At 37.8% G+C, this 57,671-nt stretch carries 33 protein-coding genes, 1 other RNA gene and 2 pseudogenes (2 of these 36 cut by a window edge); 1 reads left to right on the top strand and 35 read right to left on the bottom strand.

What is annotated here, in order from left to right; translation table 11 throughout:
* Positions 1-2,620, top strand: partial view of a sensor histidine kinase gene (locus ACSSV9_RS09430; protein ID WP_437347001.1) — the 3' portion only. It extends 722 nt beyond the left edge of the window; only the last 2,620 of its 3,342 coding nucleotides appear in the window; the start codon falls outside the window, past its left edge; its stop codon occupies positions 2,618-2,620.
* A gap of 1 nt (position 2,621) precedes the next feature.
* Here the strand turns inward: ACSSV9_RS09430 and ACSSV9_RS09425 are convergent, their stop codons facing one another.
* The 35 genes and pseudogenes from ACSSV9_RS09425 to ACSSV9_RS09255 all read right to left on the bottom strand — a co-directional run.
* Entirely contained in the window at positions 2,622-3,923 is a 1,302-nt protein-coding gene (locus ACSSV9_RS09425) for an alpha-L-fucosidase (RefSeq protein ID WP_437347000.1), read from the bottom strand.
* 375 nt (positions 3,924-4,298) lie between these two features.
* On the bottom strand, positions 4,299-5,318 hold the full coding sequence (locus tag ACSSV9_RS09420; protein ID WP_437346999.1) for a uroporphyrinogen decarboxylase family protein: 1,020 nt from the start codon (positions 5,316-5,318) through the stop codon (positions 4,299-4,301).
* Between the two features lie 26 nt (positions 5,319-5,344).
* Positions 5,345-6,652 carry a polysaccharide deacetylase family protein gene (locus ACSSV9_RS09415; protein ID WP_437346998.1) on the bottom strand — a complete coding sequence of 436 codons (1,308 nt, stop codon included), beginning with the start codon at positions 6,650-6,652 and terminating at the stop codon, positions 5,345-5,347.
* Positions 6,653-6,734: 82 nt separating this feature from the next.
* Complete coding sequence (locus tag ACSSV9_RS09410) at positions 6,735-7,769, bottom strand: uroporphyrinogen decarboxylase family protein (protein WP_437346997.1); 1,035 nt, start codon at positions 7,767-7,769, stop codon at positions 6,735-6,737.
* 7 nt (positions 7,770-7,776) lie between these two features.
* Positions 7,777-8,478 carry a vitamin B12 dependent-methionine synthase activation domain-containing protein gene (locus ACSSV9_RS09405; RefSeq protein ID WP_437346996.1) on the bottom strand — a complete coding sequence of 234 codons (702 nt, stop codon included), beginning with the start codon at positions 8,476-8,478 and terminating at the stop codon, positions 7,777-7,779.
* 26 nt (positions 8,479-8,504) lie between these two features.
* A complete protein-coding gene (locus tag ACSSV9_RS09400; RefSeq protein WP_437346995.1) occupies positions 8,505-9,386 on the bottom strand; it encodes a homocysteine S-methyltransferase family protein in 882 nt (293 codons plus the stop codon).
* 1 nt (position 9,387) lies between these two features.
* Positions 9,388-10,056, bottom strand: a complete 669-nt coding sequence (locus ACSSV9_RS09395) for a cobalamin B12-binding domain-containing protein (RefSeq protein WP_437346994.1) — start codon at positions 10,054-10,056, stop codon at positions 9,388-9,390.
* 60 nt (positions 10,057-10,116) lie between these two features.
* Complete coding sequence (locus tag ACSSV9_RS09390) at positions 10,117-11,793, bottom strand: glycoside hydrolase family 43 protein (RefSeq protein ID WP_437346993.1); 1,677 nt, start codon at positions 11,791-11,793, stop codon at positions 10,117-10,119.
* Between the two features lie 148 nt (positions 11,794-11,941).
* On the bottom strand, positions 11,942-14,797 hold the full coding sequence (locus tag ACSSV9_RS09385; RefSeq protein ID WP_437346992.1) for a glycosyl hydrolase 115 family protein: 2,856 nt from the start codon (positions 14,795-14,797) through the stop codon (positions 11,942-11,944).
* 91 nt (positions 14,798-14,888) lie between these two features.
* Positions 14,889-15,182 carry a T9SS type A sorting domain-containing protein gene (locus ACSSV9_RS09380; RefSeq protein WP_437347127.1) on the bottom strand — a complete coding sequence of 98 codons (294 nt, stop codon included), beginning with the start codon at positions 15,180-15,182 and terminating at the stop codon, positions 14,889-14,891.
* A 12-nt stretch (positions 15,183-15,194) separates the two neighbouring features.
* A pseudogene (locus ACSSV9_RS09375) lies at positions 15,195-16,067 on the bottom strand (endo-1,4-beta-xylanase); the annotation flags it as partial.
* A 705-nt stretch (positions 16,068-16,772) separates the two neighbouring features.
* Positions 16,773-17,183, bottom strand: a pseudogene (locus tag ACSSV9_RS09370) (carbohydrate binding domain-containing protein); the annotation flags it as partial.
* A 91-nt stretch (positions 17,184-17,274) separates the two neighbouring features.
* Positions 17,275-19,176, bottom strand: coding sequence for a T9SS type A sorting domain-containing protein (locus ACSSV9_RS09365; protein WP_437346991.1), 1,902 nt, complete (start codon positions 19,174-19,176; stop codon positions 17,275-17,277).
* Between the two features lie 382 nt (positions 19,177-19,558).
* On the bottom strand, positions 19,559-20,815 hold the full coding sequence (locus tag ACSSV9_RS09360) for an alpha/beta hydrolase family protein (protein ID WP_437346990.1): 1,257 nt from the start codon (positions 20,813-20,815) through the stop codon (positions 19,559-19,561).
* Between the two features lie 24 nt (positions 20,816-20,839).
* Positions 20,840-23,107, bottom strand: coding sequence for a family 43 glycosylhydrolase (locus tag ACSSV9_RS09355; RefSeq protein WP_437346989.1), 2,268 nt, complete (start codon positions 23,105-23,107; stop codon positions 20,840-20,842).
* Positions 23,108-23,130: 23 nt separating this feature from the next.
* Positions 23,131-25,251, bottom strand: a complete 2,121-nt coding sequence (locus ACSSV9_RS09350; protein WP_437346988.1) for a family 43 glycosylhydrolase — start codon at positions 25,249-25,251, stop codon at positions 23,131-23,133.
* A 34-nt stretch (positions 25,252-25,285) separates the two neighbouring features.
* Complete coding sequence (locus ACSSV9_RS09345) at positions 25,286-27,217, bottom strand: glycoside hydrolase family 127 protein (RefSeq protein WP_437346987.1); 1,932 nt, start codon at positions 27,215-27,217, stop codon at positions 25,286-25,288.
* 23 nt (positions 27,218-27,240) lie between these two features.
* On the bottom strand, positions 27,241-29,235 hold the full coding sequence (locus ACSSV9_RS09340; RefSeq protein ID WP_437346986.1) for a GDSL-type esterase/lipase family protein: 1,995 nt from the start codon (positions 29,233-29,235) through the stop codon (positions 27,241-27,243).
* Between the two features lie 63 nt (positions 29,236-29,298).
* On the bottom strand, positions 29,299-32,067 hold the full coding sequence (locus ACSSV9_RS09335) for a beta-glucosidase (RefSeq protein ID WP_437346985.1): 2,769 nt from the start codon (positions 32,065-32,067) through the stop codon (positions 29,299-29,301).
* A 44-nt stretch (positions 32,068-32,111) separates the two neighbouring features.
* Positions 32,112-33,302, bottom strand: a complete 1,191-nt coding sequence (locus tag ACSSV9_RS09330) for an SMP-30/gluconolactonase/LRE family protein (protein ID WP_437346984.1) — start codon at positions 33,300-33,302, stop codon at positions 32,112-32,114.
* 19 nt (positions 33,303-33,321) lie between these two features.
* Positions 33,322-34,767 (bottom strand): DUF362 domain-containing protein, encoded by a 1,446-nt coding sequence (locus ACSSV9_RS09325; RefSeq protein ID WP_437346983.1) that lies wholly within the window; start codon positions 34,765-34,767, stop codon positions 33,322-33,324.
* A 94-nt stretch (positions 34,768-34,861) separates the two neighbouring features.
* Positions 34,862-37,597 (bottom strand): beta-galactosidase GalB, encoded by a 2,736-nt coding sequence (gene galB, locus ACSSV9_RS09320; RefSeq protein WP_437346982.1) that lies wholly within the window; start codon positions 37,595-37,597, stop codon positions 34,862-34,864.
* A gap of 153 nt (positions 37,598-37,750) precedes the next feature.
* Positions 37,751-41,566, bottom strand: coding sequence for a T9SS type A sorting domain-containing protein (locus ACSSV9_RS09315; RefSeq protein WP_437346981.1), 3,816 nt, complete (start codon positions 41,564-41,566; stop codon positions 37,751-37,753).
* Between the two features lie 108 nt (positions 41,567-41,674).
* Positions 41,675-43,480: a T9SS type A sorting domain-containing protein gene (locus ACSSV9_RS09310; RefSeq protein ID WP_437346980.1), complete on the bottom strand. Its 1,806-nt coding sequence runs from the start codon at positions 43,478-43,480 to the stop codon at positions 41,675-41,677.
* A gap of 31 nt (positions 43,481-43,511) precedes the next feature.
* Positions 43,512-46,595 carry a TonB-dependent receptor gene (locus ACSSV9_RS09305; protein WP_437346979.1) on the bottom strand — a complete coding sequence of 1,028 codons (3,084 nt, stop codon included), beginning with the start codon at positions 46,593-46,595 and terminating at the stop codon, positions 43,512-43,514.
* Between the two features lie 23 nt (positions 46,596-46,618).
* Positions 46,619-48,025 (bottom strand): MFS transporter, encoded by a 1,407-nt coding sequence (locus tag ACSSV9_RS09300; protein ID WP_437346978.1) that lies wholly within the window; start codon positions 48,023-48,025, stop codon positions 46,619-46,621.
* 223 nt (positions 48,026-48,248) lie between these two features.
* Entirely contained in the window at positions 48,249-50,558 is a 2,310-nt protein-coding gene (locus ACSSV9_RS09295) for a glycoside hydrolase family 3 N-terminal domain-containing protein (protein ID WP_437346977.1), read from the bottom strand.
* A gap of 207 nt (positions 50,559-50,765) precedes the next feature.
* Positions 50,766-50,862, bottom strand: an RNA gene (gene ffs / locus ACSSV9_RS09290) — signal recognition particle sRNA small type.
* Positions 50,863-50,886: 24 nt separating this feature from the next.
* Entirely contained in the window at positions 50,887-51,900 is a 1,014-nt protein-coding gene (locus tag ACSSV9_RS09285) for a glycosyltransferase family 9 protein (protein WP_437346976.1), read from the bottom strand.
* On the bottom strand, positions 51,887-53,005 hold the full coding sequence (locus ACSSV9_RS09280) for a glycosyltransferase (RefSeq protein WP_437346975.1): 1,119 nt from the start codon (positions 53,003-53,005) through the stop codon (positions 51,887-51,889). Before ACSSV9_RS09280 ends, ACSSV9_RS09285 begins: the two co-directional genes overlap by 14 nt.
* 5 nt (positions 53,006-53,010) lie before the next feature.
* A complete protein-coding gene (locus ACSSV9_RS09275; protein ID WP_437346974.1) occupies positions 53,011-53,970 on the bottom strand; it encodes a GNAT family N-acetyltransferase in 960 nt (319 codons plus the stop codon).
* A gap of 14 nt (positions 53,971-53,984) precedes the next feature.
* Entirely contained in the window at positions 53,985-54,875 is an 891-nt protein-coding gene (locus tag ACSSV9_RS09270) for a PorV/PorQ family protein (protein ID WP_437346973.1), read from the bottom strand.
* A 1-nt stretch (position 54,876) separates the two neighbouring features.
* Positions 54,877-55,875 (bottom strand): PorV/PorQ family protein, encoded by a 999-nt coding sequence (locus tag ACSSV9_RS09265; RefSeq protein ID WP_437346972.1) that lies wholly within the window; start codon positions 55,873-55,875, stop codon positions 54,877-54,879.
* Positions 55,876-55,892: 17 nt separating this feature from the next.
* Positions 55,893-57,449 carry a FlgD immunoglobulin-like domain containing protein gene (locus ACSSV9_RS09260; protein WP_437346971.1) on the bottom strand — a complete coding sequence of 519 codons (1,557 nt, stop codon included), beginning with the start codon at positions 57,447-57,449 and terminating at the stop codon, positions 55,893-55,895.
* Between the two features lie 47 nt (positions 57,450-57,496).
* Positions 57,497-57,671, bottom strand: partial view of a hypothetical protein gene (locus ACSSV9_RS09255; RefSeq protein WP_437346970.1) — the end only. The gene runs 668 nt beyond the window's last position; the window shows 175 of its 843 coding nt (coding positions 669-843); the start codon falls outside the window, past its right edge; it ends in the stop codon at positions 57,497-57,499.

Genomic DNA, 57,671 nt, shown 5'->3' with positions numbered 1-57,671 from the left:
CTTCGTAGATAAAAGAGGTCAACTCTGGCTTGGTACAAGTGAAGGACTCCATCGGTATTCTTCTAAAAATAATAACTTCATCCGTTATTATAATCCTTTCACAGCAAAAAGCCCTGATAAAACAATAAGATCGATCATTGAAGATGACGACGGTAATTTGTGGATTGCAACAAATATAAACGGATTGTTCAGATTCGACAAATCGAAAGAAAAATTCACTTCTTTTCATTATCAGCATAATAATCCCTACAGTCTTAATAGCAATAATGTATTCTCACTTTACAAGGATAATGGTGGAATAATCTGGATTGGAACAAACGGCGGAGGGGTGAATAAACTTGATTTTAAAAAATCTCGTTTTCGTTTCGTTAATTTGCCAGACAACGACTCATATGGTAATCCTGCAATGATCTATTCCATACTTGAAGACAAAAATGGATATTTATGGATTGGAACTTACGGTAACGGAGTTTACAGATTTAATCCATCGCGCAAAGGATTTGTTAAATTCACGAATAATGCAGACGACTCTCACTCGTTGATCGATAACAGAATAAGGACTATTTATCAGGATCGAGATGGAGAAATATGGATTTCAACAGATCAGGGAGTTTCGAGATACGATCCCTTAAGAAACAATTTCATCAATTACACCACTCCACAATTGAGCAGCTATCTTATGTTCTCTATTACTCAGATAAATACGGGCGAAATTCTTTTTGCTTCATACGGTGGCGGTTTGAATATTTATGATAAAAGGAGAAAATCATTCATATACTTAAAACACAATCCTCGCGATACTAATAGCATTGCAAGCGACAATTTGTGGGTCGCATTCCAGGATAGCAAAGGAAGAATATGGATTGGTACTGATGAAAGCGGACTCGACTTATTCGATTACAAGAATAAGACTTTCAAACATTTTAAACATATACCCAATAATTCCAATAGCATAAGCGACAATAAAGTATTGAGTTTATTTGAGGACAGTAGAGGCAACCTCTGGGTTGCAACTGTACAGGGTATAAACAGAGTTATTACAGATGAAAAAGGAAATATTTCGTTCAAGAGTTATACAAAGAAGGACGGTTTGCCTGACAATAATATTCAGAGCATTCTGGAAGATTTCGAAGGAAATTTGTGGATCGGTACAAATAAAGGAATTTCCAAATTCAATCCATCAAATAACTCATTTATCAATTTCGACAAAAGCAACGGACTGCCGAGCAATGAATACTACGTCCGTTCTGCCGTAAAACTTAAAACTACAGGCGAGTTTATTTTCGGAGGCAATAAAGGAATGGTTATGTTTAAACCTGACGAAATAATAATCGATACAATTCCTCCGAAAGTTGTATTGACCGATTTTGAATTGTTTAACTCACCTGTCAAGATTGGAGATGAAATAGACGGTAATGTTATTTTACCAAAACACATTTCATATCTTAATGAGATACATCTCACATACAAGCAAAATGTATTTACAATCAAATTTGCAGCTATGAATTTCTCGGCGCCCGATAAAAATTCTTATGCGTATAAAATGGAAGGTCTGGATAATAACTGGTATTATATCGGTAATCTGAACTATGCCGTTTTTTCAAGAATACCGCCGGGTAAATATACGCTCTATATCAAAGCTGCTAATTCCTTTGGATACTGGAACGAAAAGGGTGTTAAGATTAATATTATCATTCATCCACCATTTTATCAGACGTGGTGGTTCAGGTTACTTGCAGCGTCTGTTATTCTGCTTGCTATTTTTACGAGCTACAGACTTAAAATAAATTCCGTACGTAAAAGACAAAGCGAACTTGAATCTCTCATCAGAGAAAAAACTACATTGAATGAAAAATTAATCCGTGAAATTAACGAACGAAAAGAAATAGAACAAGAATTACTTAAAGCAAAAGAGAAAGCGGAAAGTTCAGAAAAGTTAAAAAGTGAATTTTTAGCTCAGATGTCGCATGAAATTCGCTCGCCCATAAATACAATTTTGAATTTTGTTGACTTAATCCGGGAATCAGTAGACTCAGAAAAAGACCAGTTGCTCAAAGAAAGTTTTGAATCAATCGATAAAGCCGGCGATAGAATAGTAAGAACAATCGACCTTATTCTTAATATGTCTGAGTTGCAAACTGGAAGTTACGAAACGCACTTTAAAGATATTAATCTTGGAAATCTACTCGATGAATTATTCCTTGAATTTGAACATAAAGCCAGAAAGAAAAACCTCGATTTAGTCTTGAATGTAAAAGACGTTAATTTGACCGTTTACGCGGATGAATATTCTTTAACGCAGATAATTATTAATTTAACAGACAATGCAATTAAATATACCTTCAAGGGTAAAATAGAAATTGCAGCCTACCGTGACGATAAAATGAACGTAACTATCAAAATCTCCGACACTGGAATTGGAATTTCAAAAGAATATTTGCCTTACCTTTTCTCTGCCTTTTCTCAGGAACAAAGGGGTTACACCAGACAATTCGAAGGCAATGGACTGGGTCTCGCTTTAGTTAAAAGATATTGTGAAATAAATAATGCCGATATATCTGTGGAAAGTGAGAAAGGAGTCGGCACAACGTTTACAATCATCTTTAAAAACAAGCACTAAGTCAATCGTTCGTTTCAATCACAAGGATTGTGTCGTAAGGCTGAAAATCATCTTTCGCAATTTTTATTAAAACTCCCAATTTATTTTGAATGTAATCGAGTGACCTGTTTGAATCAAACAACTTTATATGTTTTATATCCCTTCCGCTATATGGCAGAAAGATAACTTCGTCTTCTGGTGCGAGTAGATGAATAAAAATTCTGTTCCCTTTTTGAGTGCTGACTCCCCACGAGTGGGGTTCAATTGGGCCTTTTCTTGTGTCATAGATAGTTTCGCCATATTTCTGGAGCCACTTGCCTACACTGCGCAATGTATCGACAAATTCTTTTTGAATTCTACCATTCGGCATTGGACCGACATTCAATAACAAGTTAGCGTCGTTACCAGCAGCTTTGACAAGATAATCCACAATGGTTTTCACGGATTTATAATTTTTATCCCGCAAATTGAAACCCCAGGAATTATTAATTGTTTCGCATGTTTCGAGAGGAAGTTTGCTTATTTCTGTATCTTTACTGAAGCCCGATTTATTTTGTCCTGGCAAATCTTTTTCGAACATCTGGAAATCCTCTCCTTCATTTGGGGCATGATGATGATTGTTGCCAATCATGCACTGTGGTTGCAGTCTGTGAATCAATTCATAAATTTCGTCGATTTTCCAGTCAGCATCCTCTTTGTCCCATAATCCATCAAACCAGATACCTGCAATTTCACCATAGTTAGTCAGCAATTCGGTTAACTGTGCTTTCATGAATTCGATATACTTATTCCAGTCACCTTTATCGCCTCTGCCACTGTAATGTCCCGTTGCACCCCTCGGATAATAATCTTCATGATACCAGTCGACGAGGGAATAATAAAAGAATATTTTAATTCCTTCTTTATGGCATTCATCAGTAATCATTTTTATGATATCTTTTTTATATGGAGTTTTATCGATGATATTCCAATCGCTCTCTTTTGTATGGAACATCGAGAATCCGTCGTGATGGCGAGTTGTAATAGTGATGTATTTCATACCTGCATCTTTAATCATTTGTACCCATTCTTTCGGGTCGAATTCAACAGGATTGAAAAACGACGCAACTTTTTCGTACGTATGCTTATCAATTCTCTGTTGTTCCATAACCCATTCACCATCTCCGAGCACACTATAAATTCCCCAGTGCACAAACAGGCCAAACTTTGCATTTCTGAACCACTCGCGGTTTTCAAGATTTTCCTCCGTCGGCTTGTAACCTTTCTGCGCCATGACATTAATTGAAATTAATGCCAACAGAACAATTACTAAAATTCTTTTCATTTCTCCTCCACGATCTGAGTATATTTTAATTATTTGATGACAATTGACTATTAAACTTCTGTATAAAAAATTTCGCTCACTATTATACTTACTATATACAAAGCAAAAGATTATTAAATTTAACCAGATTGCCAAATCTACTTAAGAAATCTAAATGTAATGATCTACTTTTGCCATATAAAATAAATGGGAGCTTTTTATACAAATCCAGTCGAAGGTGAACTTGCATTGTTTAAGCTTATTAAGGAAGGATTCAATTTATTTTGCTTCAGCGGATAGAACTATTCAACTTGCGTTCATAAGGAGAAATTTGATTGATAATAATGAAAAAAGTTCTAAGGCTTTTTAATGAACGAGTATATAACTTTGCAACTTTCAAGGCAATTTATAATTTCTTCCTGCATCCATAAATGCCTTTATATTCTCGATAGGTACTGCCTGAGGCAAATCGCAGCCTGTACTCAATACAAAGTTTGGGAATTCTTCCGTTTCTTTTAAGAGCGTTTCTGTTTCTTTGTATACTTCTTCGTATGTTCCGTTTAATATTTTACCTGCAGGATTAATATTGCCAATTACGAGGATATTTTCTCCAGCCAATTTACACACTGTCTTAATGTTCATACCCGCTTCAGGCGAATCGATACTTAATCCATTTACTCCTGACTGACACATCGCTTCAATCAGATGCATTGAATTTCCACATATATGGTATATAATTGCGATGTCAGAATTATCATAAAACTCAGTTATCTTTTTAATATATGTGGCAGAGAATCGAATAAATTGTTCGGGTCCCAACATAACAGCGCTTGGCTCGAGAACACATACCACTTTTGCACCCGAATCAGTTAACATTCTGGAATAAACTTTAATTTTTTCGTAAGCTATCTGGCAAAGGTTATCTAACAGTTCAGGATTTGTTATTGTCATTTCGGCTGCTCTGCTCGCTCCCAATATTAAACCTGCTAAAGTATATGGACCCGTCACATAAGCACAGGTTATCGATTTTTCAAAGCTCTCCGACATTTTTTTTACCGTAGCACAATAACTCAAAACCCTTGAATCTCCTTGAATTTCAATTTTCTTCATAAATTCAAGAGTAGACTCATCAAAATCGGTATGTAAAACTGTTGCAGATTCGTACGGGGGAAAGTGAGTATAACAACCCAAAGCGTTTGCTTCAAGCGATAAATCCATTAACGGAAACATTCCATCAGGATGAAATTGATTGTATAGTGCATACAAAACTTTGAAATGCTCAATGTAATTTTGTTGAGCCACCTTAATTGTTGATTTAACTAAGTTAATTCCCGGAAAACCGAGCAACGGCATAACAAGCCGTCTTCGTTCCGAATTTGCTATCGATACAGCATTCAATAATAATTTACGAGACATGCCATCTCCGGATTAATTGGCAGTTACTATTTCAATAGCGACATTTTACGAACGCCAAGTCTGCCTCTGCTCGTATCCAGTGTGTAGAAGTAGATACCACCTGTTAATTTACTGGCATTATAAACTAAACGATGAAACCCTGAAGAATAATTTTTTGATACAGAATCTACCTGTCTTCCTAAAATATCATAAACTGTAAGTTTTACAATATCGGGTTCACTTAAAGAAAATGAAATGTTTGTTGTAAGATTAAATGGATTCGGATAGTTAGTATTCAACCTACCGGATTTAAATTTATCGTCAATAAGTTCGTCATTAATATTTGTGGTTTCATTTTTAATGAGTAATATTTCTAAACTATCCGGCACTGTATTAAAGACTATATAATTCTGTCCATTTTCATTAATTATTTTTGAAGCGAGTTCATTATTATTTTTCATCAGTGAATATGATTGCCATCCCGCTGGAATTTTACGGCGTATCGTCACCGGGAAATCGTAAATGCTATCGTTCAAAGTATCGGTTACGATAAAGCTAATCGTATCGTTATTATTGTAATTTTCTTTAATCGTAAGACAGTTCCTTTCTCTGATATATTTAACAACATTAATAAAGTTATCGACCCAGAATCTGTCATCATTATTTTTCAGATAATCGAGACTTTTTCTTAAAGTATCAGAGGGCAAAGGCGAATAACCGCCGTCGTTATCTATACCGTGCAAAAGGTAGACACACCATCCTTTCAGTCTTGCTGCTTCTTCAGCTCTGTCATTAAAATCCTTAACAGTTTTAACAGGCCCTTCTGAGCCACATATTATAGAACTTATATTATAGAAATCCAACGGCGTCTTATTTTCGATGTAACCCTGACATCCTCTTGCAGCTACATAATATTTTTTTACTACTGATAATTTGCCCTCGCGGCAATATGGATATGCAATTGTAAGAGGCTCTCCTTTTCTGATATTGGCACCTATTAACTCAGCGGAATTTTTCAATTCGCTTTCGAGTTCATTTTCTGGCATCTGATCGAGAAAAGGATGGCTTACGGTATGACTGGCAATCTCATGTCCATTTGCTGCGGCTTTTCTTAAACCTTCCCAGTCAGGATTCCAATTGGTAACAATAAAAAGAGTTAATTTGTAATTATACTGATCAAACATCGGGACAACTTCTTTAAGTTGATTAGCACAATTGTCGTCAAACGTATATGTTATTGCAGCATCTTTAAAATTGAACCAGTCAGCTACTTTATAATCATTTATTTCTGACTGAGGGAAAATTTTATACGATGATATAAAAATGGATAAGAACAAAATAAGATATTTTTTCATGGCAATAATTCCGTAACAATAATTTACAAAACTCGAGTTGTTGAAGTAATTTTAACGTAAGAGCTTTTTGATTCTTTGTTTGTCATATTTTATAGTTTTTAACGGTGTTGATGAACGCATTGATATTCTCTGTTTTTACACCAGGAGGCATCCCTCCGCCACATGATGCGAACAATCTTGATTTATCTTTCAAATCGTCGAGCATTTTTTTCGTAGCTGCTGCAACTTCTTCTGGAGTAGCGGCGGCAAGTACGTCGCGCGGCGGTAAATTGCCAACAAGTGTAACTTTATTTTGTGTTAATTCTTTCAATTCAGTAAGCGAAACATCAATTCCCATATTAAATAAATTAACTCCCATTTCATTCAAAAAAGGCGCAGAAACTTTACACGGTGCGTCATTATGCAGAAATTTTATCGACACATCCGTATTGAATAATTCTTTATAATATGGCAGAGCAAATTCTTTAAATTCAGGTTCGCCAATAAATCCTATAATATCATCCAGCAAAAATATTCCGTCGATAGATGGGAAAGTTTTTCTCTGTAAATCAAGCCAATCTTTAAGAAAGTCTGTAATTTTTCTCAATAAAACGTGTGCTTTACCTGGCATCATCATCATTGTGGTAAGAAATTCAGTAGTACCCATCAAGTAACTGGCAATATTCAAAGGACCTCGTGCTACAGCAAATCTAATTTTATGGCCATTTTCTTCAATCCTGCTTTGCAATAATTTGAGTCGATTTAACATCAACGGCAGGAGTCCATCTGTTACGGGATTTGGTTGATGCAAAGATTCGATTTCATCTGCTGAATTAATCAATTTATGAGCGTGCGGAAATTCATTTGGCGGAAAAGACGAACGAGCACCAAATGCCGATGGCTCTGTACACATTCCATACTCGGACCAAAAACCTGGCAAAAATATTACGTCAGGAAATTGATTGATTGCTTTTAAATTTGCCGCGAACCAGAGCTCTTCACTTGCAAAGTATTCTACTATCTTAATTCCATACCAATTAGGTAGCCAGGGACTGTCAATTATAAATCCAACTGGCAAGGGTTCTACTTTTTCACCTTTGATTACTTTTTTCAATATTTCCCATTGATTGTCTGTCATAACTTCCTCAACTATTACTTTTTTGTTTATTTTTAATTCTGTAAGTACAGTCTTTTACGTTACACGTATCACATAAATAATCCTTCCACTTGACCTTATTTCCCGCTGCTATAATTCCACTTATCGATTTAATGGGCACCATTAGAGCAGATTCTTTGAGTGTTACACCGCAAAAATTTTTCGGGAATAAAGAAAAAAGCTTATGCTGCTCGCTAACATGCCAAGTGCAATAACCGGGACTATATCTGTTGGAAACTCCCATATTATTTTTTTCCATTTCTCTTGTAATATAATCGTGAATGAAATCGGCAGTTTTTTCGGCAGCGGCAGAAGCAATTATATCGGCAATATAACTATAAGCCAGCTCCCCTTCTTTACGTAATTCTTCTATCCATTTTTCTATTTTATCGCCGATGGTAGCAAGAAAAACGAACATCAATTCGGCATTTTTCAATTGACTGGTAACAATTGGTCCTGTTTGAAAAATCGTATCGTTCAACTGGATACTTTTTTTATCGGGGAAATTAATATTATCAATAATTACATACCCTGCACGGGGATTAATTTTATCAGTTAACAATGAAAGAATTTCATTTACAATATTCGAAAAATGGTGTTCTGCATTTTTATATCCGATTACAGAATCGATTTCTTCTTTTTGAATTGTAATCTGCTGTGGCTCGAGGTCCAATATTATACTTTTGCTCACGTTGTTTTTAATCGTAAACATGCGTACTACTTTTTAATTTTTTTAACAAAGGCTTCTATATGACGAGGAGTAGTACCGCAACATCCGCCGATAATATTGGCACCGCTTTCAATAAGAAGATTTAACTTTTGAGCCATCGATTCGGGGGTCTCAAGATATACAGTCTTTCCATCCTGGAAGATAGGTTTCCCGGCATTTGCATGGACAAGAAGAGGTAATTCTTTTTCCACGGCTCTTATTTCTTTAACGATTTCAATCATCTGGTCGAAGCCGTTGCCGCAGTTAGTGCCAATTACCGAAGCGCCAGCATTTTTCAATTCGACAGCCATTTGTGCAGGAGTTACCCCCATCATTGTTCTGTATTCGTTGTGGACGGTTTTTTCGAAAGTAAAAGTGCAAACTACCGGTAATTCGCACACCGACCTGGCAGCTTTAATTGCAATGAGTGCTTCGTTGATGTCGGACATGGTTTCAATACATACGGCATCGACACCACCATCTACCAATCCTTTAATTTGAAGTCTAAATCCCTCAAAGAGTTCAGCTTCCGTAATATCGCCCATCATTAAAATTGCGCCTGTTGGTCCAACCGAACCGAGAACGTAATGCTCATAGCCGGCAGCTTCTCTGGAAATTTCGGCAGCCGCTTTATTGATTTCGTATGTCCTATCGTCCAGACCATACCTTTTTAATTTATAGGGACTACCGCCAAAGCTGTTAGTAAGAATCATATCTGAACCAGCTTCGATGTAACTTTTGGCAATTTCAAATACTTTCTGGCGGTGAGTTAAATTCCAGAGTTCAGGGCATTCATCCGAAGCAAGTCCTTTTTCGTATAGAAATGTTCCCCAGGCTCCGTCGGATATAAGTATTTTCCCGCTTTTTACAGCTTCAATAAAAGAGTGCATTTTACCCTGCCAAAAATTGTTCGAGAACTTCAACGGCCTGTTGTGGATTGTCGCCGTATGCATCGGCGCCCATTTTAATTGCAGCTTCCTTAGTTACTGGAGCGCCGCCTACAATTACCTTAATATCTGGAAAATTTTTTTTGATTTCTGCAACTGTGGAGGACATGTTTGCCATTGTTGTAGTAAGCAATGCACTCAGCCCAACAGTGCAGTCTCTGTTATTATTTATCACTTCCAGAAATTTATTCGTTTTAACATCAACACCAAGATCTATTACTTCCCAACCATTACCTTCAACAACCATGCTTACCAAATTTTTTCCAATATCGTGCAAATCGCCGGCAACAGTACCGATAACAAATTTACCTTTCTTTTTCACTTCACCCGTTTGAAAATACGGTTTGAGATGATTCATCACTGCTTGCATTGCCCTGGCTGCCATAAGAAGTTCGGGTACAAATACTTCGTTCCTGCTGAATTTTTCACCTATAATTTTCATACCGACATTGCATGCGTCCAGAATTTCAAACGGTTTTATTCCTGAGTCCAGGGCTTTAATAGTAAGTTCGTCGGCGCCTTCTTGATCCTTCAAATCAGGAGGGTATGGAGCAGCCTTGTTTACTTTACCTCGTTCAATACAATAACTGATTTTTTTGATTAAATCATCCATTTTGCTACCGCCATTATTTTATGAAATTTATTTAAAGCAAAAATAAGGAAACCGGAATCACTATTCATTCGAATAATAGACGTCGTCATTTCCCTTATAGATGAAATAATCGTAGAAAGCTTTATTATTCGATTCTTTCCCTGACGAAGTTGCATAAAGTCCGAATACTGCTCCAACAAATCCACCAGCAACTTTGGTACTCAAAAATGAGGCATCCAATTTATTTTTGAAAGAATGCCATTGACCTTCATTCCAGGCATAGTGAAACGAATATTCTTTTCCTTCGGATACAATTTTTAAGAATAGATCATCACTTTGAATTTCTTCGGGAATAATTTTTTCCTCAATCAATTCGATATCATTGTTGCTCGTTGATTTAAATAGTTGTATCGTGCTTCCGACGTCATTTTGAGATTTACACAGATAATAAAAATGCTTCTCGTTCTGAAAAACTACGATACCGGCTTTTTCAAATTTAGATTCTGGACGAAAATTAATTTTAGTTTCTACACTACATTTAATATGCTGTTGTCTGTGACCCACAAAAGATGGATTTCCGGTACCCGAACATGTTTCGGGTCTTAGTTTTATTCTAAGATATCCTGCTTTACCGATCAAACTGTACCATTTTTCTACTGGCGTTCTTAAAAAAATCCAGTCGCCCGACAATAGAGTATCATTAAAATCGTCAACAAACCTGAAGTTGCCGCTATATTTTCGGGTAGCAAAATTTGTTACAGGTTTAATCGGTAAGTGATAGAAATATTGTACTTCTTCATAATCGGGATTAATAACAGGCCAGCCGTCAATCCATTTAACAGGTGCAAGAAAAGTTTCTCTGCCAGTATTATAATAGCCATCATCATAAGGTCTGCACCCCAGAAATACAGCCCACCAGTTGCCTTCATCTGTCATTACAAAATCTGCGTGCCCAGTCGAAGTTATCGGATTATTCCGCTTCGGGTTTAAGTGTCTTTGTGTTAGTATCGGGTTGTTTTTGTACGATTCGTAAGGACCGAATAAACTTTTACTTCTAAAAACAACCTCCGAATGATTATCTCCCGTTCCACCTTCAGCTGCAATTAAATAATAATATCCATCTTTCTTAAAAATATGAGGACCTTCGATCCAGATCGGTTTTTTCGATAAATCGGTTCCCCCATTAATAAGAATTTTTTCTTTCCCCTTTACTTTAAGATTCTTGAGGTCAAACTCAATTATTCTAATTGTTCTGTGACCGTCGTATAATGGTTTATCATCAGGAGCTACACTATTATAAACGATATAAGCTTTGCCGTCGTCGTCAAAGAAAGGAGAGGGATCGATACCATTTATTTCGGGAATCCAAACCGGATTGGACCATGGCCCTGAAGGATCTTTTGCAGTTATAATAAAATTACCGCCCGCATCAACGAGAGTACATGTAATATAAAAAATACCTTTGTGATATCTTATGGAAGGAGCAAAAATACCTCTTGATACACCGAGTCCGTTTGTATTCATTTGCTCCTGCCGATCGAGAGCATGGCCTATTAATTTCCAATTGACCAAATCTTTACTTTGGAAAATTGGGATTCCTGGAAAATATGCAAAAGACGAATTTATTAGGTAATAGTTGTCCTCCACTTTACATATGCTCGGGTCGGGATAAAAACCCATCAAAATTGGATTTGTAAATTTTTCCTGAGCATTAGACATGCATACCATCAAAAGCATTAATGTTAGAATTTTTTTCATTTTTCAACCGACAATTTATAATCGCTTTTATTTACTCTGGTCTTTTTTAAAAAAAATCGATTTAACACAAACCTCAAACTTACCTCTCCTCTACCCCTCCTAATCCCTTATCCCTATTCCCTATTAACTAATCCCTAATCCCTAATCTCTAATCCCTCCTCCCCATTTCTGGAGGCCCCAAATACGAATAGCCAATTTTACCAGTCTCTAAAACAATTTTTTGAATTACAACGCCCGGATCAATTGCCCATATTTTCAAAACATGTTTTCCGGGTTTATCAACAACGTGTGTAGTTGTTTGTATGTTAATGTTTTCTGCGACCCATTTTTCCCACATTTTAAGATTAATGCCTTTATGCATGTTAATAATAACTGGTGAATTATTGTCTATTGATACTGCTAAACGTAGACCAATACTGTCTTCGGCGTGATGGTCGTTAAAATCGAGTGTCGGTGATAAATAGACATGGACATTAACATTTCCTTTACTGAAGAGATAAATGTCATATTCTAAGTGTGGACTATTTTTTGAGATATTGATGCTCTCAGTAACGGGGAAAAATGTTACAGCTGACGATGTTCTTCCGAGATTTGGAATTGTCACCCATTTAATATTTCCCGATTCAATTTTACGTGAATAATCATGAGCTTTAATTGAAATATAATTATTGGTTTCGATAAAATTATTGTCGCAATCAAATGATTCAGGATTTTTAACCACTACTTTCAATGAACAAACTTCATTACCAGGTCCTAAAACTTTAATAAAATATGTATTAATTCCCTTTTTTACTTTTTGCCAGTCTACTGAAATCCATAACCGATTTTCTGTTTCGATAGTAGCTGTTTTGTTTTCGATGATAAAAATATCGTCGGCTATAATTTCATAATCAAACGGTTTATTACCTCTGTTAAAAATTTCAAAATAATGTTTCTGTTTGTAGAACGATTCGAAAGGTGGTAATTCGAGTGTTTTTGAGTTCGGATAAAAATCTTCGGAACCTTCAACAGCGACACCCATTTCAGAGATATGAGGATTATCGATTATTTCATATTTAGGAATAACATTTTTTTCTGGTTGCTGCCAGTAAGTATATCCAATGTGTGTCTGCGACATCATGTGGTTCCACTTTCCATCTGCAATTTGAGTATGATAGTATTCTGTTATTAATGAATCTCTTTCGAAAAGTTCTCTAACTTTTTGAGCCATTTGATTTGTCAATATTCTCTTTTGTTTTGCATACAAACGATTCTTTGCTGCAAAGTAGTAAAGTTCATAAAGATTTGAAGAAGCTTCAACTGGGTGAAGCACAAGTTGATAATATGCGTCGTGATATTCGGCAGGTAATTTTTCATAAATTAATTTAGCGTTTTCATAAAGGATTTTATAGTCGTCGACAACGGTTTCAAATTCTCTGAAATTAACGAGGCTATACGTTTCAGGTGATAATAATTCGGGTTTTCTGCGTGAATTGTACTTTGTATATTTATTCAGAATGTCGGCAATGTCGCCTGCGAATTCTTCGCCGAACTTTTCTTTAGCCCACTGGTAAGAATAAAGGCCGAGTTTTTCAAGTGGAATAAAATCGGGGTTCCATGCGTAATCGAGGAAAAATTCAATCGGGAATTCCATCGGTTTAATATCGCCGACGTTTACTACCCAGATTTTTCTTGCGCCGTATTCAAATGCCAGATGCATCTGTTCCCAAACGCGTTCTATCTGGTTGGTGTTAATCCATTTATAGTTTCTTGGACCACCAACGTAATCGTAGTGATAATAGATTCCGTAGCCTCCTTTCCGCTGTTTTTCATTCAGGTCAGGCAATTTTCTAATATTTCCCCAGTTGTCGTCGCAAAGCAATAAAGTTACATCATCGGGTACACGCATTCCTTTATCGTAGTAGTCTTGCACTTCTTTATATAGAGCCCATACCTGCGGAACTTCTTCAGCTTTTTTACCTGTAACCTCTTCAATAATATTTCTCTGGTCTTTGACAATTCTTTCAAGTAAGGCAATATTAGCTTCCTGGCTCATCGGTTCATCGCCGTCGCCGCGCATTCCAATTGTGATAATGCTTTCATATCCGTTCATTCTTTTAATTCCTTCACGCCAGAATTCTCTCAACACACTATCGTTCTTAGTATAGTTCCACGGACCTTTACCATAACGTGCCCATTCGACGTGAGCTCTCATCATCGGTTCATGATGCGAAGTACTGATTACAATACCATATTCATCTGCCAACTTGTGGTTTAACGAGTCGTCATCAAAAAATGATTTACCCCACATTGCAGGCCACAAAAAATTTCCTTTTAATCGGAGGATCAATTCAAAAACGTGTTGATAAAATTGATGGTTGAAACCTCCAAATTTTTCATAAGCCCAGCCAGTTAAAGCAGGAGCTTCATCGTTTATGAAAATTCCCCGGTATTGAACTGCAGGTTCTCCCATTGTGTATTTAACAGGCTTGACGTATAGGGCTTGTTTTTTCTTGACAGGTACGTCTGCCCACCAATACCACGGCGATACCCCAATTTTCTCTGATAAATCGTAAATTCCAAATATCGTTCCCCTTTTATCGCTTCCAATTATAAGCAAAGCTTTTTTAACACCCGGAAGTATCTCTTCAGCTGTCTGTATATAAAACTGCTCCCATTTCCCTTCGAGATCCTTTAGGTCAATTTTATTGTGCTCAATTAACTTTTTAATCAAGCTGCTTTTATTAAGAGTTCCAACGATGATGGCAAAATCTGTTGGAGGATATTTACTATCATAGATTTCTGGTTTAGTGTTAGTAACAGATTTTATATCAATACTAAGTTGCTTGATAACTCTTATTACGCCTGGATAATCTTCGTTGCTGTAGAAAATTGGTGCGGCTTTCCCGTTTTCTGCAATAGTAAAAGCAGTTCCTTCTTTTTCCGTTGTTATAAAATTCTGGCTATAAATAATACCATTTTGAAAGAGCAGAAAACTTATAACCAAAGCAATTATTTTTTTCATGTTAGACCTATCACTATTCAGGCGTAATCAGTTATTTCAAAAAAAAGGGTTGGTTCACAGATCCACTGCAAACCAACCCCGCGTAATAATTTTATTTCATTAACAACATCTGTTTTGTTTCTGAATAATTCCCGGCTTCAAGACGATAGAAATAGACACCGCTCGAAAGATCAGAGGCATCGAAAGTAACAGTGTAAGAACCTGGATTTTGGATTCCATGTACCAGAGTCTTTACTTCGCGCCCCAGTACATCATAAACTTTCAAGGATACATTTACGGTTTTCGAGAGTGAATAATTAATTTTCGTCGTGGGATTGAATGGATTAGGATAATTGTTCGATAAGTAAAAATCTTTTGGCAAATCGTCCGTCTTTTCAACCGACACTACGACGGTATCAAGATAATTCCGCAACCAGGTCAGAGCGGGTCTTTCATAACCATTGGCATCTACAAGATAAGCCTTTTGATCATTACGCCATAGACCGGGTCGCCAACCCCAGAGAGTGATACCTTCAACTGCCGGATGTTCCCAGAAAACAGGAAAGATTCTTTGATAGTCCTGCAATTGTTTTTCGTCAGTTAATCCGTCAATGTCAAGTTCCGTTACTTGAATTTTCAATCCAGTAGACGCAAGCGAGTCGAGGTTCTTTTTAATAACAGAAACTGCAGTATTCAAGGAGAATGCGTGTCCCTGAACACCGATAACGTCGATCAAATTTTCTGCCTGCAGTAATCGGATCAATTTGAGATATGCGCTTGTGTTTGTAGAACTGTTCACAATATTATAATCGTTAATCATCAGTTTTGTTTTGGCCGGGAATATTTCGCGAGCCATCTTAAAAGCATTGATTACCCAGTCCCATCCAGTTGAGCCTCCACCTCCCAGAGCATCTCTGTATTGTGCTGGAGCATGTCCTGGTAAAGGTTCGTTTACAACCTGTAAATAGTCGATATCAGGATATCTGTCAGCAACTGCCTGGAACCATTCGCGAATTTCTTCGAGTTGTTCGGCTGGTTGAAGATTATTAATCCATGACGGCTGTTGATTGCCCCAAATCAAAACGTGATAAATAAATACAAAGCCATTATCTTTTGCCAGTTTGTAAGCGGCATCAAGTTCGTTCCAATTCATTTGGTCGCGTGATGATTCTACACTACCCCATTTGCCTCCGTTTTCAGGAATGACAGAATTCCAGTAAGCTTCAAAATTCGGGGCCTGAGCAGCACTGTACGCCGAGCCCAAAAATTTTGGTTGCTTGGAAGCAATTGGAGGACCAGCCCACACCTCGCCAGGCAATTTATCCGAGCCAGGCGTTTTGTTTTCGAGGTTATCTACTGTGAAATAAAGATACGACTTTCCAAATGCAATTTTATCGATATCAAGACCATCCTCGCGTGCTGCTATTTGAAATATACGGGTAAGTGTATCTCCTTCAACTTTAAAGACTACAGGCGCTTCACCAAAATTATTATGCGATAAATTTACCCATTTCCACACTCCGTCGCCCAATCCACCTGGATCTTTTACGATATTATCAGGTTCATTAAAACCTGCTACCTGTAACCCATTACCCAGTACCCAATCGTCGTCATTAAGTGTATCTTTAATTCCGAATCCGTTTCCATAAAAAAAGCTATCGTCGTTATATTGATTTGCACCGACACGTACTTTTGCAAATAAATCATACGATCCGGTATCAACAAATGTAACTTCGAATGTAATAACTTTTGATGCACTACCAGGATTGGTGCTGTTAATGAAAGTAGTTTTTGGCGTAACATATGTAATATCGCCATCTTGATGAATTTCCAGGTCGCTGCCTAACTGAGCATTTTCAACTTCAAGCACAATCGGCTTTAACGGTGATGGTAAATCATTCTTATTAATAATTGTTAAATTGTCGATGTAAATTGTATTACCTGTATTTCCAGCTTTGTTAAAATGGATCGGAGCACGGATTATAGTTTGATTGTCCGTTATAGTAAATTCCATTGTGAATTCCTGCCATTCAGTAGTTAATCGGGCAGGTCTGATAGCACCATATTCACTATACGAGTAATTGCCAACGGTAAAATTCGCTTCGGCTCCACTCGTTTCTGCTTTTGCCCAGATTGAATAGATATATGTTTCTCCCGGTTCAACAGGGATGCTATCTGCTACAAGTTGAATGTCCCAGTCATTTTGTCCGAGACTATTAATTACTACCTTAAAAGCATGATTCCCATGCTTGACAGGATTATCAACTATTGCAAAATCGGGAGGTGTTGTAACCGAAGTTCCAACACTCAACACCCAGCCTTCGATATTTCCGGTAATTGGTCCGACCGGGGTATTTTCGAAACTTCCATTAGTTACCAATTGACCTTTTATGATTGACGGGCTCATTACAAAAACTGCAACGATTAACCACGTCATAATACTATAGATTTTCACCTTCATACATTGCCTCCTTAATTTATTAATAAATATTGATCAATTAGTTTGATATAAATGTTGTTATACTTTTCGGCTCCATCTTAAAAATAAATCGCCCATTTAATACTTCTATTGTATTACCTGCCTTACAATTTATAGTTTCTGAAGTAGTGTATGGTATAAATGAGGTTACAGAAATAGGTACTCTAAACACATTTTCTTTATATTCATCGGCATTATTAATTGCCACAATAATTAGCTTTTGAGTATCAGGGTCAATATATGCAGTTGCATATGTACTACTAACTATAGGTGCTATATCGCTCTGAATTCTGTAATAACCTGGACGAATAAAACGAGCGTACTGAGACATAATAAATCCTTTTTTAGTAACGTCTCCTTTTCTTCCGCTACTATATTCACCATCACTTATGAAACTATAAAAACGCACTAAATACCAGTAGATATAAGCGCTCATACCGCTCTTCATTACGTCGTTAATTTCTTTTGCAAGGGGAAAAGCCAGCTTCCAGGAGGTTGGATTTACTGTGCTATCGCTATAAGTTAAATGTTCTGTCATCCAGATTTCTTTCTGTTTTTCTTCTGCCAGAGGATAAGGTGCAAGACCTCCGCCGTAGATATGTCCTGCAACAATATCGAGGTTAGCACATGCAAGCGAATCCATCAGAATTGGATCAGATAGTACATGTCTGAATTGATACGATTCCGGCGCCATTACTTTTGTTCCAATTGCCGGTGCATTTTCTCTAAGGAATTTAATCATTTGCTCTGCATTCCAATCACACGACTCGTAATTTACAGTTATATCCGGTTCATTCTGTACAGAAACAGCATAAATTGGCACTCCCTGTAAAGCCATGTATCCAACAAAGGATTTTAAATGTTGAGCATAATCATCGTATGAATCTTCTCTTAATTCGCCACCGACAAGGTTATTGTTTGTTTTCATTGATGCTGGAGGACTCCAGGGCGAGGCGACAATTTTAACACCCATTTCGTGTGCTTTTTTTGCAGTAGGTACATTAGTACCCCACATATTTTCTTGAGGTTGAATACGTATTCTTAAGATTGACAATCCAAGTTGACCATCTTCTGTACCAAATGCAGTTTTTATTTCTGAATCGGTCATATCGGGTCGCCACTGCACAATATTGGCAGCTCCGAAGCCTCTGATTATCTGATGTTTAATTTCTGGATTAATTGAAACCGTAGGGAGATATGAGACATAAAAATTAATTGTAGTATCATTACTTAAGGCAACTATGCCATACTCATTTTCAATTACATAAGGCATTGTATTGAAATCGTTACTTATACGGACGAAATATTCATTACTCATAAGCGAAGCCGAATTCTTATTCAGTTTCTCGAAAGAAAAATTGCCCTGCAACGGTACCAGTGTACTTCCGTTTTGATTAAAGATCATCTTTTTAACCTGCGATTCGCCGCCTGCCTCCAATTTATAGAAATAGATACCGCTGGCGACTTTCTGACCGATTCCGTTTGTGCCATCCCAGATGATACTGTGTGTACCGACGGTTTGACGCCCAACATTAAATTTTCGCACCACTCTACCGAGCACATCATAGATGGTAACTGTTACATCGTTTTCATTATGCAATCCATAAGGGATAGCAGTACTTGACGAAAACGGATTTGGATAACTCTGTCCCAGTGTAAAACTTGAAGGAATAGTAAAATCATCCTGAACTGATGTTAAAATATCAATTCTGTAATTACCATTATCATCCGATAGAGTTGAAAACTGAATGGTTGTATCGGACTTATTGATAAAAGTAATTTTTGCTTGTTTTACGGGAAAACGTGAGGCTGTTATTTTGCCATTTACCGTTATTGATTGAGCAAAAGAAGTAGAAAAGAATAAAGTTAAGAAAAATATAAACAGATATAATTTGTACGAAGAAAAACAAGTCCTTATCATGAAACTACCTTCTAATGATTATGAATGATTTTTATTTCTCTTAAATGTTTTAACTATAATTGAATCGTTTCAATATTCTTAAGTAAGTTACATAATTTGGATAAATATTTAAAACAAAATCGTACATTTTTTATTATCTGATGAATGGTAGTTTGGTAACTTTCAAACAATCATCTGATCTTAAATCACAAAAGTAATCATCCGATGAAAGCTCGGCATTAGTGGATACTAATTCGTATTTCCCATGATATTGTATACAGACAAAAGAGTCTTAACTTCCTCATCTATTATATTTTAAAGCTAATAAAGCCTCCTGCGTACACTTATTATTCATTTTTCAGGATTAAATAGCTCTGGATAATTTCTATAGTTCACAATATTGTCAATTATTTTTTTCATTGCCATCAGAAGCAGGAACATATTTTAATTGAGGCGTACTCCATGTAATCCATTTTGAAAGGTCTATATTATACGGCGTTGTTTGAATATTCGTATTTACAGTAGAATCACCCAGAAGAAATTTATCGATGAAAGCTTCTATTTCAGGTATTTGAGAAGATGGGACAGTACAATGCTGATGCCCGCTTACAATAGAAAATCCAAATCTATCGGGGACACCAAGCGCTTTCCAGACCTCGCGCGCAGCCAGAGAAGCTACATGCCCCGATTCATCAGCGAGCCATTCGTAATCAGGATTTCCCGTTACGAAAAGAGCATGCGGAGCAATCATAGCCACCAGTTCGTGGTGGTCGTAAGGAAGTTTTGTTACACAATAATTAAATTGATTCAAACTCTGCAAATACCAGGGAGCTCCCTGTGCATTTCTCAAAGTTTCTCTTGAACCTGAAAGAGTTTCGGTAACACGCCAGGCAGTATAGCCACCCCCACCTGATTCCTGAGATATTGTCAATGCTATTCGCTCGTCGAACGCTGCAGAAAAGAGAGCAATTTTACCTGCAAAAGAGCAGCCTGTAATTGCCAGTCGCGACAGGTCAATTTTCAAATCAGGAATCTTTTCCAGACCGTCAATTATACGACTAACTCCCCATGCCCATGCAGTAAAAAATCCAACTTCTGGGTCAGGAAATAATTTATAAAATCCACCTGTGCCACGTTTAACATCAAAACCCCACGGTGCTATTTCACTGAAATTATATTGTACCGTTGCAATATTTCGACTTGTAAAAATAGACGGAGGCAGACTCCCTGTACCGCCCCAAAATCCTACACCTATTACTGCAGGGAAAGGACCTTCACCTTCTGGTATTGTAATTCGTGAAGTTAGAACAAGTGTATCACCATTTTCGATTATTGTTACTGTTAACAAACTATCCTCATATTTTGCATACAAAGAATCTGGTGGTGGTGGCTTAATTCCAGTTTCGTAATACTGGATTTCTCTCCCTATTTCACAACGCCTACATTTCCAGTCCTGTATAGTTTTAATTCGGCCTAGCGTTGTATCCGACCACATAAATGGATCGGGTAAAGATTTTATTACAGGCAATTCATTAATTGAAGGTAATTGTGGGACAGGACAATCAAGGCAGCTATTTTCAACTTTATATGAAATTGGTAATTGTTGAGCACGACTGATACCAAAAAGACTAATTAGAAAAACAAGAATGTACTTTTTCATTTTTCCTGCCCCTGCAATTATTACTTATTTCGATAATATTAATTTTATTGCCCTGCTTCCAAGGTTGTTGGTTACCTGACAGAAATATATACCTGAGGCAACTTCGTTGTTATTTTTATCCTTTCCATTCCACTCAATTGTATGTGTTCCTGCCTGATGGTACTTATTATTTGCAAGTACTGCTATCTCTTTACCCATTAAATCAAATATCTTTATCGTCACTTCACTATTTACTGGTATAGTGTATTTAATAGTTGTAGATGGATTAAAAGGATTCGGATAATTTTGATATAGTTCAAATGTAGCTGGTTTACTTCTATTTGATTTATCATTCATTGATGTGGGAGTTGAGTTTGTAATAAACCGTAGAGATTTTAATCTGAAGAGTTCTTGATTTTCATTTCCTTTAAAAATCAAAAAAAGATCGTGCATTCCACTAAATTCTTCAAGAACATTTGTTTTGAATTCCTTATATGAAGACCAGCTACCAGTATTCACAATTTCACATTCTGCTATTTTAGTGCCGTTAAGTGAATCGATAACAACTTCAATTTTACCACCCGACGTGTTTGAAGAAGCCACTATTATTAGTGAATCCGGTTTTTTAGGATAATCGTTATTTCCAAATTCTACGCCAGCATACATTGCCCAATCATTATTATGAATACTATTGAGTGTATTGCTTACGGTAGAAGGGGTTGTGCCGTATTGGTCTGCGGGATTTAAAGCCGATATTTCAGTATAAGCATCTCTATAAATATAGAGATCAAAAAAGGCTGGGCTACCAATTGTATAGAGACCCTGATAATTGCCTGTAAAGTTATTGAACTGCGTTACCTCTTTATCAATTTCTGACGCATCAATTTCATTACCTACCTGAAACCAGTAAAAGCCATCACTGCTGTAGTAACCCGACATTTTGTGTTCATTTCTAACTAATTTAAGCCAGAGAGTAGAGCCTATTGTATTTTCAACCTGATAAATTGTGTTCTTAAAGCTAAATGAAATAACTTTATTACCATTTTGATCTAATGTCGAACATAGTTTTACTTGATGAGTTTCGGGACCATTAATTATCCACAAGCCTGCTTCGTCTGAAGTGGATTCGGGTTCAAAATCGACGCGTGTAATTAATGAATAACTATGTTCACCGTCATTTTTAATTACAGTATTTCTTCCACCTTTATTAATGTTTACGAGTTTCAGCCAGCCTGGTCTTTCTGTGAGTGAATAAGTATTATCCGGTGTATAGCCAAGAAACGACCATTCAGGATGAAGCTTAACTGAATTGAAATTATCTGAATGAGGGACTGCCCAGGGGATGCCATTGCTTGGCAGGTTAGGAGCCACAGCTGCACTGCTGGATGGTCTTAGAATTTTTGGAAAATCATTTTCGTCGTAAACTACCTGGCATAACAAACCCTGACGACCCTGTGCATACCAATTACTACTATGATAGCTATGAGCAATAACCCAGCTTGTACCATCATCTAATTTTACTGCAGGAGAAATATGATTTGGCGTAGTAAAAAGTGTACTGCTACCTGTAAATATGTTTGTTCCAATTATTGTCCATTTTGATTTATCGTCTGTTAAGGTATCACTTCGCATTACATATTGACTGCCGACTAAATGTTGTGCAAAGCTATAATAATAATAACCATTATGTTTCCACATCACGGGCCCTTCAGCCCAACCATAAGGATATGATGGAGCTGGATTAAGCCATGTCAGGTTATATACTTTCCCTGTCGGTTGTCCATCGTCACCAAGTTCGACAATATGATTATTAGGCTGACCTGCTTTTGTTAGTAAGTACCATTTACCGGTATCTTCATCGATAAAAATTGAATTGTCAACGCCCAGTCCTGCTGGCATACTTGATGGTACTCTCATTCGAGTAGGTGTGCTCCAGGGTCCTTCCGGTTTATCTGCTGTTACAAAATACATACTACCCCCGCCACGTCCAAAGAAATGCCAGTATTTTCCTTTGTAATAGACCATATGTCCGCCCCAGATTCCACCGCCGGGGCTATTTCCATATTCTGTCCATGATGGGGAGACGGGTTGTGCAATTACTTCCCAATGCACTAAGTCAGTTGAATGGTATATCTTCGGTGTTGGATTAAATGACGACCCTGAGGTATAAAAGTCTTTTCCGACTTTTGTTAATGTAGGATCTGGGTGGTCACCAGGGATAACAGGATTCATGTAAGTCTTTTGTTGAGTTATCTGGGCGAAACTGAAACTGCAAAAAAGAAAAACAAAAAGAATTATAGTTATTTTTTTCATTTCCCCCTCCAATTATTGAAAATTTATTTCACTTCAATCCAGGTGAAACATTCGCCTCCTTTACGATCAGGTCTCGCTCCTTTTGAATTTGCAGAGCAAAGACTTCCGGCATACGGTGCAGCGTACAAATACTTATGAGTATATAAAGACATAAGCATTATATCTCCTTTTAACATATCGACCCATTGGAAAACAGAGGCTAAGCCCTGCTCTTCTTTTTCAATACGCACCTCTGCCATATCTCCATAATTTTTTACAGTAACAAATCCACCCGATTCAACTGATTGCAAAGCAATACGACCATTGCCTCTGTCGAGTAGGCGAAATAATGCTTTGTTGCCCTGGCTCAACTTACTATCAAAAGGTACAGGTCTTAAAAAATTTTTCCAGTTAACCAGGACAGTGCTATCAGCTATGGAAATCAATTTAATAATTTTGTTGTATGGAATTGGTTTGGTCAAACCTTTACAACGAGGTTCAATTATTTCAAAGCTATCAAAATCTGCGTAGCCCCCTTCTTTACCCTCAATATTAAAATTGAATAGAGCATACCTTACTCCCTGGAAAGTTTTTAATTGATATGGTAAAATTATTTTATCCTCAATGGTTATGTAGTCCCTGCCATTTAAGCTATAACTTAGATAAGCAAAATCATCGTCAAAGTTACAGTAAGCCCTCAACCATACTGTATTAGAATCTAACGGTAGCGACCACTTTTCGTTCTTTTGCTGATTATAATACTGAAGTAAATTTCCTTCTTTTGTTTTAACAACTCCAATCCATGCATACGGTAAGTTAAGCAGAGCAAGGCCAGCATTATCACCAATTTCAAGATTAGTAAATTCCATCTTTGTAATTGCATACGATTCAGGACCAATTGCTCGCTGTGTTAAAGAATTTCGAGCATGCCAGAATGACTCCGCTGGTAAAGAGTGTAGGCGTAAGAATCCTTTTCTTTCATTTAAAGACCATTTGCTATTATTCGGTAGATGATTCCATTGCCATACATTTTTTAATTGAGGACCGCTAAAATCGTCATCCCTTTCAAATGGCGAAGTTGGAACTGAAGAAGATACGGTTTTGGGTTTAATCCAGACTCGGGGTGAGCGTTTCAAGTTTCCCGGCAGTCCCATATAAGGCCAGCCATCTTTCCATGTTACAGGACTTAGCACAGTAACTCGTCCTAAAGAATTATAATCCATCATCGAGAAGCCCCACCATTCGCCTTTATCAGTTTCAACAATGCCACCTTGATGCATTGGAATGCAACCGATGTAATTTTCATCATACTTCACAAGATTAAAAGGCGGTCCATTCTGTGTGTCCCACAAACGCCAGGTTGTCCCGACACCCATATTTTCTTCCGAACTAATTACATTGATTTCGTATGGACCATAAGGATTGTCAGCTCTTGCACATACATGATAGCAAGTTGGATCCCAGTTTGTAATTGTTATATAATATTTCCCATTAATTTTATAAAAGTGGCTTCCTTCGCCGGCTCCGCTTCCAGCAGGAATAATTACTTTTTCTGTACCTGGAACTAAATCGGTCAAATCCTCATTCAATTCGGCCAATTTAATTTCATCATAACCCCATACTACATAGACTTTACCGTCATCATCGAATAAAACAGATAAATCATGCAGCGACACGTTCATTTGAAAATGTTCCCACGGACCGGCAGGATTGACTGCCTTAAATACTTGTGTATTATAACGATTTACATTGCTAAAAATATAAAACACACCATTGTTATATCTTAAACACGGCGCCCAGAAGCCCTGACCGTATATCTCTTTTCCGTTTTCCATTCTAAATTCTGGACCCAAATCGAGTTGTTCGCATGCGTAACTTAAAAGCTCCCAGTTAATTAAATCTTTCGAATGAAGTACGGGTAAACCTGGCATTGCATGCATTGTTGTACCTGTCATATAATAATCACTCCCTACACGAATTAAGTCGGGGTCCGAAAATTCTTCGTAAAAAATTGGATTTGTAAATGTTCCATTTCCATTATCGGCATGCCAGGTACAACTCGTCGAGTCGTTCTGCCGTGGAATAACTACCTGTGAATTCAATATACTATTAACTGTGAAAAATAGTATAAGTGTCGATAGATTTATTAAATTGATTGTTCTCAAGTTCTGCCTCGAAAAAATTCTCTTATTGATTTTATTATTGCAGTGGCAACCATACCTTCATTTTTCCGACCCCCCTGTTAGACCAGAGATAGTATGGAATCATCTTAATTTGAATGTCCCCTTTTTCTATTATAACGATCGGCACTCTTTCCGATAATACATTATCTTCCTTAATAGTAATCTTTGCATCTCTACTAATAAAAATATCATTTATATTTTCATTGTCGATTTCTTCGGCGCAATAAACAAAAGGACCCAGCTCAAGAGCTACTTTATTTTGGTCTTCCTTTACATTTTCGTTAGCCAAAACCTTTTTTACTTCTTCTGGCAGTATTAATTCTACAGTGTCACCTTTCTGCCAAAGTCTATTAACAACAGCGTATCCTCTGTCTAATATCAAATTTTGTTTTTTGCCGTTTACAAGTAAAGTGATTGATGAATTCTGATTATCGAGATAACGATACAAATTGCCAGGTAAAGGTGTGTTTTTCGACCATCCGGGTATTCTAATTTTTAAAGTAAATTGTGTGGCATTGTGCGGTTCAATATTGATTGTAATTTTATAATCTAAAGGGTAAGAAGTCTTTTGCACTAAATTAACATCAGCGTTTTTCAATTTTATTTCTGCCCTGCTATCGACAAACAGATTTACAAATAAAGTGTCGTTATCATAAGAATAGACCAAACCAGGCAATGAAGGGATAAAGCGAATTAGATTTGTGGGACAACACGAACAATCGAACCACGGTTGGCGGGTACAGGCGCCCATATTAAATTTAAATTCTCCGTCTGATTCCAGAGGATTTGGATAGAAAAAATTTTTACCGTCGAGAGAAATTCCGGAAATCAATCCATTGTAAAGCGTTCGTTCAATGACGTCAAAAAATTTTGTATCACCTGTCATTCTGAATAATCTGTAATTCCAGTAAACGCTTCCAATCGAAGCGCAGGTTTCGCAGTAAGCTGTCAGATTGGGTAATTCATAATCTTCACCGAAAGATTCTCCTTCATGACGCGAACCAAGCCCACCTGTTAGATAAGTCTTTTTATTAACTACGTTATCCCATAATGTAAATACAGCATTTTTATAGGCTTCGTCATTAAGTAAGGCTGCAATATCAGTCATTGCAGCATACATATAAAGAGCACGCACTGCATGACCTACTGCCTCTTTTTGCTCGTAAACAGGTTTGTGGTCCTGAGCATATTCTCCGTAAAGTTTATGCGTGGAAGAATCTCCTCGGACATCCAGAAAAAACTTTGCTAATTTCATATATTCTTCGTTACCGGTAATCTGATAGAGCTTGATCAACCCGGTTTCCACAATTTGATGACCTGGTGGTGTTCTTAGTTTATTTGGTCCAAAATTCTCAACGAGCAGGTTGGCATTTTTAATTGCTATATCGAGGAAATTTCTTTTGCCGGTTGCATAGTAGTGAGCAGCAGCTGCCTCGAATAGATGACCGCTGTTGTAAAGTTCATGGCTGCTTTCGAGATGTTCCCACCTTCGACTGGATGGTTTGACCCACCATGCCGGTGGCTTTTGAGGATTAATTGTAAACCAGGTGGTTATATAGCCGTCTTCTTCCTGACCCGTTTTGATAATTGCAATTACTGAATCGATGTACGCCTCTAACTCACTATTCGGATTACTAACCAATGAATAAGCGGCACCTTCAATAATTTTGTATAAGTCGGTGTCGTCAAACGGCATTTTACCACGATATTCACCTTTCTTTTTCCCTCCAGCAACGAGGAAATTATCCATTCGACCTTCTTCCTCGCATTTTTTGAAAGCATATTTGATTGTGGTTTCCTGAATTGTTTTGATTTTTGGCAACCAGAAGTTATCCGTCAATCTAACGTTGCGGATATCGACTGGATTAATCCTGTAAGCATTCCGCTCAATTTTATTTTGCGGAAATATCATTGCGGTGAAAAGTAAAATGTTAATAATTAGTTTCATTAATTACTCCCCTGAAGTAATTGCTATTTCATCAAAACAATTTTTTTAGAGTCGGTATTTTTTCCGACGTGTAATTTACAAATATAGATTCCGCTCGATAACTTATTTGCGTCGAAGTCAACTGCATATTCTCCCGCTTGCTTATAACCTTCAACAAGGGTAACAATTTCTTTTCCTAACAAATCATAAATTTTTAACGATACCTCGTTGGCTTTATTAATCTTAAAAGTTATCCTTGTTCGTGGATTAAAGGGATTTGGATAGTTTTGTTGAAGAATAAATCCCACATTTTTTTCGAATGAATCTTTTATATCAGTAGTGCTGCATAAATTGATGGCAGAATCGCCTTTGCCTATTGGGAAGAACTCCACGTTCGATAAGACCAACTTATCCAAGGCTGCACCGTCTTCTCTATATGAAATTTTGATAAAATGTTCTCCTTTCTGCAATTGATAATTATCCAGTAATTTCCATTCCCACCCGCTTGAAGTAAGTCCATTGTACATTCGAAAATCAGTGTCGTCAATTCCTATCCAGAACGAATCGTCGTTATATGTGGCGCAATTGACACGTGCCATCAGATAATATAGACCTGTCGAATCGATAGTAAAAGCAAGAGTAATAACATCATCTTCTCCAGATGGTGCCTGATTTAAACTCTGGAGTCCGTTTTTAATCGTAACATATTTATTATTTGATGCTTCATTGTCAGTAATAATTTGCCAGTTACTTCCTCCTGTTCCACATTCGGGCTCAAGAAAAATCGAATGTAATTCTGTATCTATAGTAACAGGTTCTGTTCTGGTAAAGAGAGATAAATCGACAGCTTCTGCCATCATCCTGTGACCGGTTTCATTAGGATGAAGATGATCGCCCGTATCGGCTTCGGGTAAAAGGCTTAATGTATCCTCTGGATTTCTCAGTGCTTTGTCCATGTCGATGACTGCGTCGAAGTATCCACTATTTCGGATCCAGTCGTTAACTTTTTGTCTTGCTGATTCGCGCAATTCAGAATAGTAAGAATGACCTTTCATTGGTAAAAGCGTTGCTCCATAGACGTAAATCCCTTTAGAGTGGGCATTAAAAATCATCTGCTTGTAGGCCTCGATTAAATCGTCTGCCACCTCAATGCTATTAGAGCCCCCAATATCATTAATTCCTTCAAGAATAATTAACCATCTTACTCCATTCTGATTGAGCACGTCCCTTTCAAATCTACTAAGTGCTGTTGGTCCAAGACCAAGTTTTAATACGCGATTACCACCAATGCCAGCATTCAACACAGCTACATGTTGAGTAGCTTGATTGTTCTGCAGTCGTTTGGAAAGTTCATCTGGCCAGCGATTTTGTTTGTTCGTACCGGAACCACGGCCATCTGTAATTGAATTTCCAAGTATAACTACAGCAAAAGCTGAATCGGAAGTTAGAACATCAATCGTATTTATTACATACCAGTGGTCAGTTGTAATTGCATTTGTAAAATCCTCTTTATCGACGTTATTACCCGTTAGAATATATGACGTTGTTCGGGAACCTGGATGTCCGGTAATATCAGACGGCGTATTTCCGAAATAAATTGTAATGGCTAAGTCAGTCAATGGCATCAAATTAAATTCAAGTGGATCAGATGTAATAGCCGCACTGGCTGGAATTATAACTTCAGGTTTACCGTTAAAAGTAAGAGATTTATCTGTCGATTTATCAATTACACCATTTCCTTTTGATACTGCAATGTGAACAGCGTTAATTGTGATGGGCGATTTACTAAATTCGTTGGATAGACGTAATCTCAATATATTACCACCAATAGAAACTCTAACGATTTGTCGAATAGTATTATTACTCAATCCAGGCGGAACAGGAGGATTGTTTTGAGGTTCAACCAGTTGTGGCGAAGTCGTCCACGTACCAACCCATTTCTGATTTTCAGTTTGCCCGTTAATTACCATACTTGAAATAAGAATTAGCAAAATGTAATACTTCTTCACAATGAAAAGAATATTAAATGAATTCTTCATCTGATTTTTTCCTTTTGTATGTTATTTAACACAATTTATTCGATTGCTAATACACACGAACTTTTATTTTATAATTATTTCATCACTTAGACGAATATCTTCGGAAGAGCTCCCAATAAGTATTTTCCAGAAGCCTTTTTGAACCACAAAATTGTTTTCGTAAGTACTGTAAAATGAAAATTCCGAGACAGGAATACTAAAATGTAACTTTTGACATTCTCCAGGCTTAAGTGTAATTCGCTGAAATCTTTTCAATTGTTTACGAGGTGTCTTAAACTTTGCATCTGTAGAACGGACATAGACCTGCACTACTTCATCTCCTTCATATACGCCAGTGTTCTTTAGAGAGAATTCGATTGTAAGAGTGTCACTTTCGCTTAGATTTTTGTGAAAAATATTAAGACTATCATACTCAAATGTAGTATACGACAGACCGTGCCCAAATGGAAATAAAACCGGTTCTTCCAGGTACATATAGGTTCTGGGATTATTAATTATATCATAGTCAGACATCGGTGGTAATTGTTCTGTGGAAGCATAAAAAGTTTGAGGTAATTTTCCCCCAGGATTATAATCTCCGAAAAGAACATCGGCAAGCGCCTGTCCTCCGAATTCTCCATTATACCAGTTTTCGACAATAGCTCTGGCATATTTTTCCGTTCCTGCCAGAGCAATCGGTCCTCCGTTTACAAGCACTAAAACAATGTTTGGATTGACTTCGGCCACTTGTTTAATTAATTCCTGTTGGACGGATGGCAGTTCAATTGTTTTTCTGTCGAGTTCTTCCTGTGATATACCGGGAGTTATTCCCACAACTAATACAACTAAATCGCTTCTGGCAGCTATTTTCTTGGCACTTTCAAAATCTTTCTGTCCAAGATCCCAGGTTAATCTGGCAGTTGCTCCCAGTGAATTATCGAAGTATTCTAATACTACATCATATTTTTTACCAGGCAGTAATTTTACTTTTGCTGCAATTGGTTTTTCACCGTGTTCTTTCCAGTCATCTATGATTAATTTATTATCGATAAATAATCTAACGCCATCGTCACAGCTCGTTCCAATATAGTTGATCGTGTCCGGTGGAATTATAGTACCTCTCCATCTTACTGAAAATTTATCGGAAGGTACGCCATCTGCAGGTGAGTTTATTCCGAATGAAAAATTAACCATGGAATCGACTCTTGTAAAAACAGGCTTACCTTCCAGATTCATATTGTCGTAATATTCGCCAAGCAAACCTTTACTACCATTTTTTTCAATTATACCGAAATATTGAGACTCAATTGGTCTCAGTAAACCACCGCCGATGTCGCATCCCTGAACATAGTTGACTTTAATATTCATAGAATCCGCTTTGTTTTTAATTCCTTCTAATGGACTTACCAGGATATTAGGGAACCCGCTATAGATGCCTAATTGAGCTTCGCTAGCGTTAGGTCCAATTACGGCAATCGATTTTATTTTGTTTTTATTAATTGGTAATATACCATTGTTTTTAAGGAGGACAATCGATTTGTGTGCAGCTTTTAGAGCCAGTGCTCTGTTTTCTTCGCTGTCTAAATAATCTTTCCCGATCGATGAATAAGGAACAATTTCCGGTGGGTCAAATTCACCCAATCTGAAACGGGCAGAGAGCACTCTATATAATGCTTTATCGATATCTTTTTCATATAGAAGACCTTCGTCGATTGCATCTTTGATAAATTCACGATATGCCTGACCACAGTTTAAATCGCATCCTGCAAGGATACTGCGAGCAACTGCTTCAGCGCCTGTTTTAAAAAATTTATGTCCATAAATCATATCATAAATAGCACCGCAATCGGATACAACATATCCCTCAAATCCCCAGTCACGTCTTAAAAGGTCGGTCATCAAAAATATATTGGCATTACTCGGTACTTGATTCAATTCGTTGTAGGCACCCATTATAGAGAAAGCTTTTCCTTCAGTGATTGCATTTTTAAAGGCGGGCAAATAATATTCGTAAAGGCTTCTCATGTCAACGTCCGACGAGCCGGTGTGCCTTCTTTCTTCTTCATTATTTGCAATGAAATGTTTTGGAGTTGCAACGGTTTTTAAGTAATAGGGATGGCTTCCTTGCATGCCTCTAATAAATGCCACTCCCATTCTGGATAATAAATATGGATCCTCGCTGTAGGATTCTTCATTTCTGCCCCATCTTGGATCCCTTGCTATGTTGATTGTAGGGCTCCAATACGTCAAGCCTTTTCCGTATAAACGATTCAAAGCTCGGGCTTCGTCGGATATTGCCGATGCTACACTGTAAACAAGTTCAGGATCCCACGTTGCCCCCATTGCAATTGATTGAGGAAACGATGTAGCACCTTTTGCCAGTACACCGTGTAATGCTTCATTCCAGTAGTTATAGGCTCTTAAACCGAGTCGGGGAATTGAATCTGCTTGATTTGTCAATTGCTTGATCTTTTCATCTAAGGTCATTAACGCTATCAGGTCATTCAGTCTTTCCGTGTACGAGCCGTACTTGTAAACATTAACAATCACATAATTGCTGTCAATTAATTCGTTCTTCTTTAATGTATAGTTAAATAGGTAATATCCAGGGCGGGGTAATTCAACTTCAGTTTTATAATCAGAAGGATTCTTTATTATAACTCCATTATTATTGACACATTTCCAATTTACAAATTCTTCATCCGTAGAATTTTTACAGCTTAATGTTACCGATTTCCTTTCTTCCCAATTAACAAAATAATAATTATTAGATTCGTTATTCTGCGCAAATAAATAATTGTGAAATAATATGTAAAAGAGAGTCATAGAAAGAGTAAAGCTAAGTTTTTTCATAGGGCGAGTCTCCCCTTTAGATGATTGAAGCCTTTGCATACAAATCATTTTAGTAAAAGTAATTTTTTTGAAGCCGTGTAATCTTCTGCGATTAGTTTGTAATAATAAACTCCGCTGGGCAATCTTTTTGCGTTAAAAATTAACGTATGAGTACCAGCAGGTTTTTTCGAATTTTCCAGTGTAACTACTTCTCTTCCCATGTCGTCATATAATTTTATTGTAACATGAGAATCGACAGGGATTACATACGATATCTTTGTAGATGGATTAAAAGGATTTGGAAAATTCTGAAACAATTCATATTCCTTAGGAATCGATTGTCCGTTGTTTTCATTTGAAGTAATGATTGGTCGTACCTTGAATACCGAATGTCCAGCGGTTATAAATAAAGTTTTATTATCATCTTCGCCCCAGGTACAATTTGACGCTGAGATATTTGAGGGTAAATGAATTTTTCCGATTAGTTCTGCCCCAGGAGAAATTATCCAGACAAAAGATGAACAGGTAACATAAAGATTACCATTTTCATCGACTTTCATTCCATCAGCATATCCATTGACAGGAATTGTAAAAAAAAGTTTTTTATTTGTAATAATCGAATCATCTACAACATCCCATACATAAATCTTATGTACTCTCGAATCATTTACATATAATTTTTTTTCATCTGGAGAAAAACAGATGCCGTTGGGAAGTTCGAGTTTATCCAGAAGCCGAACGTTGCCTTGAGGACTAATCCTGTAAATACCATTAAATGTCAATTCTTTATTTCGGAGCCCTCCAGGAATATTGAAATCGGGATCGGTAAAAAATATCGAACCGTCGGATCTTACTACCAGATCATTTGGACTATTGAAACGTTTCCCCTCATATCTGTCTGCCAGCGGAGTTTGAGTACCATCATTTTCAAAACGCACTATTCTCCTTTTTCCCATCTGTCCTGCTACCAGTCTGCCTTCAAGGTCATAAGTCAATCCGTTTGTACTATCCGATGGGTCCAGATAAATCTCCTTGCCATTTTCTGGGGTCCATCTGTAGATTTTATTCCCTTTAATATCAGAAAAAAGCAAACCAATGCCTTCCTTCCAGACGGGACCTTCAGGCTGTTCAATATCTGTTACAATTTCTTCAACCGTTGCATTTGTATCAATTATGATTTGTGGCACGACATGGTTTGCTGTCGTTATCAGAAAGATAAAAATCAGGACAATATTTGTAAGCATAAAGTTTTTCATATTTCTCTTCATGTTAAAGTTATTTTTGATAGATCATTTTAATTGATTGACTGTAACCATTAGTTTCCAGTCGACTGATATAAACACCGCTTGCCAGTCCTGTTGCGTTCCATTGCAGTCGGTGTTCGCCTGCAGGTACCTCACCTTCAATTATAGTTTCGATTTCTCTGCCGGTTATGTCGTATACTTTTAATTTTATATACTCATTCCGCGGCAAGTAAAATACAATCATAGTAGAAGGATTGAATGGATTTGGATAATTTGCGCATAATTTAAAATCGGAAGGCTTTTCCAGATTCTTATTTTTCTCCACGCTTGTAATTAAATCTTTCCCGTCGCCAACTAAATTAATTTCGCTCAGGCGGTTGGTCCCAATTCCCTTTTTGTAGAGAAGATCAAGATAATTATCGCATTCAGTATCGCCATAGCTGTTTTTTGCCGGCAACTTAAGTTTTGCAGCTTCTGGATTAAGTCCCATCAAATGAGCAGCTATCGTGTCGGTAGCCACTGGATCCTTTCCTGCAAATAATACATGGCTGGCGTAGGGTGCAAAATTCGGATTCCAGACGCCTTCTCCGCCTATTGCATTTTTAATTCCATCACCAATAGAAAAGTCGACAGGCCGCGCTGAATATAAATCGCACACTGCGCGGGGTAAAAATACTGCTGAGGAACCATTCGTAGGGCTATGGATCGCCTGTCGCCTGTACTGGATCTGTGGCGTTGTATAATCCACCTGCGGTACCGAACCAATCTGGTTCTTAATTGCTAATGTAATTCCTGCTTCTGCATGCTGCTTTAGCTTTCCAATCGATACATATACATCGTTATTAATAACTATTTCATTCATCTTGAAACTCGGGAAATTATAATAGCCGTCACCCGTAGAAACGTCGATAAAATTTCCCTTGCTAATATCAACCAATCGACAGCCTAAGTCTTTTTCTATAGATCGATATCCCTCAAATACCGGGTTATCAAATGAATCGTAGCTCCCGAGACTTTCAACTATAAAAATGTTACTGGGTGATACTCCCGAATCAATAATTAATTCTGTTGCAGCTCTCACTACAGTTGAATGGCTCCACATTGCTTCTTCGATTGATGCGCCTTTTAATTTGTCGTTGGTGGCACTTCCAGAACCGCCTGTAAGGTTAATCTTAATTACAACCTTTTTATCGGTGCTGAATAAATCTGAAACACCACCTAATTGTTCAAACAAGTATTGCATTTTCTGTTTAACTCCACCATTGACATCATCATATACATAATTGTCAGCTGGAGTATTCAATGTATTTGTGATTGCAACAGTTGATAAAGTGGTACGTTTATTCAAATCATATGCAAAAATACCTGACGGTTTCAAATAAGGAATTGTAAACAAACCTGCAAAAGCAATACTACTTTTTTTAATAAACTCTCGTCTTGAAGAGCTTAAGCCCTCGTTAATGTTGGATTTTTTCATTACCCCTCCTTTAATTATTCATATAAATGTTTGCTTACTGAATTGTTACAAGAATGTAAGCTTTCAAATTATCATTATTATTTAGCATAAAATTTTATTCGATACTTATAACAGTACTTCCTGCTTGCAACCCTTCGGAATAAGCTTTCAAAATTGCATTGCCTTTGGTTCCTTCAATCGATCTGACTATAACCAGCAGAAGTCCATTAAAAGCGTTCCTGCTTTTTGATGGAAATGGAATCATACAGGTCGGGTCGCCATTATCGGTAGCAATAATTTCAGCAGGTCCTTCGATCTCTAAGTTAATTGTATTAGCAGCGTCAGGTACAAGCAGTCCGTTTTCGTCTGTAATTTTAACTGTTACAAACGAAAGGTCTTTACCGTCGGCTTTGATTATTCGTCGATCCGGGATCAATTCCACTTTCGCAGGTTGAAGTGTAGTTTTTACGCTATCGGTTGCCCACGGTTTGCCGTTTTTATAAGTCAAAACTTTTAATTCACCCGGTTCATAAATAACTTCGTCCCATCGTAATCGATATTCAAATTTTCCTTTTTTCTTTTTTCCTAAGGATTTTCCATTTAAGAATAGTTCTGCTTCGTCACCCGATGTAAAAATGTGGACAGGTGTTACTTTACCAACTCTATCGTGCCAGTTCCAGTGAGGTAGAATGTGAGCCATCGGATAATCAGGGCGCCAGTAAGATTGATATAAATAGAAGCGATCTTTTTTGAAACCGGCAAGGTCGATCACGCCAAAGTATGAGCTACGAGCCTTGTAATAAGGAGTGGGTTCACCGAGATAGTCCCATCCGCTCCATACGAAGCCACCTGCAACAAATGGATGCCTGTCGAGTGTAGCAAATACTTTATCTGCCGACGATCCGAAATCAGCCGTATAAAGTTCATAAGCGCTGACATATTTTTTGTCTGGATCGCCTCCCTGCGAGTCGCTTACAGGCGAACTAATACCATCGTATACAGGAAATAAATATGTGCCCCGACTGCTTAAAGCTGCTGCATTCTCGCTGCTAAGAATTACTTTGTCTGGAAATTTTTTATGAAATTCTTCATACAAAGGTTCAGTCTTAATCCCCTGCAAATGTGCATAAGCCGGTGCATTACGGATTCCTTCTCCTTGATAATTTAGACTAATTACATCCATCACTTCCGGAAATGGCATGTACGGTTTGGCATAATTCATCGAAGCAGTTGCCGGTCTTGTGGAGTCTTCCTGTTTAATAATATCATACAAATGTTTTGCAAGGGCGGCACCTTCTTTGTCGGTATATTGTTCACCTACTTCATTACCGAAACTCCACATAATAATTGAGGGATGATTTCTATCCCTGCGAACAAAAGCTCGCAAATCCTGTTCATGCCATTCTGGAAAAATCAAGTGGAAATCGAGAGGTGTTTTCTTGCGTTCCCACACATCAAATATTTCATCTACAACTAAGAATCCCATTCTATCCGTTAAATCGAGAAATTCTGGCGCAGGAGGATTATGAGCAAATCGAATTGCATTACATCCCATTTCTCTCAGTAATTCTAATTGACGCTCGGCAGCTCTTATGTTAAATGCTGCTCCTAAAGGACCTAAATCGTGATGCAGATTGGCACCTTTAATTTTAATTAATTCATCATTGAGAAGTATCCCTTTTTCGGGATTAAATTCAAGTTTGCGAATTCCAAATTTTGTCGAGTAATTATCTATCAGTTTTCCATCCTTTAGTAATTTAATTTCCGACAGATAGAGATTGGGCGTTTGTGTCGGCGGTACACCCCACAATTTGGGATTATTAATTTTAATGCTACTTTTATCTATATGACTGGTATTCGGTTCGATTTCTACCTTTCTAATTACTGAACTGGCAATAAGGCTGTCAATTTTATATCCCGAGCGATTTACTGCATAAATTTCATGGATAATATCGATATAAACTTTTTCATTCGAGTTATTGTCGATTTTCGTTCTGATATCTACTTCAGCTCTGTTTTTATTGATATAGTTGGTTGTAATAAATGTGCCCCAGTGTGCAATATGGATGCGATTAGTTTTAACCAGCCAGACATTACGATAGATACCAGCGCCTGGATACCAACGAGACGATTTTGGTGGGTTATCCAGTCGAATTGCTATAATATTATCTTTGCCAAAATCGATGTATGGGGTCACGTTGATTCTGAATGAATTGTAACCGTAAGGCCAGCCTCCAGCAAGATAACCATTAATCCAGACCATTGCATACGACATCGCACCGTCGATATCGAGATAAATTTGCTTGGCCGAATCGGAATGGGGAATGAAAATTTTTTTTCTGTACCATGCCACACCATGAATTGGCAAACGCCCCATGCCGCCTCCAACTTCGGCGTCCTCCCCTTCCAGAAATGGCCCTTTAATTGCCCAATCGTGGGGTAAATTTATTTTTTCCCAATTACTATCGTCATAATTTAACTGTACAAAGGGGAAATCTTTACCTGGATTACCGTCTGGTCTTTTATAATGTTTCGAATTGTCATAAAGGAATTCATTTCCCGTAGGTAATATCCAGAACTTCAAGACTGACTTAGGCGATTCAATCTTAGCTGCTTCGGTTGGAATCGCATCTGCAGGATTATCATCTTTGTATTCTTTAATAGCAGGTCGTATATCATATATCAAACTATCTGCATTTTCAATCGCTTCATACTTATAAAATCTCCAATCGTTATTGAGCAATATTTTTTCTCTTACATATTTTAAATTTTCTGTCTCGCTTTCAGAAAAAATAAAATTACTTACCAACAGCAATGCCAATAATGCTATCTTGTATACACTTGATTTCATAATAAATTAGAGCCCGCTCGTCTTTAAGTAGAAGCCTATAAGTAATGTGTAGTTTACTAGTATGATCAATTGCTTATCGACTAATAAATTCAGCAGAAAATAATAATAAACAGCCCGCTCATGGCGGGCTGTTTAGGACCCCAAATGGAGCAATTATTTAATTAGCATCAACTTCTTCACGCTATAGAAATCGCCAGCTTTGATTGTGTAGAAGTAGACGCCTGATGCGAGATTCGAAGCATTGAAAGTAACTCTGTGATAACCAGCATTCATGTGTCCGTTAACAAGTTGAGCTACTTCTTTGCCCAAAGCGTCATAAACAACCAATTTAACATCGCTACTTTGTGGCAATGCAAATTCGATGTTGGTTGTTGGGTTGAAAGGATTCGGGTAATTTTGTCCGAGTGAATAATCTGTCGGAATTGTAGAAGAGAATGTTTCTACGGAGACGACGGAATCAGGAATTTCAATTGGAGCACCCAGATCGACCAAAACATCATAGAGATTTAATTTTGTTGCACTTGCCAGATTATTTAGTGCAATATTAAAGCTATTGATCTTTGAAATCGGCGTTTTGTCGTCCACTACAATTCCACCGAATTTATATGAACCATCTTCCTTGTAGATATAATAACGGAATTCAACATTTCCATTTTCTTTAGGTGCAATTGAGAATGCAAAATTGTACATACCTTCTGTAGCGACAGCACCTGCAGGTTTTTGACGTGTATCTGCCAGAACATAATCTCCTGCTTCGTTAGTATTGAGCCATGTACCGTTAATAATTGCACCTACTGTGCCCATTTGATCGTTTCCTTCACCCCATGCTGTTAAATCGTTGCCACCACTGTGTGGAATAACCAGATAGCCCGATGCACCAGATTCAGAGCCATTCCATTCCATTCCGTTTTCTGTAGTAACAAGTTTTCCAGCATTCTGATAGAACAATCCCATTCTTAGTGAGGACCAACCTTCGAAACCGCCACCTACAAGTTCCATCTTTCCTGTAACTACTAAAGCTTTGTCGACTTTAGCCTGTACATCTATCGGGAATTTACCTCTTAGGGCAGCCCATCCAAATGGCTTTCTTGCTCCAGACATAGTTGCATTACCAATTAATTCTACCGGTTCTAATGTCCAGCCGCCGGTTCTCTTGCCGATGAATCCCCAATCGCCTACATAGAATTTCTGCCATGGTGCTTCCGGAACAGTAATTGGATTTCCTTTATCAACTTTTACTGCAATTAATCTGAACTCTTTCATTGCAGTTTGTATTCCATCACCAATGCCAAAGCAGATACCATTGAATTTAGTAGTAACCTGAGCAGTGTCAATTACAGTACCACCGAACCAATATTTTTTATCTTTATGGTACATGTACCAGCGAATTTCATTTGTACCGTCTGGTAATGGTTGCACAGAAATAGCAAAGTCATAAACACCACCTACAATAACAGCTCGTGCCGGAGCCTGTTCAATGGCAGCGATTGGACCCCCATTATTGCTCCAGGTGCTGTTCCATCCTGTACCACCATTAATTGTCCAGATAGTACCAGCACCACCAGCTCCATTTGCCATATCGGTAGTTCCAGAACGAGGAGTAAATTCATAGCCGTAATGGACGCCAGTACCTGTCCATTCAGCTTGAGGTGTAAAACGATTTATTAATTGGCCTTCATTATCCCAATATGTCAATGCATAACGTAATCCTACGTAACTTTCACCCGGTCCATCGCCTACATATTCAAATTGTCCTGATACGATAATTGCTTTGCTTGTCGTGGCTTCAATTGTTGTCCCGAATCCACCTCTAATCGTTGCCCAGGTTGCAGGTGGCCCATCTGCACCCATAGCTGCATCGCCAACGATAGTATTTGAGTCAACGAGGATTGGCCAACCTTTACCACGATTTGTAGTTCCCCAGTACTCAACGTAGAACGGTTGCCACGGAGCTTCTGGAACAACTATCGGTTCACCATAATCTACTTTTGCTGCAAGGACTTTAAATTCAGTCCAATCACCAGTATTGACACCGAAACAGATACTATTAAATTTATCTGTTGTGGCTGTGTCTATAATATTACCACCGAACCAATATTTATTGTTCTTTTCTATAAGATACCATCTAATTTCATTATGGGTGGCATCAACTTTTCTTAATGAGAAAGCAAATTTATAAATACCCGGGATAATTTCTGCATTTCGAGGAGCCTGTTCAATAGCTGCAATTGTTTTACCATTATTGCTCCACGTACTATTCCAGTTACCATTATTTATTGTCCATACAGTTCCACTACCACCGGCTCCATTTGACATAGTTCCTACACCGGTACGTGGATGGAAACCGTAACCCCAATACTTACCGCCAACCCAAGCGGCTGAATCTGTTAATGGATTTTCGAGTTGAGCGTTTTCCATATATGTAATTGCATAACGTATTGGAGTATAACTGCTTCCGCCCCCCTCTGTTCCTACGAATTCCAGTTCACCGGTTACAATTAAAGCTTTGTCTGTTTTAAGTTCGAGATCCTGCCCGAAACCACCCTGCACGGTTGCCCAACCTGCTCCATTGATTGGAGAGCCATCACCGGAAATTAATGCATCACCTACTAAAGTATTTTCATCGTTTCTAATCTTCCAATATTTTCCTTGAGCTGTTGTACCCCAGTCCTGAAGATAATAAGCCTGCCATGGTGCTTCGGGAACTTCTATGGGTGAGCCTAATCTTGCTTTTACGCCAGTTAATTTAAAGGCGGTCATATTTGTTGTAATTCCATCTCCAATACCAAAACAAATTCCATTGAACTTAGTACTTACCTTAGCAGAATCGATAACAGTGCCGCCGAACCAGTATTTTTTATCGACATGATACATATACCAGCGGATTTCGTTTGTGCCGTCTGCCAAAGGTCGTACAGAAATAGCAAAGTCATAGACTCCGCCTTCAATAATGGCACGAAGAGGCTTCTGTTCAACGGCTGCAATCGGTTTCCCGTTGTTACTCCAGGTACTGTTCCACCCACTGCCGCCATTAACTGTCCATACAGTTCCTGCTCCTCCTGCACCGTTAGCCATATCGGTGGTTCCTGAACGAGGAGTAAATTCGTATCCGTAATGAACACCGGTTCCAGTCCATCTTGCTGAATCGGTAAATCGATTAGCTAATTCACCTTCGTTGTCCCAATATGTTAATGCATATCGCAAACCGATGTAGCTCGCACCGGGTCCATCTCCAACATATTCAAACTTACCTGTTACAACTACAGCTTGATCTAAACTTGCTTCGAGTACTTTTCCAAATCCGCCTCTAATTGTTGCCCATGTTGGTGGTGGGCCGTCAGCTCCCATAGCACCTTCTCCTGCAGGGGTATCTTCTCTATTGAGAATTGGCCAACCTGCTCCACGGCTGGGAGTTGAACCCCAGAGTGTTACTAAATCGGGATCGGCTGTACGGGTAACAACTATATTGTCAATCCAGATAGTACTGTTGTTATTTTGTGCACCTCCGAACATAAACTTAACTTGATTAGTGGGTACACTTTCATTTGAAACCATTGTAAAGGTAAAAGTTTGAGGAGTAGTAGTTACATAAGCAGTATCATCAAGGCGCTTAGTATAAGGAGATCCTTGAATTTCGAAGAGAGCATTAATTGCGGTATTCTTAGTGGCAACAGCCATAAAAGATAGAGTATATTGATAACCGGGTAGCAATGGCAAATTAGCCACACGCTGAATGCGCCACATTTCTACACCGCCTTTAACAATTTCAGCTTTGTAGGAATTTGCACCGGAAAGTTTTCCGGTATTGTCGATTGAAAACGTTACGGTAGCAGAAGCCTGATCGATCCAGCCACTGTTCCACATACCGTCGCCATTATCAAATTCGTCTGAGAGGACAACTTCCTGAGCCATCAGCCCGGACGTTATCCATACAACCAATAATAAAACAAGTTTTAGATTTTTTAACACGACTCCACCTCCCTATTTTGTGTTGAATTTATTTGTAACCAATTAACAATCACCCCATTCATTAAAACCGTATTCGTCAGAAATTTACCTGACGAATACGGTAATTAATTATTTCATTAACATTAATTTTTTAGTCAATGTAATATTATCAGTTTCTAAGCTATACAGATAAACACCGCTGGGCAAATTTGATGCATCGAATGTTATTACGTAATTGCCAGCTTTCTGATTACCTTCGAATAAAGTTGCAATTTGCTGACCAAGCACATTAAATATCTTGATCGATACATATCCTTCTTTAGGAACAGAGTATTCGATATTTGTAGTTGGATTAAATGGATTGGGATAATTTTGTTTCAGTCTATATTCAGTAGGAACTTTGCCATTAAGTTCACGAACACTAACTGGATTGGGTGAACCATAATTTAACCAATTATTAATTATCTTCCATTCCTGATCGCGTTGAGCTTCCCATGCAGGTTTTATATCCGGGAACCAGTTCAGATCGCCTAAGGGGAAACCACCCATTGCAGCAGTTTTATATTTTTCGTTTGTATAAGCTAAGTTTTCTGGCAGCGGCCATGTCTGATTGAAACCTGCATCAGGTCGATATGACCAGTCAATATCTGCATTATTGCTCCATTTGTAATCCATGAATGTAAGCAGTGCTTCCTGGTTTGTAGCTGGTTCAATAAACTGTGGATCCTCAGAATAAATTGTTTCCCAATCTACATTCATTGTTTTGAAAACTTTATTACCTTCGGCATCAACAGAGTCGATAAAATCAATTTCATCCTGTCCCAGCATTGGTGAAGGATTATAAATCAGATCGGACTCTCTATTTCGAATTCTTTCTTTAGCAGATGGAGCTTCTGTAAACCATTTTAGATAAAAATCCTGATACAAGTATGCAACGTTCCCGATAAATAATTTCCTGTCGAAGTCGGTAAAATCAACTGCAAATCCGAACGAATCAACAGGAGTAAGACCGTTAATTAAACCACCACCCGGGGAATTACACAATCCGTTTTTAAAGTCATCATATGTCATTCCTTCCGGACAAACGTCGACTGCTCTGTATCCAATCATCATGGGATTAACAAACAACGAATTTGTAATAGCTGCATTTCTTAACCAGCCAGCAGATTGGAAAACCCATTCAACTGAATTTAGAAGTGTACAGTGGTTAATGTAAACATTGTCACTGTATTCATTCCCTTCCTGCATAATAATTCGGCTCAGGTTTGTAAACGAACAGTTTTCAAACAACAACGTATCATAATGCCAGCCCGAGCTCTGATATGGGAATGAAATTGCACGGCCATAATATCTGAAGTGGTTATCTGAATTATTTCTCCAGTATGAGTTGTAAAATTTCCCCACGAAATGGTTAGCCTTAACAGTTATAGCACCTCCAGCTTCTGCGCCAATACCGGCATAGTCAAAGATACAACCATCGAATATTCCAACTTCTGGGTCGTTCGCATCTTCCTGGTTTTCAAATACAATCGAACTGCTTACTTTATTACCAAGAAAGTCTGCATACCTTACCCAGACATTTTTCATTACTATATCCCCATAACTCTGAATAAGGTAAGCTCTGTCGATTCCCTCCTCTGTCCATACAATCTGGGGAGGAGCAGATTCCTGAGTATTCCCCGGTTTGGGAGCAACTATCTCGAGGTTTTGTCCCTTATCCAAAAAAATACTACGGCTTAGAACATATACCTCGTATGGATTCAATTTGAAGACCGTATTGTTGATGGTTCCTTCGTTAATTGCCTTCTCAATTGCATCATTTAAAGTACCGTATTGCTGCGCTTCGTAATATCCTGGGACAACAACGGTATCTTTTTGAGCAAAGAGTGCAGCACTAAAAAACACCAACAATGAAAGTATAATTATTTTCTTCATAGCTTCTCCTTTTTTATGATAAAGTTATTTACTAATATCTCAGCCTTATACCGACATTAGCCGTAAGACCATAATTCTGAATATTTCTGAAACCGCCGGTTGATTTATGCAATGATTGTGTATTCGCATTATTGAGGTTGCTGAAATCGAGGAATAACTCAGAATTGAAGAATGGAAGTTTTTGTCGTGCAGACAAATCGACCCTGAAATAATCGTCAGAATAAGAATCGTTTTCTGGATATCTTCCACCGTTACCAGTTGCAATTTGATCCTGGTATACAAATGAAAGTCGGATTGAAAAATCTTTGTAGTCATAACCAATATAAGCATTCAAAACATGATTAGGTTGATCCAGTAATCTTCCTGTCGATGAACTATCAACCAATACAGGAATTCTCTCTCTTCCCACAACCTTAACTTTCACATCAAAGAACGGATAGCGGGTTTCAGACGATATGCGAGCATAATTAATACCAAATACAATATTGTTAAATGGCGAAGGAAGGTACCAGAAATTATGCTGTAAATCGAATTCAAGTCCTTTAACAGTAGCATCAAAGGGATTATTCAATGGTCTGAAAACTGTCGCATTCGATTTCCCCGTAGTAGGATTAACTACAGGTGTAACTACATAAGCTCCATCTCGTACAATTTGATAACGTGGTAAAGAGTCGATGCCAGCTCCTTCGGCAGCATCGAGCTGATAACTTGCGTTATAAACGAAGTTTTCAATTGTTTTATAAAAAGCTCCAATTGATAAAAGACCAATTTCATTTGCATGGAAAGTAAAACTGAGATCATGATTATAAGCCTGTGCAGGCTTGAGTTCAGGATTTCCTGTATAGATAGTATTATTTTGTGTAATTGTAAATTTAGGACTAATTAAATGATAATCCGGTCTCGATAATGTTTGAGTATATGCGTATCGAATGTCGAGCCATTTTGTGGGCGAGAATTTAATTTGTCCCATCGGTAGTAAAAATTCATTTGATTTGTGGTCTGTTGTATCATACATAATCTGCGCCTGAGCATTGCGTACGTCTCTTGCATTGTAAGCAAAATATTTGGTGTTAACTTTTTCATAACGGGCACCTGCGATAACCATAAATTTCCAGAAATTAACTTTAAACATACCGTATGTTGCATAATAATCTTCATTATATCTGTAATCGTTCGTAAGCTGCTGGAATGGTCCATCATACCATCCACCTTGTGCACCAGTGCTGTACTCCTTATTTGAAGCATCGAATTGAGGATTGCCAATAATATAATTCAAAATATCGATGAGTATGCCTGGATTTGCTACATAGTAGATGGAACCATATTTATTGTCGAGGAAAGGATCATAAAGTTTGCTGTCATTATTTATAAACGAAGTACCAACCAGTTCACCTCTGTCGTTAGTTGAAATGCCGAATTGGTCTTTAATGGTTCGCATTAATTTTGACTGGATATCATTGTCAGTAGAATTTGCGCTGCCATTGAATCCAAGGTAAGGTGCTTCCTGATCTGTACGGTTGTATTGATTGTTAATCTGTCCACCAAACTTAAAGAAACCGCTGAGTGATTTTCCAAAACTAAATGGAATTTCAAAATCGGCTTTATACGAGAATTTTTCTTCAAGATAATTATTACTGAAAAGATTTGCACTTCTCAATACAACTTCATCTGAACCCTTGTAAGCTGTAAGCAAGTATGTCAAGTCTTCTGGTTTTACATTGTCCCTTTTAATACCTCCTTGAAGCGCATCGGTCTGGTTAAAATTGATTACAGGAGATTTATCTAACACATTGTTTGCCGAAGTATAATTGGCTGATAGATCAGCTGTCATAAAGCCGAAATCGTAATCGAGTTTGATAGAGTGCATGCGCTGGTCGACAGTATTGTCGCCTAATCTTAACTGCCATTCCATTCTGCCATTGTCGTAATTAATTGTTTGCCTGTTGTCGGTATAATCTGAATTTAAGCGAGCAAACATATTAACAAATTTTATCGATCCACCTGGCAGGGTATAATCCATTATTAAATTAGCTCCAAAACGTTTTCTCGTTTCAATATGACGGTTAAATGTAACTGAAGTAACTTTTACGGGACGATAGCCTGTAGTTGGGTCAATTTGAACTTCTTCGGCGGCAAGTGCGTAACCAGCATCCATATTGTCAGCATCCCGATCATAGGATTCTGCGTTAACCAATGCATAAACTCCAAGCTTGTCGTTGAAGAATCGATTGCTTGCCGATGCTACAGCGCGGAAATTTCCATACGTATTACTTTTTGCAGTATAGCCCTGCTGATAAAGTAAATTCCAATGCAAACCGGCCGGTGCCTCTCTCAATTCCATATTGACAGTACCACCGATTGAATTAGCATTCATATCGGGTGTTAAAGATTTATAAACTGCAATCATTCTGATCATATAAGGTGAAATCATAGTCAGGTCAACGCTGCGGTCGTTGTTTAATCCGCCCGTTGCTACGTATGGATCTGATGTGATACCGATTGACGAACTACCTGTGGCAGATAATTTCACACCTTCCACTTCTATCGAGTTGTACTTCGGTGAAAGTCCACGAATAACTATTTTGCTATCCTCACCCGAGCTTTTTTGAGTTGAGATACCAGGGAGTCGACTGAGTGCAGCTGCAGCATTAAAGTCGGGCAATTCCTGAATCCTTGCTTCTGAGACAATATTTGCAATTTTATCAGAAGTTAATTGCTGGTTGATAGCTTCTAATTGTCCCTGTGCCTGAGCAGTAATAATTATGTCCTGCCCTTCGATAGCAGTTATTTCGAGATAAAAATTTTGCGCAAGAGTCTTGCCAACGGGAATATCTACAACAACACTATCGGGTTCGTATCCTATATAACTGACAATAATTGTATGACGACCCGCGGGAATATTTCTTATTAGGTATTCTCCGTCCAAATTGCAAGCAGCGCCCAGAGTTGTCCCTTTAACGAGGACATTTGCACCAGGTAAAGTTTCATTTGTTTCTTTATCGTAAACCGTGCCTCTCAAACTACCTTTTCCCTGGGCATTGAGAGGAATACTAATTGTAAAGATGAGTAGAACCAGAGTTATAAAAATCTTTTTAATTGGTATATCGAGAGTCATACCCGCCTCCAATATTTATTTAATTAATTAGTTGCCAATTCATTAGAACGTCTGCCCTCTAATTCCACTTCTATTTCAGACATCATTTTATTATTCAGAGGATATTTAATCATCAGTAAACTTCCAATTACGCCCGCAATTGCAGGATAGACTGTCATTAACAGTTTAATTCCTGTAATTGTCTCGGCTGTTTGTACCTGATTTGCTACAAATCCGTAATATGCAAGTAGCCATCCTACAATTGCTCCTCCCAGAGTTAATCCAAGCTTCAACGAAAAAAGGGAAGCTGCCATTATTAATCCAGTGGCTCTTCGTTTATTTTTCCATTCAGAATAATCAGCAGTGTCTGTATAAAGCGCCCATTGAAGTACAGACACCGGACCGAAGAAAAACGATAAGATCAAGTTCAGCAGAAAGAGCAATATAATTGCATCTGGTGGAACCAGAAATATTGCGGCGCTGAAAATTGCACTGCCTAAAAGGAAAAATGTATAGGTATTTTTCTTGTCGAATTTTTTGGCAAACCATTTCGTCAATATTGCGCCAATAATCGTTACAATTGTACCTGAAAGCATAAACGATGACGATAATAATTCGTAAGAAAGTTCATAAGTAGTACCAAGTAAATTTAGCTTCCGGTCGAGAATATAATATTTGAAGTAGTACATAATGGTAGAATTTCTGACGACAATAAAAATCAATTGGAAAACTGTGGCGCCTGCTATCAATAACCATGGCCTGTTAGAAATCAGATCCTTTAAATCCTGTTTGAAATCACTCTTTTGTTCTTTCGGTGGGTAAACGCGTTCTTTTGTAGTAATGAAAGTAGTAAAGAATAACAAAATGGCAAGGATAGAAAGCACTCCCATTGTCCATTGCCAACCTAAAGCTTCGTTATTGCCACCAAAGTATTTGACGAGGGCAAGAACAGAAGCCTGTACAATAAGTCCTCCGACGAAAGCAGCGACAAATCGGAAAGACGATAGCTCGGTTCTTTCCATCGAATTTGGAGTTATGACTGCCATTAACGCCGAATATGGAACATTGACCGCCGTATATGCCATCATCAACAGGTTATAAGTAACAAAAGCATAAACGAGTTTTCCAGTAGGATCAAAATTTGGAGTTGTAAATGTAAGTACACCTAAAATTCCAAAAGGAATTGAAGCCCAAATTAGATAAGGTCTGAACTTGCCCCAGCGCGTATTCGTACGGTCTGCTATAGTACCCATAATCGGATCATTAATTGTATCCCAAATTCGCGTAATTAAAAATATTGTGCCCACAGTAGCGGCAGGTAATCCATATACGTCAGTATAGAAATACATCAAAAACAACATAAAAGTCTGGAAATAGAGGTTGGAAGCGGTATCTCCGAGACTATAACCAATTTTTTCCTTTAGAGACAAATATTTCTTATTGTTTTCCACAGCTACCTCTTAAGTGATTTTATTAAGGAAAGAATATTATTCTGGATTGGATTAAGTTCTAAGATGGTCATATTTAAAAAATTGGGAGACATGCGACAATTTTCCTCCCTGTTGTATGTCCCCCCACAACAGTTATATAATATAGTATTTATTGTCATACTCTGCGTCCAATCACTTTACCGAAATAAACCGGCTAAAGTTTAGGACAAAACTCTTTTTATTTTCATTTGACCGTTAAAATTGTTTTTATTAAATCTTCGTTACGCGAAGAATTGCCTACCATTATTTCGAATTCTCCGGGCTCAACTACAAATTTCATATCAACATTTGTAAACGCCAGATTTTCAGGTAATAATTCAAATATTACAGTAGTAGTATGACCAGGGTCGAGTTTAATTTTTTTGAATCCTTTTAATTCTTTTACAGGTCGGGTAACGGAGCTGACTTTATCTCTTATATAAAGTTGAACTACTTCTTCTCCTGGTAATTGTCCTTCATTCTTAACATCAACTGACACGTTTACTTTTTCATCAGCTGATATAACATCTTTGCTCAGTTTCAGGTTAGCGAAACTAAATTTTGTATAACTCAAGCCGTAACCGAATGCAAAGAGTGGAGAAACATCGTCGAAAAGGTAACCTCTTCTTGCCGAAGGCTTATGACTATAATGTGCTGGAATATGACCAGCAGATCTCGGAATTGAAACTGGTAATTTACCACTTGGATTATACTCTCCGAACAATACATCAGCCACGGCATTGCCGGTCTCCTGTCCAAGATACCAGCATTCCAGGATTGCAGGGACATTATCCTTGATAAATCCGATCGAATTCGGTCTGCCATTAAAGAGGAGTACGACAACAGGCTTACCGGTTTTCAAAATTTCTTCAACCAATTTATTTTGGCTGCCAACCAGTTCAAGCGAAGGGCGGTCGCCAAGATGATTTTTATTCCATGCTTCGCGTGATGTCTGTTCGTTTCCCCCCAGAACCAGCACAGCGACATCGGATTTTTGAGCAACGGCAACCGCCTGATTAATTAACTGTTCATTTTCAGCCGGATCTGGCAATAATACCTCGTCTTCGTTCCATGATCCACCGACCGTAATTTTGCAACCTTCGCTGTAAAAGACTTCCCCTTTGTTGCCGACTTTTTCTTTGATACCCTGATAAACCGAAGTATAATATTTCGGAGTACCATGATATCCCCCCAAAAGCATTCTATCGGCATTTGGACCAATAACAGCTATTTTTTTGAAATTCCTTAAAGGAAGAAGATTACCTTCATTTTTTAGAAGAGTAATTGTCTCTCTTGCAGCTTGCAAAGCAAGTTCTCTGTCGGCTTCCAGTTTTTTTTCAAATTGACCTGGTTCAACTTCAATGTATGGATTATCAAACAAGCCCAGCTTAAATTTATACTTGAGCATCGGTAAAACCAGCGCGTCGATGTCCGATTCATACACTAATCCTTTGTTCACCATCTCCGTTAAATTTGGATAGCAATCTGGATTTGGAAACTCGATATTTACCCCAGCTTCAACTGCTAATTTTGCAGCTTCAACTTTATTGGCAGCCACACCATGACTAACGGTTTCTTCTCTATGAAACAATTCGGTTATTGCATAATAATCCGATACAACAAATCCTTTGAATCCCCATTCGTCACGTAATACTTTCCTTAACAACCATTTATTTGCATGTGAGGGAATACCGTCAATTTCATTATAAGAAGCCATAACACTGATTACACCAGCTTTGTTGATTGCTTCTTTAAACGGCATAAGAAAAGTATCCCTAAGAAAACGTTCGGAAAAGTTTGCAGGCGCACAGTTGGTACCAGATTCCGGTTGGCCATGAGCTGCAAAATGCTTGAGAGTGGCAATAACTTTATTGTTATTCTTTAATGAACCATCGCCCTGTAAACCTTTAACCGAAGCAATCCCCATTTGTGAAACAAGGTAAGTATCCTCACCAAATGTTTCTTCAACTCTTCCCCAACGTGGATCTCTGACAACGTCAACAACCGGGGTTAAGGCCTGATGAGCTCCACGTGTACGAGCATCTTCTGCTATTGCAGAAAATATTTTTTCAATTAATTCAACATTGAAAGTTGCAGCAAGCCCAATTGGAACTGGATAGCTTGTGGCATCTTTTGCTGCAAGTCCGTGCAAACATTCTTCGTGGAATATTACAGGTATGCCCAGTCGTGTTTCTTCTACTAAAAATTTCTGTATAGCATTTGCATATTCGACCATTTGATACGGGTTGAGCCCCCCGTCTGTATCGCTCAACCGTGCAATTTGACCTATGCCATTTTTTAGATTCTCTCTTAACTTATCTAAGCTAAAATTACCCTCCTGGTCAAAAAGGATCGTCTTTTTATCTTCCCAGATACATAACATCTGCGCCACTTTTTCTTCGAGAGTCATTCTCTTTAATAAATCTTCGGCTCTTTCATCTGGGGATAATTCAGGATTTTTGTAGTCGTATAAGACTTCAGATTCTGGTTTGGCGGTGTGAGCTGACTTTTCCATTCCTAACTTCCTGTATTAGTATTAAGTGTTTTAGAACCTGATTACTAAACGAAAAAGTTGTACTAACAAATTATTTCGATGACAAATAACCCTATTTGGTAGAAAGTCTTATCATTTCAAACATAATTAAACCGTTTCAATATTACGAAGAATTATTTTAATTAGCAACAATAAGAAAATGAAATTCGACAAAAAATTTAAAATAAAAAAAGCCAAGCCGCTGACCACCCAGGTTAGATACTTACCGTTGCTTCCTTCCGGACCTGGCGGGGTTGGGTATTAACCTGCCAATCAGGGCCTGGCAAAATTGGAGCACAAATATAAAAAATTATTCTCTATTTAGCATTTCTATTATCTCTCTGTAAATCCTCTCGGGCCTCACAAATTCAGAATCTTTATATTCACATTTTTTTGGATCACCCGGGCATTGCTGCTGACAGTAACTTTTTTCTGGCAAGATTATTTTATGAATATTTCCCAAAGGGCCCCAAAGTTGAGGCGAACAAGCAGTCATGGGACAAAATAACGATAATGTTTTTACTTTTAATGCTGCACATAAATGCATCGGACCAGTGCTTGCAGACACAAGCAAATCGAGCGTACTGAAGTTGATTATTGAATTACGCAAACTGCTATTGAGATTCGGGTAAACTACATCTTCAAAGCCAGATAAAATTTCAGGAGGTTTCAAATCCGTTACTACCACTCTTATTTCATCGTTAGTCCTCAATAATTCAATTAGACTAAAATATTGCTCACTTCGCCAATTAGGTGCCGAACCCCCACTTGTAGAGTTAATCCCTACTAAAAATTTTTTTTGATTTAAAAATTCAGTACGTCTCCTCGCCGATATTTTCAGCTCTTTTTCTGTTAAATAAATTTCCGGAGTATAATCGGTGCTTTCGACTCCAATTTTACGTGCTAAATCAAGCGAATAGTCGGCTTCGTGCCTGAGTGGATTATATTTTTTTCTGTCTACAAAACGAGTAAATGTCAGTAACTGGAATAATTTATGCCCGACTCCAACTCTATAAGGTATTCCTGCAAGAAATAATAAGTAATTAATCCTTTCATCTGGCAAAAGCATTAGAGCGTCAGTAAACCGGTATCTCCTAATTTCCTTAATTGTATTAAAAAATGAATTTGCTGGATTATAGGTAATTATTTCATCTACGAAGGGATTATTCAGGTAAACATCTTTCGCATAATCCCGAATCATAACTGCAACAAAACTGTTCCGGTATTTTTTTTTAATTTCACGCGGCAGAGACGTCGATAATACTACATCACCGATTCTATCGGGTCGAACAATAAGAATCCGTTTATTTTTATTTTTCTTCACCGAATAGCTTTCCACGAACTTGTTCGTACTCTCTTTGCCAATTTAATTCTTCGGCTGCCCTCAGGCAATTTTTTCTGTAATCATGGAGAAGCGGCGGATTATCGAGCCATTTATAAATAATATCTGCTACCGATTCACCTTTCTCAATATAGACAATTTCTCCAACACGATATTGAGTAACAATTTTTTTCATCTGCGGTAGATTGCTGCAAATCACTGGCAGTGCTGCCATAATATATTCAAACAATTTGTTTGGCAAAGCATGATAATAGCTGATACTAATATTCTCAATCAAACAAAGTCCAGCATCGGCTGCAGCTGTGTAATTAATTAAATCAGTTTGTTCTATAAAACCACCCCAGATAATTTTATTCTCAACGGAGTATTCTTCAGCAAGTCTTTTAAAATATGCTTTCTTTTCCCCCTCACCCAGAATAAGTAGTGTTACTCGATCAAGTTTACTCAGCTCTTTTATAAAATAACCGAGTCCTCTGCCGTCCAAAAGCATGCCCTGGTACAAAATAATCATGTTTTCTTTAGGGATGTTATATAATTTTTTAATCTCTATTTTCCTGTCGGGTTTTTTGTAGAGAGGGATGTTTCTAATTACAAGCGTATTTGAAATCCCATAATAATTATGAAGGAATTCCGAATCGAGTTCTCCCGTGGTCAGTACAAGGTCAACTTTTTTGATGAAAAATTTTTCTATTTGTCTTATGATCCATTGAAGGATGGGACGTTTTGTCAATCCTCCAATAAAAGGATAGAGTTCCCTGCTGTTATAATAGACCTTTGAGTTTCTCAAACGTGCAGCCCAATAAACAAAGGGTAACGTGTAAATATCTTCAGCAAAATAAATATCTGCGTGTGTGGAAAAAAGTTTGCTTAATAATTTGATTGCAAAATCGAAATAAAAGAGAAGACGGTTTTCGCCTCTGTGCAATTTAAATATGACAGCATCATTTCTGATAATATCGCTTTCAATTCCGAACCAATCAAATGAAATAATATCGACATGATGCCCTTCAGATCTGAGTGAGCTGGAGAGATTGGTGATTCTCGAGTCATGTTTGTAATTGCCCAGAAATGCAATACATATTTTCATGTCGTTTAGAGCTTAATGTAGAGAGTGTTGCGCATAATGGCTTTGGCATCGAACTTTTCTTTGAATTCAATCAAACTCATGCTGGGTGTCATTGGATTGTCTGCCTTTGTATCCTGCGAAACGCCGATGTCGACATATTTAAATCCTCTTTCGGTAGCATCTTTAACCACTTCATACATAACTCTCTGTATTGGTTTTAAGTGTGCGTATTCATATTTCAACATATTGTAAAAACAGAGAGCCACATTTTTGTTGGGATAAAACATCAACGATCCACCGATTGGGTTATCGCCGTCGTAAACCATGAAAAGTTTCAAATAATCGGGCAGTAATTCCTTTAGCCTGTACAAATCCCTAAGAGAATGTGTCGGTTTAACACCATGCCGGGCTTTGTTTTCCAGCAGAATTGGGTAAAATTCGTCGTAATTGTCGTTAACTTCCACGCGCAATTTGAAATCGCGAAAAGTTTTTCTGATGTTCCTTCTGATCGTGGGCGAAAACCTTTCAATTATGTCCCTATTAGGGTCAAGTTTAATAGCGCTCGAGATGTAATGAAGTTTATACGAAAAACCCTGCCATAACATAGCATAGTCCAGGCTTTGATTTGGATATTCTTCATAAATCATAGGAGCAGCGGTTAGCATAAATTCTTTAATACCGTTTTTTCTACCATAATTGATCAAAGTTTCTACTATTTCCATCGCTTTAGCAAAAGTAATATCTTTTGTAACAATCGAGCCGTAACTTGCACCAATAGGCGATTCAAATAAGCCGTCGATAATCGATCCTGGAAGAAGAGCGATGATATTCCCCTTTTCAACAAAAATAAGATGATCGAATTTAAATTTGCCGGCTTCGTGATAGTCGAGAAATTTTTGCATATGGAACATCGTACCGTTATTCGATTCCAGTACGAAATTGTCCCATTCTTCTTTCCATTCTTCTGTATAACGGATAATTTCCATAAGCGACCATTTTTTTATCTGAATGAATATGATATACTAAAGGAATGTGAATCACCCAGGTTATATTGATACGGTTGAAATGCGTAGTCGAGATTTATATTTTTCCATTTAACACCAAAACCTGCTGATAATGTTTTTGAATAATATCCCGACATATAACCTGCTCTCAAAAAAAGTGTGTTCGAGTAATCAATTTCAAACCCGCCGTGCAGATGTAAATTATCTCCGTAAAAATATTTCTGCGTGCCGGCGCTAAATAGAATATTTATGTTATTGAAAAATAATTTATAAGAAGCTCCAATTCTGACTTCAGAAGGCAGGTCGGAAGCTTCGTACCTTAGATTATTCATTTTACCGAGATTTCTAATTGAAAGTCCAACTAATAAATTATCTGCGAAACCGGAATAAGAAAAGCCAAGATCGTAAGCCAAGCCAGAAGCGTCGTCGGTATAAAGATTTTCATAAACAAATTTTACCGTGGCTCCTGCAAAGAACGAACTGTATATTTTGCCCGAGAATGAAACACCGCCATAAAAATAGTTGGCATTGAATGTCGCATCCGCTTCACCTGGACGCGTTCTTATTTCAATATCATCGATTGAAGTAGATGCAAATGTCAGTCCAACAGGTATACCCCATAAATTAAGTTTCGATAGGAAATATTGAGTACCGATATCATTGAACCTTGTATTATGTGTAAATGAAAAAGAAGTAGATTTATCGAGACTGAGCAATGATGGATTATACACAAAATCATAAATATCAGTCTGGGCAACTCCCAATTCACCCATTGCAATAATTCTCGAACCGACGCCGTTCTTTAAAATTGAAAGTCCTGTCGATTGTGAAGACTGCCCTGAGATAATTCCCCATGCAACGAATAATAAAAAAATTATTTTTTTCATATTAGAAAAGTATATTAATTCCTATAATGTGTTGGTCTGAAGTTGAGTACGGTTCAACGACAAATGCATAATTGATACCCAGATTTAGATTTTTCATGCCGTAAAGATACGAAAAACCCAATGAAGGACGCACAGGAATATCATCTTCGGAAATTTCAAATCTGTCGAGACCTCCTCTTAAGTGCAAATTGTCAATTGGTTCATATTCGATACCGCCACGTAAAATGTTCGAACCGACATTGCTACCCTGCCATTCAACTGCAAGCAGCAAATTGGGTTTGTCAAGTTTATAGGATAATCCCATTTTTTTAATTAGCGGAAATTTATCGGTAGTATTTCTACCACTCTCTCCATAAATGTTTGACGAGTCCCATTTATATGAAGCGTTCAAATCGGAAATAACAAGCGACAAATTCATTTCTTTTGTTAAAGAATAAATAGCGCCTACGTCAATTCCAACTGATGTAGCAGTCATGTTTTCATATAAACTAAAGTAATAGAATTTAAATGCGACGCCCAAAGCTAATTTTTCCGAGAATCTATTCGCAACTGCAACAAAGAATTGATTTTCGGATGTTGAAATGCTTTTGATTTTCTCACCGGCATCGTCCCTCACATCTATATCTGAAACTCCAGCGTTTATAAGGCCAATACTAAGGCCGGCATAAGATCTGAATTTTTCTTTTCCTTCGGGTGATACAATTTTTCCCAAACCGAATTTTTTAGTAAATCCGATAAAATTTAACGAGCGATCTAAAGAAAGGAATGAGTATGAAGCCTGAAATAAACTGCTTTCCTGAAAAACCGAAACAGCAGGATTATAATAAGCAGTTAAATTACCAGTTGTTACAGAAGACATTGCATTTCCCATCCCCATACCTCTTGCGCCAAATCCAAGACGGCTAAAGCTACCCGCTTTGCTGTTAAGCGCCGAGTATTGAGCAGATAGACTTGTAGTTAGAAAAAGAATTGCAACCAAGATTAATTTATTTTTTTTCATTTTTCTCTCTTAACTTTTTATCTGAGTACCATAATTTTTCCAAAGAGAGGTTCGCTATCATCTCCTTTATCAATCCTGTAAAAATAGACGCCGTTGGGTACAAAGTTTCCCGCTTCATCTCTTCCATTCCAGACTTCAAATTGATCGCCCTGCAAATTTCTGTGAGCGTTTTGAATTACCGTTTTGACTAAATTCATTCCGAAATCAAAAATCCGAATTGTAACTTCGGCAGGTTTGGTCAAGTTATATTTGATTCGGACGATTTCATTGTCAGGCGAAAAAGGATTCGGGAATGCATAGGACGAGTTGTTGGATTCAAGCTTTTCTGAAGCCAGAAAAACCTTCCAATTGCCTTCCCAATTATTATTGATATCGTTAAATCTGATTAATCCATCGAGAGAACCAATCCATACATCGGTATAATTACTCTTTTGATAAACCTTGACACAGCGGAAACGGCGAGTTACATAATTCGTACCGACGCCAGAATTGCTATCATAAATTCTCGGCGCTGCTATCCAGTAATTAAGTCGGTCATTCGATCTGAATAATCCATCTTCTGTGGCTGCGAATACGTCGTAGGTGCCGTCGTCATAATACTTAAAATCAATTCCAAGGACTTTCTGATCTACGAGATAAGTCTCCCAATTTTTCTGTCCATCGAAGGAGACGCTCAGTCCGTAATATTCTGAACTACCTTCAGCACGCCATGTGGCAGCCCAAATTGAATTATCTGCAGTATTGTGTGACAATTCGAGAATGAAATTCCCACTAATTGGATTGTTCTGATTAGTATGGTTAAATTTTTTCCAGCTTACACCGCCGTCTGTAGTTTTGTTTATTCCTCCAGCAGTACCGACAAATAGTGTCGAATCGTCAATTGCAAGTAACGAAAAAACTCTATGATTCAGATACGACTCGCTGCCGAATTTACCTGCCACTGGCTGTAACGAAAAATTGAGCTGGTCAGTTGGTTTAATTGAATCGAGATAATCCGGTGGAAGAACCACTCGCGTCCAGGTTTTTCCCATATCTTCGGATTTACGCAGGCCTCCGGCAAAACATGCTATCCAAATAATATCACCAGTAAAAGCAATATCATACACAAAATTATTGTGTGCTACAGTTACTGGCAGCGCTCTCAAAGTATTAATTCCATAGATAATCGACGAATCGCTCGGGGCATCAACAGGTTGTTCTACAGTAACCCACGATTTGCCTCCATCTTGTGAATATCTAAGCCCTGTACCATAAGGTACGGATGAACCAGCAGCATCTTCGAGATGCCACGTGGCGGCCCAGATTGTACCATTATGATATGCTATGGCTGAGATCCCTTCTTCCCCGAAAGATTCATGACGATAGTAATTAATCCATGTTTTACCATAATCTTCCGACTTACTCAATCCTTTTGAAGTGGCGAGCCATATTGTATCGTTAATAATCAATATCTTTTCCACTTCATTGCTGCCCTGCGCTTGTGATATAATATTCTCAAGTTTATATGTAAATGAAAACTGTTGAGCCTCGATAATTTTACTCATGCACACCATAATAATTAATAATATCACCATACTATATTTCTTACTTCTTAGATTAAAAAACATTTTGCACCTAAAGCTTAATTGAGAATGAAATAGAATTCAACAGGTTTACTAATTGCACCAGACCTATCGCGTGCACTAAATACAAACCTCCACTTACCTAAAGGTTGTCCTTCCGGGAAACGAATAAAAACCGTATAAACACCGTCCCCTGCGTTTGCATCTCCGTTTTTGCTGCTGTTCCCGTCGTCG

Source organism: Melioribacter sulfuriphilus (assembly GCF_051488685.1).
In the GTDB taxonomy this organism is placed as follows: Bacteria; Bacteroidota; Ignavibacteria; order Ignavibacteriales; family Melioribacteraceae; genus Melioribacter.
The sequence above is the reverse complement of the archived record's forward strand: the minus strand, read 5'-3'. Positions and strand labels throughout refer to the sequence as shown.

What these genes read in the sequence shown, in the direction of transcription:
- ACSSV9_RS09340 (WP_437346986.1), bottom strand. Translation starts at nt 29,235, where the DNA reads ATGAAGAATTCATTTAATATTCTTTTCATTGTGAAGAAGTATTACATT.
- ACSSV9_RS09410 (WP_437346997.1), bottom strand. Translation starts at nt 7,769, where the DNA reads ATGACAGACAATCAATGGGAAATATTGAAAAAAGTAATCAAAGGTGAA.
- ACSSV9_RS09385 (WP_437346992.1), bottom strand. Translation starts at nt 14,797, where the DNA reads ATGAAAAAAATAATTGCTTTGGTTATAAGTTTTCTGCTCTTTCAAAAT.
- ACSSV9_RS09345 (WP_437346987.1), bottom strand. Translation starts at nt 27,217, where the DNA reads ATGAAACTAATTATTAACATTTTACTTTTCACCGCAATGATATTTCCG.
- ACSSV9_RS09420 (WP_437346999.1), bottom strand. Translation starts at nt 5,318, where the DNA reads ATGTCTCGTAAATTATTATTGAATGCTGTATCGATAGCAAATTCGGAA.
- ACSSV9_RS09260 (WP_437346971.1), bottom strand. Translation starts at nt 57,449, where the DNA reads ATGGTGATATTATTAATTATTATGGTGTGCATGAGTAAAATTATCGAG.
- ACSSV9_RS09280 (WP_437346975.1), bottom strand. Translation starts at nt 53,005, where the DNA reads ATGAAAATATGTATTGCATTTCTGGGCAATTACAAACATGACTCGAGA.
- ACSSV9_RS09265 (WP_437346972.1), bottom strand. Translation starts at nt 55,875, where the DNA reads ATGAAAAAAAATAAATTAATCTTGGTTGCAATTCTTTTTCTAACTACA.
- ACSSV9_RS09425 (WP_437347000.1), bottom strand. Translation starts at nt 3,923, where the DNA reads ATGAAAAGAATTTTAGTAATTGTTCTGTTGGCATTAATTTCAATTAAT.
- ACSSV9_RS09400 (WP_437346995.1), bottom strand. Translation starts at nt 9,386, where the DNA reads ATGCACTCTTTTATTGAAGCTGTAAAAAGCGGGAAAATACTTATATCC.
- ACSSV9_RS09270 (WP_437346973.1), bottom strand. Translation starts at nt 54,875, where the DNA reads ATGAAAAAAATAATTTTTTTATTATTCGTTGCATGGGGAATTATCTCA.
- ACSSV9_RS09415 (WP_437346998.1), bottom strand. Translation starts at nt 6,652, where the DNA reads ATGAAAAAATATCTTATTTTGTTCTTATCCATTTTTATATCATCGTAT.
- ACSSV9_RS09275 (WP_437346974.1), bottom strand. Translation starts at nt 53,970, where the DNA reads ATGGAAATTATCCGTTATACAGAAGAATGGAAAGAAGAATGGGACAAT.
- ACSSV9_RS09325 (WP_437346983.1), bottom strand. Translation starts at nt 34,767, where the DNA reads ATGAAAAAATCCAACATTAACGAGGGCTTAAGCTCTTCAAGACGAGAG.
- galB (WP_437346982.1), bottom strand. Translation starts at nt 37,597, where the DNA reads ATGAAATCAAGTGTATACAAGATAGCATTATTGGCATTGCTGTTGGTA.
- ACSSV9_RS09395 (WP_437346994.1), bottom strand. Translation starts at nt 10,056, where the DNA reads ATGGATGATTTAATCAAAAAAATCAGTTATTGTATTGAACGAGGTAAA.
- ACSSV9_RS09335 (WP_437346985.1), bottom strand. Translation starts at nt 32,067, where the DNA reads ATGAAAAAACTTAGCTTTACTCTTTCTATGACTCTCTTTTACATATTA.
- ACSSV9_RS09330 (WP_437346984.1), bottom strand. Translation starts at nt 33,302, where the DNA reads ATGAAAAACTTTATGCTTACAAATATTGTCCTGATTTTTATCTTTCTG.
- ACSSV9_RS09305 (WP_437346979.1), bottom strand. Translation starts at nt 46,595, where the DNA reads ATGACTCTCGATATACCAATTAAAAAGATTTTTATAACTCTGGTTCTA.
- ACSSV9_RS09365 (WP_437346991.1), bottom strand. Translation starts at nt 19,176, where the DNA reads ATGATAAGGACTTGTTTTTCTTCGTACAAATTATATCTGTTTATATTT.
- ACSSV9_RS09310 (WP_437346980.1), bottom strand. Translation starts at nt 43,480, where the DNA reads ATGAAGAAAATAATTATACTTTCATTGTTGGTGTTTTTTAGTGCTGCA.
- ACSSV9_RS09295 (WP_437346977.1), bottom strand. Translation starts at nt 50,558, where the DNA reads ATGGAAAAGTCAGCTCACACCGCCAAACCAGAATCTGAAGTCTTATAC.
- ACSSV9_RS09360 (WP_437346990.1), bottom strand. Translation starts at nt 20,815, where the DNA reads ATGAAAAAGTACATTCTTGTTTTTCTAATTAGTCTTTTTGGTATCAGT.
- ACSSV9_RS09355 (WP_437346989.1), bottom strand. Translation starts at nt 23,107, where the DNA reads ATGAAAAAAATAACTATAATTCTTTTTGTTTTTCTTTTTTGCAGTTTC.
- ACSSV9_RS09390 (WP_437346993.1), bottom strand. Translation starts at nt 11,793, where the DNA reads ATGAAAAAAATTCTAACATTAATGCTTTTGATGGTATGCATGTCTAAT.